Source organism: Pseudomonas sp. Pseusp15 (assembly GCF_059492165.1).
In genome coordinates, this window is the sequence record NZ_CP168523.1 from 3,945,370 (window position 1) to 4,002,120 (window position 56,751).

At 59.2% G+C, this 56,751-nt stretch carries 57 protein-coding genes, 1 tRNA gene and 1 pseudogene (2 of these 59 cut by a window edge); 26 read left to right on the plus strand and 33 right to left on the minus strand.

Annotated elements, in window-relative coordinates:
- The 5 genes from gcvP to ACEN8R_RS17950 form a co-directional block, all read left to right on the plus strand.
- On the plus strand, positions 1–2,425 hold the 3' portion of the coding sequence (gene gcvP / locus ACEN8R_RS17930) for an aminomethyl-transferring glycine dehydrogenase (RefSeq protein WP_086944501.1). The gene continues 428 nt to the left of window position 1, outside the view; only the last 2,425 of its 2,853 coding nucleotides appear in the window; its start codon lies off the left edge, out of view; the stop codon is at positions 2,423–2,425.
- A gap of 179 nt (positions 2,426–2,604) precedes the next feature.
- Positions 2,605–3,981, plus strand: coding sequence for an L-serine ammonia-lyase (locus tag ACEN8R_RS17935; protein ID WP_018926488.1), 1,377 nt, complete (start codon positions 2,605–2,607; stop codon positions 3,979–3,981).
- A 33-nt stretch (positions 3,982–4,014) separates the two neighbouring features.
- Positions 4,015–5,139, plus strand: a complete 1,125-nt coding sequence (gene gcvT / locus ACEN8R_RS17940; protein WP_018926489.1) for a glycine cleavage system aminomethyltransferase GcvT — start codon at positions 4,015–4,017, stop codon at positions 5,137–5,139.
- 393 nt (positions 5,140–5,532) lie between these two features.
- The gene (locus tag ACEN8R_RS17945) at positions 5,533–5,745 is read left to right on the plus strand and encodes a cold-shock protein (RefSeq protein ID WP_007934683.1); all 213 of its coding nucleotides are present in this window, start codon (positions 5,533–5,535) and stop codon (positions 5,743–5,745) included.
- 96 nt (positions 5,746–5,841) lie between these two features.
- Complete coding sequence (locus ACEN8R_RS17950; protein ID WP_111454755.1) at positions 5,842–6,330, plus strand: RDD family protein; 489 nt, start codon at positions 5,842–5,844, stop codon at positions 6,328–6,330.
- A gap of 63 nt (positions 6,331–6,393) precedes the next feature.
- Here the strand turns inward: ACEN8R_RS17950 and nadA are convergent, their stop codons facing one another.
- The 18 genes from nadA to ACEN8R_RS18040 all read right to left on the minus strand — a co-directional run bounded on the left by nadA (position 6,394) and on the right by ACEN8R_RS18040 (position 20,829).
- Positions 6,394–7,452: a quinolinate synthase NadA gene (gene nadA, locus ACEN8R_RS17955; RefSeq protein ID WP_018926491.1), complete on the minus strand. Its 1,059-nt coding sequence runs from the start codon at positions 7,450–7,452 to the stop codon at positions 6,394–6,396.
- A gap of 262 nt (positions 7,453–7,714) precedes the next feature.
- Positions 7,715–7,790 (minus strand) — tRNA-Lys (locus ACEN8R_RS17960).
- Between the two features lie 63 nt (positions 7,791–7,853).
- Positions 7,854–8,546, minus strand: a complete 693-nt coding sequence (gene queC / locus ACEN8R_RS17965) for a 7-cyano-7-deazaguanine synthase QueC (protein ID WP_018926492.1) — start codon at positions 8,544–8,546, stop codon at positions 7,854–7,856.
- A gap of 1 nt (position 8,547) precedes the next feature.
- Positions 8,548–9,195: a 7-carboxy-7-deazaguanine synthase QueE gene (gene queE, locus ACEN8R_RS17970; RefSeq protein ID WP_018926493.1), complete on the minus strand. Its 648-nt coding sequence runs from the start codon at positions 9,193–9,195 to the stop codon at positions 8,548–8,550.
- A 166-nt stretch (positions 9,196–9,361) separates the two neighbouring features.
- Positions 9,362–10,201 carry a tol-pal system protein YbgF gene (gene ybgF, locus ACEN8R_RS17975; RefSeq protein WP_495624235.1) on the minus strand — a complete coding sequence of 280 codons (840 nt, stop codon included), beginning with the start codon at positions 10,199–10,201 and terminating at the stop codon, positions 9,362–9,364.
- A gap of 6 nt (positions 10,202–10,207) precedes the next feature.
- The gene (pal, locus tag ACEN8R_RS17980; protein WP_003178634.1) at positions 10,208–10,705 is read right to left on the minus strand and encodes a peptidoglycan-associated lipoprotein Pal; all 498 of its coding nucleotides are present in this window, start codon (positions 10,703–10,705) and stop codon (positions 10,208–10,210) included.
- A gap of 52 nt (positions 10,706–10,757) precedes the next feature.
- The gene (gene tolB / locus ACEN8R_RS17985; RefSeq protein WP_018926495.1) at positions 10,758–12,026 is read right to left on the minus strand and encodes a Tol-Pal system beta propeller repeat protein TolB; all 1,269 of its coding nucleotides are present in this window, start codon (positions 12,024–12,026) and stop codon (positions 10,758–10,760) included.
- Positions 12,027–12,055: 29 nt separating this feature from the next.
- Positions 12,056–13,135 (minus strand): cell envelope integrity protein TolA, encoded by a 1,080-nt coding sequence (tolA, locus tag ACEN8R_RS17990; protein ID WP_018926496.1) that lies wholly within the window; start codon positions 13,133–13,135, stop codon positions 12,056–12,058.
- The gene (gene tolR, locus ACEN8R_RS17995) at positions 13,135–13,587 is read right to left on the minus strand and encodes a protein TolR (RefSeq protein WP_490133467.1); all 453 of its coding nucleotides are present in this window, start codon (positions 13,585–13,587) and stop codon (positions 13,135–13,137) included. The genes tolA and tolR overlap by 1 nt, the downstream gene beginning before the upstream one ends.
- A 23-nt stretch (positions 13,588–13,610) precedes the next feature.
- Positions 13,611–14,306: a protein TolQ gene (gene tolQ / locus ACEN8R_RS18000; protein ID WP_018926498.1), complete on the minus strand. Its 696-nt coding sequence runs from the start codon at positions 14,304–14,306 to the stop codon at positions 13,611–13,613.
- Positions 14,296–14,763: a tol-pal system-associated acyl-CoA thioesterase gene (gene ybgC / locus ACEN8R_RS18005; protein ID WP_063341317.1), complete on the minus strand. Its 468-nt coding sequence runs from the start codon at positions 14,761–14,763 to the stop codon at positions 14,296–14,298. Before ybgC ends, tolQ begins: the two co-directional genes overlap by 11 nt.
- Positions 14,764–14,890: 127 nt before the next feature.
- The gene (gene ruvB / locus ACEN8R_RS18010) at positions 14,891–15,952 is read right to left on the minus strand and encodes a Holliday junction branch migration DNA helicase RuvB (RefSeq protein ID WP_018926499.1); all 1,062 of its coding nucleotides are present in this window, start codon (positions 15,950–15,952) and stop codon (positions 14,891–14,893) included.
- Complete coding sequence (ruvA, locus tag ACEN8R_RS18015; protein WP_495624236.1) at positions 15,953–16,564, minus strand: Holliday junction branch migration protein RuvA; 612 nt, start codon at positions 16,562–16,564, stop codon at positions 15,953–15,955. It lies immediately after the preceding gene.
- 115 nt (positions 16,565–16,679) lie between these two features.
- Positions 16,680–17,204 (minus strand): crossover junction endodeoxyribonuclease RuvC, encoded by a 525-nt coding sequence (gene ruvC / locus ACEN8R_RS18020; RefSeq protein WP_018926500.1) that lies wholly within the window; start codon positions 17,202–17,204, stop codon positions 16,680–16,682.
- Between the two features lie 163 nt (positions 17,205–17,367).
- On the minus strand, positions 17,368–18,114 hold the full coding sequence (locus tag ACEN8R_RS18025; RefSeq protein ID WP_018926501.1) for a YebC/PmpR family DNA-binding transcriptional regulator: 747 nt from the start codon (positions 18,112–18,114) through the stop codon (positions 17,368–17,370).
- A 120-nt stretch (positions 18,115–18,234) separates the two neighbouring features.
- The gene (aspS, locus tag ACEN8R_RS18030) at positions 18,235–20,010 is read right to left on the minus strand and encodes an aspartate--tRNA ligase (RefSeq protein WP_495624237.1); all 1,776 of its coding nucleotides are present in this window, start codon (positions 20,008–20,010) and stop codon (positions 18,235–18,237) included.
- Between the two features lie 122 nt (positions 20,011–20,132).
- Complete coding sequence (locus tag ACEN8R_RS18035) at positions 20,133–20,354, minus strand: FmdB family zinc ribbon protein (protein WP_010457489.1); 222 nt, start codon at positions 20,352–20,354, stop codon at positions 20,133–20,135.
- A 136-nt stretch (positions 20,355–20,490) separates the two neighbouring features.
- Complete coding sequence (locus ACEN8R_RS18040) at positions 20,491–20,829, minus strand: ribbon-helix-helix domain-containing protein (RefSeq protein WP_019581482.1); 339 nt, start codon at positions 20,827–20,829, stop codon at positions 20,491–20,493.
- A gap of 463 nt (positions 20,830–21,292) precedes the next feature.
- Between ACEN8R_RS18040 and ACEN8R_RS18045 the strand changes: the two genes are divergently transcribed.
- The gene (locus ACEN8R_RS18045; RefSeq protein ID WP_018926505.1) at positions 21,293–21,895 is read left to right on the plus strand and encodes a cold-shock protein; all 603 of its coding nucleotides are present in this window, start codon (positions 21,293–21,295) and stop codon (positions 21,893–21,895) included.
- Positions 21,896–21,955: 60 nt separating this feature from the next.
- On the opposite strand, the gene ACEN8R_RS18050 is transcribed toward ACEN8R_RS18045, so the two are convergent.
- The 3 genes from ACEN8R_RS18050 to ACEN8R_RS18060 form a co-directional block, all read right to left on the minus strand.
- A complete protein-coding gene (locus ACEN8R_RS18050) occupies positions 21,956–22,165 on the minus strand; it encodes a SlyX family protein (RefSeq protein ID WP_018926506.1) in 210 nt (69 codons plus the stop codon).
- Positions 22,166–22,168: 3 nt separating this feature from the next.
- Positions 22,169–22,594 (minus strand): HIT family protein, encoded by a 426-nt coding sequence (locus ACEN8R_RS18055; RefSeq protein WP_495625018.1) that lies wholly within the window; start codon positions 22,592–22,594, stop codon positions 22,169–22,171.
- Positions 22,595–22,697: 103 nt separating this feature from the next.
- The gene (locus ACEN8R_RS18060) at positions 22,698–22,931 is read right to left on the minus strand and encodes a hypothetical protein (protein WP_495624238.1); all 234 of its coding nucleotides are present in this window, start codon (positions 22,929–22,931) and stop codon (positions 22,698–22,700) included.
- A 561-nt stretch (positions 22,932–23,492) separates the two neighbouring features.
- Between ACEN8R_RS18060 and ACEN8R_RS18065 the strand changes: the two genes are divergently transcribed.
- The gene (locus ACEN8R_RS18065; protein WP_018926508.1) at positions 23,493–24,821 is read left to right on the plus strand and encodes an OprD family porin; all 1,329 of its coding nucleotides are present in this window, start codon (positions 23,493–23,495) and stop codon (positions 24,819–24,821) included.
- Between the two features lie 141 nt (positions 24,822–24,962).
- Here the strand turns inward: ACEN8R_RS18065 and ACEN8R_RS18070 are convergent, their stop codons facing one another.
- Positions 24,963–25,805: a mechanosensitive ion channel family protein gene (locus ACEN8R_RS18070; RefSeq protein ID WP_305409986.1), complete on the minus strand. Its 843-nt coding sequence runs from the start codon at positions 25,803–25,805 to the stop codon at positions 24,963–24,965.
- Between the two features lie 136 nt (positions 25,806–25,941).
- Complete coding sequence (locus tag ACEN8R_RS18075) at positions 25,942–26,427, minus strand: YajQ family cyclic di-GMP-binding protein (RefSeq protein WP_018926510.1); 486 nt, start codon at positions 26,425–26,427, stop codon at positions 25,942–25,944.
- A gap of 140 nt (positions 26,428–26,567) precedes the next feature.
- On the opposite strand from ACEN8R_RS18075, the gene ACEN8R_RS18080 reads away from it, so the two are divergent.
- The 3 genes from ACEN8R_RS18080 to ACEN8R_RS18090 are packed head-to-tail and all read left to right on the plus strand — an operon-like array spanning position 26,568 to position 30,151.
- Entirely contained in the window at positions 26,568–27,485 is a 918-nt protein-coding gene (locus tag ACEN8R_RS18080) for a putative 2-dehydropantoate 2-reductase (protein ID WP_495624239.1), read from the plus strand.
- Positions 27,486–27,530: 45 nt separating this feature from the next.
- Positions 27,531–29,567 carry a sensor histidine kinase gene (locus ACEN8R_RS18085; protein WP_028939417.1) on the plus strand — a complete coding sequence of 679 codons (2,037 nt, stop codon included), beginning with the start codon at positions 27,531–27,533 and terminating at the stop codon, positions 29,565–29,567.
- Positions 29,568–29,569: 2 nt separating this feature from the next.
- Positions 29,570–30,151, plus strand: a complete 582-nt coding sequence (locus ACEN8R_RS18090; RefSeq protein WP_495624240.1) for a cob(I)yrinic acid a,c-diamide adenosyltransferase — start codon at positions 29,570–29,572, stop codon at positions 30,149–30,151.
- 50 nt (positions 30,152–30,201) lie between these two features.
- Here the strand turns inward: ACEN8R_RS18090 and ACEN8R_RS18095 are convergent, their stop codons facing one another.
- From ACEN8R_RS18095 to secA, 4 genes are all read right to left on the minus strand, one after another.
- On the minus strand, positions 30,202–31,146 hold the full coding sequence (locus tag ACEN8R_RS18095) for a Nudix family hydrolase (protein WP_258613217.1): 945 nt from the start codon (positions 31,144–31,146) through the stop codon (positions 30,202–30,204).
- Complete coding sequence (locus ACEN8R_RS18100) at positions 31,143–31,775, minus strand: glutathione S-transferase family protein (protein WP_019581491.1); 633 nt, start codon at positions 31,773–31,775, stop codon at positions 31,143–31,145. The genes ACEN8R_RS18095 and ACEN8R_RS18100 overlap by 4 nt, the downstream gene beginning before the upstream one ends.
- A gap of 146 nt (positions 31,776–31,921) precedes the next feature.
- Positions 31,922–33,139 (minus strand): bifunctional glutamate N-acetyltransferase/amino-acid acetyltransferase ArgJ, encoded by a 1,218-nt coding sequence (gene argJ / locus ACEN8R_RS18105; RefSeq protein ID WP_019581492.1) that lies wholly within the window; start codon positions 33,137–33,139, stop codon positions 31,922–31,924.
- Positions 33,140–33,258: 119 nt separating this feature from the next.
- Positions 33,259–35,994, minus strand: a complete 2,736-nt coding sequence (gene secA, locus ACEN8R_RS18110) for a preprotein translocase subunit SecA (protein ID WP_018926517.1) — start codon at positions 35,992–35,994, stop codon at positions 33,259–33,261.
- 307 nt (positions 35,995–36,301) lie between these two features.
- Here secA and ACEN8R_RS18115 point away from each other — a divergent pair, with 307 nt between their 5' ends.
- Positions 36,302–36,757 (plus strand): DUF721 domain-containing protein, encoded by a 456-nt coding sequence (locus tag ACEN8R_RS18115; RefSeq protein ID WP_018926518.1) that lies wholly within the window; start codon positions 36,302–36,304, stop codon positions 36,755–36,757.
- 59 nt (positions 36,758–36,816) lie between these two features.
- Here ACEN8R_RS18115 and ACEN8R_RS18120 read toward each other — a convergent pair whose 3' ends face one another.
- Complete coding sequence (locus tag ACEN8R_RS18120; protein WP_064621202.1) at positions 36,817–38,304, minus strand: helicase HerA-like domain-containing protein; 1,488 nt, start codon at positions 38,302–38,304, stop codon at positions 36,817–36,819.
- A 184-nt stretch (positions 38,305–38,488) separates the two neighbouring features.
- Between ACEN8R_RS18120 and ACEN8R_RS18125 the strand changes: the two are divergent.
- The 5 genes and pseudogenes from ACEN8R_RS18125 to gpgF all read left to right on the plus strand — a co-directional run.
- Positions 38,489–39,520 (plus strand): annotated as a pseudogene (locus ACEN8R_RS18125) (HAMP domain-containing protein); the annotation flags it as partial.
- A 93-nt stretch (positions 39,521–39,613) separates the two neighbouring features.
- Entirely contained in the window at positions 39,614–40,378 is a 765-nt protein-coding gene (locus tag ACEN8R_RS18130; RefSeq protein WP_425439644.1) for a methyl-accepting chemotaxis protein, read from the plus strand.
- A gap of 186 nt (positions 40,379–40,564) precedes the next feature.
- Positions 40,565–41,686, plus strand: coding sequence for an N-acetylglucosaminyl phosphatidylglycerol synthase (gpgS, locus tag ACEN8R_RS18135; RefSeq protein ID WP_018926521.1), 1,122 nt, complete (start codon positions 40,565–40,567; stop codon positions 41,684–41,686).
- A complete protein-coding gene (gpgD, locus tag ACEN8R_RS18140) occupies positions 41,679–42,455 on the plus strand; it encodes an N-acetylglucosaminyl phosphatidylglycerol deacetylase (protein WP_495624241.1) in 777 nt (258 codons plus the stop codon). The genes gpgS and gpgD overlap by 8 nt, the downstream gene beginning before the upstream one ends.
- Complete coding sequence (gpgF, locus tag ACEN8R_RS18145) at positions 42,452–43,447, plus strand: glucosaminyl phosphatidylglycerol flippase (protein WP_495624242.1); 996 nt, start codon at positions 42,452–42,454, stop codon at positions 43,445–43,447. The genes gpgD and gpgF overlap by 4 nt, the downstream gene beginning before the upstream one ends.
- Positions 43,448–43,466: 19 nt before the next feature.
- Here the strand turns inward: gpgF and ACEN8R_RS18150 are convergent, their stop codons facing one another.
- Positions 43,467–43,643, minus strand: a complete 177-nt coding sequence (locus ACEN8R_RS18150) for a hypothetical protein (RefSeq protein ID WP_258613212.1) — start codon at positions 43,641–43,643, stop codon at positions 43,467–43,469.
- 81 nt (positions 43,644–43,724) lie between these two features.
- Complete coding sequence (gene purU / locus ACEN8R_RS18155) at positions 43,725–44,573, minus strand: formyltetrahydrofolate deformylase (protein WP_018926525.1); 849 nt, start codon at positions 44,571–44,573, stop codon at positions 43,725–43,727.
- A 327-nt stretch (positions 44,574–44,900) separates the two neighbouring features.
- On the opposite strand from purU, the gene mvaT reads away from it, so the two are divergent.
- Positions 44,901–45,278 carry a histone-like nucleoid-structuring protein MvaT gene (gene mvaT / locus ACEN8R_RS18160; RefSeq protein ID WP_007933316.1) on the plus strand — a complete coding sequence of 126 codons (378 nt, stop codon included), beginning with the start codon at positions 44,901–44,903 and terminating at the stop codon, positions 45,276–45,278.
- Between the two features lie 98 nt (positions 45,279–45,376).
- Here the strand turns inward: mvaT and sbcB are convergent, their stop codons facing one another.
- Positions 45,377–46,807, minus strand: coding sequence for an exodeoxyribonuclease I (sbcB, locus tag ACEN8R_RS18165; RefSeq protein ID WP_138866909.1), 1,431 nt, complete (start codon positions 46,805–46,807; stop codon positions 45,377–45,379).
- Positions 46,808–46,990: 183 nt separating this feature from the next.
- Here sbcB and ACEN8R_RS18170 point away from each other — a divergent pair, with 183 nt between their 5' ends.
- From ACEN8R_RS18170 to ACEN8R_RS18205, 8 genes are all read left to right on the plus strand, one after another.
- Positions 46,991–47,716, plus strand: coding sequence for an RDD family protein (locus ACEN8R_RS18170; RefSeq protein ID WP_018926528.1), 726 nt, complete (start codon positions 46,991–46,993; stop codon positions 47,714–47,716).
- A complete protein-coding gene (locus ACEN8R_RS18175) occupies positions 47,713–48,690 on the plus strand; it encodes a stage II sporulation protein M (RefSeq protein WP_064616342.1) in 978 nt (325 codons plus the stop codon). The genes ACEN8R_RS18170 and ACEN8R_RS18175 overlap by 4 nt, the downstream gene beginning before the upstream one ends.
- On the plus strand, positions 48,677–50,221 hold the full coding sequence (locus tag ACEN8R_RS18180) for a DUF4129 domain-containing protein (RefSeq protein ID WP_495624243.1): 1,545 nt from the start codon (positions 48,677–48,679) through the stop codon (positions 50,219–50,221). The genes ACEN8R_RS18175 and ACEN8R_RS18180 overlap by 14 nt, the downstream gene beginning before the upstream one ends.
- Positions 50,218–51,381, plus strand: coding sequence for a DUF4350 domain-containing protein (locus tag ACEN8R_RS18185; RefSeq protein ID WP_111454700.1), 1,164 nt, complete (start codon positions 50,218–50,220; stop codon positions 51,379–51,381). Before ACEN8R_RS18180 ends, ACEN8R_RS18185 begins: the two co-directional genes overlap by 4 nt.
- A complete protein-coding gene (locus ACEN8R_RS18190) occupies positions 51,378–52,379 on the plus strand; it encodes an AAA family ATPase (protein ID WP_064616339.1) in 1,002 nt (333 codons plus the stop codon). The genes ACEN8R_RS18185 and ACEN8R_RS18190 overlap by 4 nt, the downstream gene beginning before the upstream one ends.
- A 148-nt stretch (positions 52,380–52,527) precedes the next feature.
- Entirely contained in the window at positions 52,528–53,859 is a 1,332-nt protein-coding gene (locus tag ACEN8R_RS18195; RefSeq protein WP_495624244.1) for a DUF58 domain-containing protein, read from the plus strand.
- A gap of 142 nt (positions 53,860–54,001) precedes the next feature.
- Positions 54,002–54,250, plus strand: coding sequence for a hypothetical protein (locus tag ACEN8R_RS18200; protein WP_064616337.1), 249 nt, complete (start codon positions 54,002–54,004; stop codon positions 54,248–54,250).
- Positions 54,251–54,524: 274 nt separating this feature from the next.
- Positions 54,525–54,911: a DUF6124 family protein gene (locus tag ACEN8R_RS18205; RefSeq protein ID WP_370741096.1), complete on the plus strand. Its 387-nt coding sequence runs from the start codon at positions 54,525–54,527 to the stop codon at positions 54,909–54,911.
- A 53-nt stretch (positions 54,912–54,964) separates the two neighbouring features.
- On the opposite strand, the gene ACEN8R_RS18210 is transcribed toward ACEN8R_RS18205, so the two are convergent.
- Positions 54,965–55,324: a PilZ domain-containing protein gene (locus ACEN8R_RS18210; protein ID WP_258613208.1), complete on the minus strand. Its 360-nt coding sequence runs from the start codon at positions 55,322–55,324 to the stop codon at positions 54,965–54,967.
- A 237-nt stretch (positions 55,325–55,561) separates the two neighbouring features.
- Positions 55,562–55,936 (minus strand): tetratricopeptide repeat protein, encoded by a 375-nt coding sequence (locus tag ACEN8R_RS18215; protein ID WP_018926536.1) that lies wholly within the window; start codon positions 55,934–55,936, stop codon positions 55,562–55,564.
- Between the two features lie 173 nt (positions 55,937–56,109).
- Here ACEN8R_RS18215 and pyk point away from each other — a divergent pair, with 173 nt between their 5' ends.
- A protein-coding gene (pyk, locus tag ACEN8R_RS18220) for a pyruvate kinase (protein WP_018926537.1) crosses the window boundary here: on the plus strand, positions 56,110–56,751 show its 5' portion. It continues 810 nt past the right edge of the window; only the first 642 of its 1,452 coding nucleotides appear in the window; its start codon is at positions 56,110–56,112; its stop codon lies off the right edge, out of view.

The following is a 56,751-nucleotide window of genomic DNA, read 5'->3' on the forward strand; positions in this document are numbered from 1 at the left end:
CTCGCTGCTGGACGAAGCCACCGCTGCCGCCGAAGCGATGACCTTCTGCAAACGCCTGAGCAAGAACAAAGGCAGCCACGCCTTCTTCGCCTCCGTTCATTGCCACCCGCAAACCCTCGACGTTTTGCGCACCCGTGCCGAGCCTTTGGGCATCGACGTTGTGGTGGGCGACGAGCGTGAACTGACCGACGTGACGCCGTTCTTCGGCGCCTTGTTGCAATACCCGGCCAGCAACGGTGACGTGTTCGACTACCGCGAACTGACCGAGCGCTTCCACGCGGCGAATGCGCTGGTCGCGGTCGCTGCTGACCTGCTGGCCCTGACCGTGCTGACCCCGCCGGGCGAGTTCGGCGCCGACGTGGCCATCGGCAGCGCGCAACGCTTCGGTGTTCCGCTGGGCTTCGGTGGCCCGCACGCGGCGTACTTCTCCACCAAGGATGCGTTCAAGCGCGACATGCCGGGCCGTCTGGTCGGCGTTTCCGTGGACCGTTTCGGCAAGCCGGCCCTGCGCCTGGCCATGCAGACCCGCGAGCAACACATCCGTCGCGAGAAAGCCACCAGCAACATCTGCACCGCCCAGGTGCTGTTGGCCAACATCGCCAGCATGTACGCCGTATACCACGGCCCGAAAGGCCTGACGCAGATCGCCAATCGCATTCATCACCTGACCGCGATCCTCGCCAAAGGCTTGAGTGCACTGGGCCTGAGCGTCGAGCAAGCCAGCTTCTTCGACACCTTGACGATCAAAACCGGCGCGCAAACGGCGGCCCTGCACGACAAGGCTCATGCGCAGAAGATCAACCTGCGCGTGGTCGATGCTGAGCGTCTGGGTCTGTCCCTCGACGAAACCAGCAGCCAGGCTGACGTCGAAACCCTGTGGAGCCTGCTGGCCGACGGCAAGGCCCTGCCGGACTTCGCTGCCCTCGCCGCCTCGGTCCAAAGCACCCTCCCGGCCGCACTGGTTCGCCAATCGCCAATCCTCAGCCACCCGGTGTTCAACCGTTATCACTCCGAAACCGAGCTGATGCGCTACCTGCGCAAACTGGCGGACAAGGACCTGGCCCTGGATCGCACCATGATCCCGCTGGGTTCCTGCACCATGAAACTCAACGCCGCCAGCGAAATGATCCCGGTGACCTGGGCTGAATTCGGTGCCCTGCACCCGTTCGCTCCGGCCGAGCAAAGCGCCGGCTATCAGCAACTGACCGATGAACTGGAAGCGATGCTCTGCGCCGCCACCGGTTACGACTCGATCTCCCTGCAACCGAACGCCGGTTCCCAGGGTGAATACGCCGGTCTGTTGGCGATCCGTGCCTACCACCAGAGCCGTGGCGAAGACCGTCGCGACATCTGCCTGATCCCGTCGTCCGCCCACGGCACCAACCCGGCCACCGCCAACATGGCCGGCATGCGTGTGGTTGTGACCGCGTGCGATGCCCGCGGCAACGTCGACATCGAAGACCTGCGTGCCAAGGCCATCGAGCATCGCGAACACCTCGCCGCACTGATGATCACCTACCCGTCGACCCACGGTGTGTTCGAAGAAGGCATCCGCGAAATCTGCGGCATCATTCACGACAACGGCGGCCAGGTGTATATCGATGGCGCGAACATGAACGCCATGGTCGGCCTCTGCGCACCGGGCAAGTTCGGCGGCGACGTATCGCACCTGAACCTGCACAAAACCTTCTGCATCCCACACGGCGGTGGCGGCCCGGGCGTCGGCCCGATTGGCGTCAAGTCGCACCTGACGCCGTTCCTGCCGGGCCACGCCCAGATGGAACGCAAGGAAGGCGCGGTCTGCGCGGCACCGTTCGGCAGCGCGAGCATTCTGCCGATCACCTGGATGTACATTCGTATGATGGGTGGCGCCGGCCTCAAGCGCGCTTCGCAATTGGCGATCCTGAATGCCAACTACATTTCCCGTCGCCTCGAAGAGCACTATCCAGTGCTGTACACCGGCAGCAACGGTCTGGTGGCGCACGAATGCATCCTCGACCTGCGTCCGCTGAAAGACAGCAGCGGCATCAGCGTCGATGACGTGGCCAAGCGCCTGATCGACTTCGGCTTCCACGCCCCGACCATGTCGTTCCCGGTGGCCGGCACGTTGATGATCGAGCCGACCGAGAGCGAATCCAAGGAAGAACTGGACCGCTTCTGCGACGCCATGATCCGCATCCGCGAAGAAATCCGCGCGGTGGAAAACGGCACGCTGGACAAGGATGACAACCCGCTGAAAAACGCCCCGCACACCGCTGCGGAGATCGTCGGCGAGTGGACTCATCCGTACAGCCGCGAGCAAGCCGTTTACCCGGTAGCGTCGCTGATCGAAGCCAAGTACTGGCCACCGGTCGGTCGCGTCGACAACGTGTTTGGCGATCGCAACCTGGTCTGCGCCTGCCCGTCGATCGAAAGCTACGCTTGATCTAAAGGGGGCGAGTTGCTCGCCCCCCTCAAGAACACCGCACTCTCTGTAGGAGCGAGGCTGCCCGCGAAGGCGATTTCATATTCAGCATTGATGGTGGCTGATACAACGCCTTCGCGGGCAAGCCTCGCTCCTACGGTTTCATCTAACGCCTATAACAAGAAAACCGGAGAACAACCATGTCGTTAAGCGTGTTCGACCTGTTCAAAATTGGTATCGGCCCCTCCAGCTCCCACACCGTCGGCCCGATGCGTGCCGCTGCGCGCTTCGCCGAAGGTCTGCGCCGTGAAGGGCTGCTATCGGCAACCACCTGCGTCAAAGTCGAGCTCTACGGCTCGCTCGGCGCCACCGGCAAAGGCCACGGCAGTGACAAGGCCGTATTGCTGGGCCTGGAAGGCGAACACCCGGACACCGTGGACACCGAAACCGTCACCGCCCGCCTGCAAGAGATTCGCAGCAGCGGTCGCTTGAACCTGCTCGGTGAACACAGCATCGCGTTCAACGAGAAAGAACACCTGGCAATGATTCGTAAACCGTTGGCCTATCACCCCAACGGCATGATCTTTCGCGCGTTCGACGCAGCCGGCCTGCAAGTGCGCAGCCGCGAGTATTACTCGGTCGGTGGCGGGTTCGTCGTCGATGAAGACGCGGCCGGCGCCGACCGCATCGTTGAAGACGCCACGCCGCTGACCTTCCCGTTCAAAAGCGCCAAGGACTTGCTTGGTCACTGCAGCACCTACGGTTTATCGATCAGTCAGGTGATGCTGACCAACGAAAGCGCCTGGCGCCCGGAAGCGGAAACCCGCGCCGGACTGCTGAAGATCTGGCAAGTGATGCAAGACTGCGTCGCCGCCGGTTGCCGCAACGAAGGCATCCTGCCCGGTGGGCTGAAGGTCAAACGGCGGGCGGCGGCGCTGCATCGGCAACTGTGCAAAAACCCGGAATCGTCGCTGCGCGATCCACTGTCGGTACTGGACTGGGTCAACCTGTACGCCCTGGCGGTCAATGAAGAAAACGCCAACGGCGGACGCGTGGTCACTGCGCCCACCAATGGTGCAGCCGGCATTATCCCGGCGGTGCTGCATTACTACATGCGCTTCATCCCCGGTGCCAACGAAGACGGCGTGGTGCGTTTTCTACTGACGGCCGCTGCAATCGGCATTCTGTACAAGGAAAACGCTTCGATCTCCGGCGCCGAAGTCGGCTGTCAGGGTGAAGTCGGCGTTGCCTGTTCCATGGCGGCCGGCGCCTTGTGCGAAGTGCTCGGCGGTACGGTGCAGCAGGTGGAAAACGCGGCCGAAATCGGCATGGAACACAACCTCGGCCTGACCTGCGACCCGATTGGCGGACTGGTGCAAGTGCCTTGCATCGAGCGCAACGCCATGGGTTCGGTCAAGGCCATCAATGCGGTGCGCATGGCCCTGCGTGGCGACGGTCAGCACTTCGTCTCCCTCGACAAGGTCATCCGCACCATGCGCCAGACCGGCGCCGACATGAAAAGCAAATACAAGGAAACCGCCCGTGGCGGTTTGGCGGTCAACATTATCGAGTGCTGATGCGCGCATCTGCACTATTTTCAGGAGCTGTATATGTCCACCGAACAACTGTTGAAGACCCCGTTGCACGCACTGCACCTCGAACTCGGCGCCCGCATGGTGCCGTTCGCCGGTTATGACATGCCGGTGCAATACCCGTTGGGCGTGATGAAAGAACACCAGCACACCCGTGATCAGGCCGGGCTGTTCGATGTCTCGCACATGGGCCAGATCCGCCTGACCGGCGCCAACGCCGCCAAAGCCCTGGAAACCCTGGTGCCGGTGGACATCATCGACCTGCCGGTGGGCATGCAGCGCTACGCGATGTTCACCAACGAGGCCGGTGGCATCCTCGACGACCTGATGGTCGCCAACCTCGGTAACGACGAACTGTTTCTGGTGGTCAACGCCGCCTGCAAGGACCAGGACCTGGCGCACCTGCGCAAGCACATCGGCGACCAGTGCACCATTGAACCGCTGTTCGAAGAGCGTGCCCTGCTCGCTCTGCAAGGCCCGGCTGCCGTCACCGTGCTCGCACGCCTGGCACCGGAAGTTGCGAAGATGACCTTCATGCAGTTCACCCGCGTGAAACTGTTGGGCGTGGACTGCTTTGTCAGCCGTTCGGGCTACACCGGCGAAGACGGTTACGAAATCTCCGTGCCGGCGGCCAACGCCGAAGCGCTGGCTCGCGCCCTGCTGGCCGAACCGGAAGTCGAGGCCATCGGCCTCGGCGCCCGCGATTCCCTGCGCCTGGAAGCCGGTCTGTGCCTGTACGGCCACGACATGAACACCGAAACCACGCCGATCGAAGCAAGCCTGCTGTGGGCCATCTCCAAGCCTCGACGTGCCGATGGTGCGCGGGCCGGCGGCTTCCCTGGCGCCGAAACCGTGTTCGCCCAACAGCAAACCGGTGTCAGCCGCAAGCGCGTTGGCCTGCTGCCGCAGGAACGTACACCGGTGCGTGAAGGTGCAGAGATCGTCAACGAAGCTGGCGAAATCATCGGCAGCGTTTGCAGCGGCGGCTTCGGTCCGACCTTGGGCGGTCCTTTGGCCATGGGTTACCTCGACAGCGCTTATACCGTTTTGGAAACGCCAGTTTGGGCCATTGTGCGTGGGAAAAAGGTGCCTTTGCTTGTAAGCAAAATGCCATTTGTTCCACAACGCTACTATCGTGGCTGATTGACTGTTTCTATAAGTAACGCGGTTGCGTTAACAGTGCACTAATCTGTAACGCAACCGCCATAAAATAGTGCATACGTTTCGTTTATGAACGCTACTTATAACAATCGAAAAGCAATGAACAACTCGATCGAATAAGCCCGCACTAGTGACCACTCTAATTGCCATCAACCTGAGGAAATCCGGGCCTTCGCGGGGCTTGTTTTTTCTCCCGTAGTTGGCGTAGAGTTTGTTCACTGTGTTTGCATGGGTCGCTTGGAAATCGTGACCTGGGCAGTAGCCTACAAGTTAGCTACATCCCGTTCGACGTCTTCTTACTCTCCTGCAACCAGCCCCAGTACTCTTTCACGAGAAGGAGACTGTCATTCATTTTTGCGTCAAAGGAAATAAGAAATGTCCCAACGTCAGAGCGGTACCGTCAAGTGGTTTAACGACGAGAAAGGTTTTGGTTTTATCACTCCAGAAAGCGGTCCGGATCTGTTCGTGCATTTCCGCGCTATTCAGGGCAACGGCTTCAAGAGCCTGAAAGAAGGCCAGAAAGTGACGTTCGTTGCTGTGCAAGGCCAGAAAGGCATGCAGGCTGACGAAGTACAAGCAGAAGGCTAATCTTCTGTTACGAAAAAGCCCCTGATGCTGACATCAGGGGCTTTTTTGTGCGCGCAAATCCGTAAAATGGCTTCTTTTTTCCGTTCAGAGGCAGCCATGTCGAAACACCTGCTCAACCCCCAAGGCGACTTTCCCGCCGCAGGCCTGGGTCGTCGCCTGGCAGCGATGTTCTACGACTTCCTGCTGTGCACCGCGCTGCTGATCGTCACCAGCGGCATCTACAAGATGATCCAGATGGCGATCATCGGCGAAGACCGGATGCGCACCCTGACCGAGGCCGGCGCCCTGGACGGTGACCCACTGCTGTCGACGGTTCTGCTGTTTGTGCTGTTCGGCTTCTTCGCCAAGTTCTGGACCTGGTCGGGCCAGACCCTGGGCATGCAGGTGTGGTGCATCCGCGTACAAAACGTCGACGGCTCATCCATCAGCCTGTGGCAGGCGCTGCTGCGCTTTGTGGTGTCGATCGCGTCCTGGTTATGCCTCGGGCTGGGGTTCTTCTGGTCGCTGTTCGACAAGCAGAAGCGCAGCTGGCACGACATCTATTCCAACACCCAGTTGGTGCGGATTCCGAAGAAGACCAAATAATCCTCCAGATGCAAAAACGCCCCGATCAACCCGGGGCGTTTTTTTTGGCTCACTGCCAACGAATCAGGCGTTACCCGCCAGCTTCATCCGCGCCGCCTGCGTGAAATCGAGCATGCGCTTCAACGGCCGAATCGCCTGCGGAATCAACGCCGGATCGACGAAGATCTCGTTGGTCCCCTCCTTCAAGCTCTTCAGCGTGCGTTCAAGGGTGTTCATCGCCATCCACGGGCAATGCGCGCAACTGCGGCAAGCCGCGCCGTTACCGGCCGTTGGCGCTTCGATAAAGACCTTGTCCGGGCACAGCTGCTGCATCTTGTAGAAGATGCCGCGGTCGGTGGCAACGATCAGGGTCTTGTTCGGCAGGCTTTGCGCAGCAGCGATCAGCTGACTGGTGGAACCCACCGCATCGGCCAATTCGATCACGGCGGTCGGCGACTCCGGGTGCACCAGAATGGCCGCGTCCGGGTACAGCGCTTTCATGTCTTCGAGCTGCTTGGCCTTGAACTCTTCGTGAACGATGCAGGCACCATCCCACAGCAGCATGTCGGCGCCGGTCTGGCGCTGGATGTAAGTCCCCAGGTGCTTGTCCGGGCCCCAGATGATGGTTTCGCCGTTATCCATCAGGCTTTCGACGATTTCCAGCGCGCAACTTGAAGTCACCACCCAATCCGCCCGGGCTTTGACTGCTGCCGAGGTGTTTGCATATACCACCACCGTGCGTTCCGGGTGCTGATCGCAGAACGCCGAGAACTCGTCCACCGGGCAACCCAGGTCCAGCGAGCAGGTCGCTTCCAGGGTTGGCATCAGCACACGTTTTTCAGGGTTGAGGATCTTGGCGGTTTCGCCCATGAATTTCACACCGGCGACCACTACGGTCTTGGCCGGGTGAGCATTGCCGAAGCGGGCCATCTCCAGAGAGTCGGAGACGCAGCCACCGGTTTCTTCGGCCAGGGCCTGAATGACTGGATCACAATAGAAGTGTGCAACCAGCACCGCGTCCTGAGCTTTGAGCTCGGCTGCGATGGCTGTGCGGTAATAAGCCTCTTCCTCGGCTGTCAGCGGCTTGGGCTGCTTGGCGTCGAGGTGGGCTTGAACCAGAAGGCGTTCGGAAATCTGCGTCATGTTCGCAAGACCTGCAGGCGCTTTCGCGCGAAAGTCGAGTATACACCCGGCTCCGGACCCTTCGGGGTACCGCCGGGAGAGTGAGTATTCATCAGGCACGGACAGCGTTGAAGCTGCGCAAGGCTACAGAATATCCGGCGGATGCAAAAGATGATTCTGACCTGCGTCACTCGGTGCGATCCCGGACCGGGACAACCTCAAATCGCGGGCAAAAAAAAACCCGGAAATCCTCACTTACGTGGGCCTTCCAGATTTTTTAAAATGGTGGGTCGTGTGGGATTCGAACCTACGACCAATTGGTTAAAAGCCAACTGCTCTACCAACTGAGCTAACGACCCGCTGTGTGGTGGCGCGTATAATACTGATTTTTAAGGACTATTCAACACCTAATTTGAAATAAATCAAAAATAAGGTGTCGGGTCGCTGATTCCGGCCGCCGCAAAGCCTTCTGCACGCAGACGGCAGCTGTCGCATTTACCGCAAGCACGGCCGTTATCGTCCGCCTGATAGCAGGAAACGGTCAGCCCGTAATCGACGCCAAGCTTCACGCCCGCCTGAACGATCTGCGCCTTGCTCAGGTTCTGCAGGGGCGCCTGGATACGGAAGCCATTCCCTTCTACACCGGCCTTGGTCGCCAGATTAGCCATGAGCTCGAAGGCTTCGATGAACTCGGGACGGCAATCCGGGTAACCGGAATAATCCACCGCGTTTACACCGATAAAGATGTCACGCGCACCCAGCACTTCGGCCCAACCCAACGCCAGGGACAGAAACACCGTGTTGCGCGCCGGCACATAGGTCACCGGAATGCCTTCGCTCGGCGCCTCCGGTACGTCGATGGAACTGTCGGTCAGGGCCGAGCCGCCGATACCGTTCAGGTTCAGGCCGATCACCTTGTGCTCGATCACACCCAAGTCGCGGGCAACACGCTCGGCGGCCTGCAGTTCGGCACGGTGGCGCTGACCGTAATCGAAGCTCATGGTGTAGCAGCTATAGCCTTCGGCACGGGCCATGGCCACGACCGTCGCCGAGTCCAGGCCGCCGGACAGCAGGATGACCGCACGTTTTTCAGCAGTGTTCAGTTGTTCAGTCATTTCAGCGCCCCGGCTCGTCATTCCAAAGATATTTATGCAGCTGCAATTGCAGACGCACAGGCAGATTGTCCGCCACCACCCAGTCCGCCAGATCACGTGCATTCAGGTCATGGTGGCTCGGCGAGAACAGGACTTCGCCGGCACGCTCGTTCAAACCGTATTGAATCAGCTTGGACACGGCCCAGTCATAGTCTTCCCGCGAGCAGATGACAAACTTCACCTGATCGTTGGGCGTGAGCAGTTCGATGTTCTCGTAGCGGTTGCGGTGGGCTTCTTTCGAACCCGGGGTTTTCAGGTCGACGACGCGACTGACCCGTGGATCGACCGCCGAGATGTCCAGCGCGCCACTGGTTTCCAGCGACACTTCGTAACCGGCGTCACACAACTGCTTGAGCAAGGGAATGGCATTGGGTTGCGCCAAGGGCTCACCGCCCGTGACACAGACGTAACGTGGGCGAAAACCGGCCACTTGCTCGAGGATGTCGTCGAGCGTGCGGAGGGTGCCGCCAGTGAACGCGTAGGCGCTGTCGCAGTATTGGCAACGCAATGGGCAACCGGTCAGGCGCACAAAAACAGTGGGCAGCCCGGCAGTCCGCGTTTCACCCTGCAACGAGTAGAAAACTTCGGTGATTCTCAATGTGTCTTGCATAGTCGCCACGGGCGTAACAGCTAAACAGGCTGTCCGCCTCCGTCAGGCACTTCAAGGAACCCCGCCAACGCGCAGATCCCAAAAAGCGTGTTTCATAAAAAGGGCATGAATTCTAACGAAAAAACCCGCGACAAGCGCGGGTTTCTTCAAAACGGGCTAAACAGGCTTACATGCGCTGCAAGTCCCGTTGCGCCAGCTGAGCGGCGGAAGTGCCCGGATATTGGGACACGACCTGTTGCAGAATGCCTTTGACCCGGTCGGTATGACCGAGACGACGCTCTACATCAGCGAGCTTGTACAGCGAATCAGGCACTTTGGGGTGCTTGGGGTACAACTGCGAAACCTTGGCAAATGCCTGACCCGCACCTTGCAGATCGCCTTTGGCCAGGTTCACTTCCCCCAACCAGTACTGGGCATTGCCCGCGTATTGGCTGTTCGGGTATTTGCGCAGGAATGCGGCGAAAGCCTGGCTGGCCTTGTCGAAATCCTTGGCTTTGATCAGGTCGAAGGCTGCATCGTAATACAGTTTTTCCTTCGCCGGGTCAGCCGGTTCGCCACCCGCGGCCGTGGCTTGAGCGGCAGCCGCTCCCGCACCTGCGCCGGCTGCTGCACCGGGGGCATTCAAATTGCCACCGGCGGAAGAATTATCAGGAGTCGCGGCTGGTGCAACGCCGGTTCCTATGCGCCGATCAAGATCCTGATATCGCTCCAGGTTCTCTTGCTTCATGCGCGCTACATCATTTTGCAGAACTTCAATGATGCCTTGTTGGCGCGAGATCTGCTCCTGCATCGATTGCAGTTGGTTGAACAGCTCGCCCTGTGCCGAGACAGGGGCCGAAACCCCTCCCCCGGCATAGGCGCCGTTCGTACCGTAACCTGCAGGCGGATAACTGCTCCCGCTATTGTTATAGCCGGAGTTGTCCTCGACCACAGGAACCGCAGCCCACACCGCAAGCGGTGCGAGACTGAGAGCCAAAATAGTTACAGCACGACGGCACGTTCGCATGACGAATTACTTACGCAGTTCGACGCGACGGTTTTGAGCCCAGGACTGCTCGTCGTTGCCGGTAGCAACTGGACGCTCTTCGCCGTAGGAAACCAGTTCCAGCTGAGCTGGGGAAACACCTTGCAGTACCAGGTAGCGCTGAACGGCTTTCGCACGACGCTCGCCCAGTGCCATGTTGTACTCACGAGTACCACGTTCGTCGGTGTTGCCTTCCAGAACAACGCGAGCGCCGTTTGCTTTCAGGTCTTTGGCGTGAACGTCCAGAGCGCGCATGGCTTCTGGCTTCAGGTCCGAGCTGTCGTATTCGAAGTAGAAGGTGGTGATTGCGCGCAGAGCAGCTTCTTCGCTCAGGGAGCCGTCAACTGCACCAGTGTTAGCGCCGTAACCAGCGTTTGGATCTACAGCGCCTTCACCGGCGTTGTCGCCGCCTTTGGACGAGCAACCTACAGCTACAGCCATGGCCAGAGCCAGCGCAGCAAATTTACCAAACTTCAGCATTTCCATCGTGAAACTCCTAATGAACCCCAGTGTGTTAAGTAAAACGTATAGCGCCGCGTCAGTTCAGGTAAGGGGACCAGGACGGTTCTCTGACTTCGCCTTGTGCGGTAGGAAGCGGGAGCCTCACGCGTCCATTAATGGACACGAGCATCAAGACTCCCCGGCCCTGCTGGCGGGTGGCGTAGATTACCATGGTGCCGTTGGGCGCAACAGTAGGAGACTCGTCCAGAGTGCTATCAGTGAGGATCTTTACACTACCGCGCTGCAAATCCTGGGCCGCCACCTTGAAGTTGGTGAAACCGTCCTGGCGGTGAATCATCACCAGGGTCTTTTCATCGGCCGACAGTTTAGGGTTGGCGTTGTAGTTACCGATGAAGGTCACACGCTCCGCACCACCACCGCCTGCGCTGGTTTTATAGATCTGAGGCTTGCCGCCACGGTCAGAGGTGAAGTAGATGGTCGAACCATCCTTACCCCAGAACGGTTCGGTATTGATGCCAGGACCATTGGTGACACGGGTGATCTGACGCGACCCCAGGTTCATCACGTAGATGTCCGGGTTACCGTCTTTCGACAACACGAATGCCAGGCGATTGCCATCCGGCGACCAGGCTGGCGCGCCATTCAGGCCTTCGAAGTTGGTGATCTGCTCACGGCGACCGGTGTCGATGTTCTGCATGAAAATGCGTGGACGCTTCTGCTCGAACGACACGTAGGCAATGCGCTTGCCATCCGGTGCGAAACGCGGCGACAGGATTGGCTCGCGCGATTGCAGCAGCGTCACGGCACGGGCACCGTCGTAGTCCGAACGTTGCAGTGTGTAGCGAGTGTTCTTCTCAGAGAAACGCTCGGCCGTCACGTACAGCAGACGCGTCGAGAACGCACCTTTGATACCAGTGAGTTTTTCGAACGACTGGTCGGAGATGTAGTGCGCCATGTCGCGCAGTTGATCGACGCCGCCCGACACGCTGCCGGTCAGCACTTGCTGCTCGGTGGCGACGTTGAACAGTGCGTACTGCACCTGCAGGCGACCGCCCGCCGGAACAATGCTGCCGACCATGACGTACTGGGCACCCACCGCCTTGAAGTCACGGTAGATGATTTCGCTGGCCTGGCTTGGCTGGCTGATCATGTTCTGCTTTGGAATCGGCGCGTAGTAACCCGAATTGCGCAGGTCGTTACCGATAATCTCAGCCATGTCGTCCGGCAGCACGCTACCGCCCTGGAAGCCGAAAGGCACAACGGCAATTGGAGTTGCCTGGGAGCTGCCACTGCTGACCAGGATATTTTTTTCATCTGCCGTGGCCAGTCCTGCAAAGCAGAACATGACTACAAGCAGTCCTCGAAGAAGGTTTCTCACAAGGCTAGATCCTCAGGTGTGAATGTCATCTTGAATGAACGATAGGGTGCGAAATCAGCTGGCTTCAGACCCTGCATTTCGGTCAATCGACCAATATTTTTTACAGCCGCGACTGCAGAACTGTCGAACGGCGCGTCACCGCTGGAATGAGCAACCGAAACACCGGAGATCGTTCCGTCAGGGAGCATGTTGATTTGCAGAATCACCTTCATGCCCTTGCGGGCCGACGGTGGCTGCGCCCAACCTTCAGATGCTCGCGAACGAATCAGATCATCAAAGTTGCCCGCGGTTTCATCGCCTTGCTCATCCGCCAAAGCCTGCTGACGTTCGGTCTTATCGGACAGCAAGTCAGCCAGAGCCTGAGCCTTCTTGTCCTCTACCGATTTGCGAGCCGCATCCTGCGCTTTCTTCTTCGCGGCATCGGCAGTCGCTTTCTTCTTCGCGTCTTCGGCGATTTTCTTCTTCGCCTCTTCCGCTTCAGCTTTCTTCTTGGCGTCTTCCGCGGCTTTCTTCTTCGCGTCTTCGACGATCTTTTTCTTCGCTTCTTCAGCGGCCGCTTTCTTGGCCTCTTCTTCAGCAGCTTTTTTGGCTTCTTCTTCGGCTTTCTTCTTGGCTATATCAGCCAATTGTTTCTCTTCGGCCTTTTTGGCTTCGGCGGTCTTCTTCGCTTCGTCGGCTTTCTTGGCTTCATCAGCTTTTTTCGCCTCTTCCGCTTTCTTCGACTCGTCGGCCTTCTTGGCTTCCTCGGCCTTTTGAGCCGCTTCTTCTTTCTTTTGTTCCGCAGCCTTCACCGCTTCCTGCTCGACCTTCTTCTGTTCCATCTGCTCGACTTCGGTCTGACGCGCAGCAGATTTCTGCGCCTCACCCGCGATCTTCTGATTGGTCTGGGTGGTCGCCCGACTTTTCGATTTCAGCTGGTACAGGGTTGCCTGGACAATCGGCTTGGCCGGCGGCAGCTCCGGTGTGAAGGCGAAACTGACGAACAGCATGCCGAACACCAGCACGTGCAAGACAATCGCCCAGACACTAGGCCAGAAGTAGCTTTCCGAGGCGGACGGCTCTCGCAGTTGCTGCATCAGGGCGCCTCGGTAATCAAGCCAACATTACCGACCCCGGCCTTCTGCAACCCGCCCATGGCGCCCATGACGGAGCCATAATCGACGGTTTTGTCGCCACGAATGAACACCTGCGTGCGCTTACCGTTACCGTTGCCGGCGTCGATGATCTTTTTCACGGCGCTGGTCATTTGCGGCAAGGTCATGGCCTTGTCCTGCTGCTTATCGGTGTCGACTTCGCTGCCAAGGTTCCAGTAGTAGGTCTTGTCAGCCTTGATCGAAATGGTCAGGACCTGAGTGTTGTTGTCCTGCGGCAAGGCTTCGCTGGAAACCTTGGGCAGATCAACTTTCACGCCCTGATTGAGCATCGGCGCGGTCACCATGAAGATGACCAGCAGTACCAGCATCACGTCGATGTAAGGCACCACGTTCATCTCGGCAACCGGCTTGCGCTTTTTGCGAGCTCGAGCGATTAAAGCCATTGGAAATTACCTGCTTATTCTTCGCTGGTGTGCACTTTGCGGTGCAGGATCGCCTGGAATTCATCGGCGAAGGTGTAATAGCGGCCCAGCAGGGTTTCGCTGCGGGCAGCAAAACGGTTGTAGGCGATAACGGCCGGAATGGCGGCAAACAGACCGATCGCAGTAGCAACCAGTGCTTCGGCGATACCTGGAGCCACAGTGGCCAGGGTCGCTTGCTGGGCAGTCGCCAGACCACGGAAGGAGTTCATGATGCCCCAGACTGTACCGAACAGACCGATGTACGGGCTGACGGAACCGACGGTGGCGAGGAACGGCAGGCTCTGCTCGAGCTTCTCTTCCTCGCGGGAGATGGCTACGCGCATGGCACGCGCCACGCCTTCCATGACCGCTTCCGGATCAACGCCCGACTGCTGGCGCAGACGGGAGAATTCCTTGAAGCCGGCACGGAAGATCTGCTCGACACCGGAATCCGGATCAGGGTTGCTGCCAGCCTGACGGTAGAGTTTGGACAGGTCGATACCGGACCAGAAGCGCTCTTCAAAGCTCTCCAGGGCACGTCGACCGGCGCGCAGCAAGTTGCTGCGCTGAAAGATCATGATCCACGAGGTCACCGATGCGGCTACCAGGATCAGCATTACCAGTTGCACCACGACACTGGCATTGCTGACCAGGCTCCACATGGAGGAATGGTCGACGACGTTAGCTTCCACGCTTTATCTCCTGCTTTGAGTGTGTACCCGCGCCGCTCACGTCGGCAAAGGCCGCACGTAGAGTTTCGGGAATGGCCCGGGGTTTCAAACTGTTAGTGCGCACACAGGCCACCAGAAACTGCCCTTCGCAGAGCAGCACGTTATCCGTAGCCCGCCTGACCTGCTGTTTGAAGCGCAGGCTGACCCGGTTCAATTCAATTACTTCGGCGCTTACCAGGAGTTCGTCGTCCAGTCGCGCCGGCGCGTGGTAACGCGCTTCGCTGGAATGCACGACGAACAACAGGTCCTCCCCTGCCAGCGCCGACTGGGCAAAGCCCAGCTCTCGGAGCCGCTCGGTTCGAGCCCGTTCCATAAACTTGAGGTAATTGACGTAATACACGATGCCGCCGGCATCGGTGTCCTCGTAATAAACGCGACAACGATGTGCGAACGGCTCAAGCCCGTTTTGCGCGCGCATACTCTAGTGCTTACTCCTCAGGTTGCCAATCCGGCCAGGCAACTGTTTTTCATTGATTCGCGGCTTTCTGGCGAAAGTACCGTCCTGGGACAGCACAAACCCCGAATAAATCAGCACGCAAAGGTGATTAATCGTCCACGGCATCGAGGAACTCGTCTACCACGGGCATCTCGCCCAATCGTGACGGAATGTTTAAGCCGAAGTGCAAATACGCATGCCGGGTCACTACCCGCCCCCGCGGCGTGCGCATGATATAGCCCTGCTGGATCAGGTACGGCTCCAGCACGTCTTCAATGGTGTGGCGTTCTTCGCTGATCGCAGCGGCCAGACTGTCCACCCCCACCGGCCCACCGTCGAACTTCTCGATCATGGTCAACAGCAGGCGTCGGTCCTGATGGTCGAAGCCACGCTCATCGACATCCAGCAGGTTCAAGGCCAGGTCGGCGATCGGTTTAGTGATGTGGCCCTTGGCACGAACCTCGGCAAAATCCCGGACCCGGCGCAGCAAGCGGTTGGCGATTCGCGGTGTACCGCGGGCACGCCGGGCGATTTCAAAGGCGCCTTCCGGGTCCAGCGGCAAACCGAGAATGTTCGCCGAACGGCTGACAATCGTTGCCAGATCGGCGGTGCTGTAGAACTCCAGGCGCTGGACGATCCCGAAACGGTCGCGCAACGGGTTGGTCAGCATACCGGCACGGGTCGTTGCGCCAACCAGGGTAAACGGTGGCAGATCGAGCTTGATCGAGCGCGCGGCCGGCCCTTCGCCGATCATGATGTCGAGCTGGAAATCTTCCATGGCCGGGTACAGCACTTCTTCGACGATCGGCGACAACCGATGGATCTCGTCGATGAACAGCACGTCATGGGGCTCAAGGTTGGTCAGCAATGCAGCCAGATCACCAGGACGCTCGAGGACCGGCCCCGAGGTGCTTTTGATCGACACGCCCATTTCCTGGGCAATGATGTTGGCCAGGGTGGTTTTACCCAGGCCCGGCGGGCCGAAAATCAGGGTGTGATCCAGTGATTCATTGCGCCCGCGCGCGGCCTGGATGAACAACTCCATTTGCTCGCGAACAGTCGGCTGGCCAATGTATTCGGCCAGGCTGACGGGACGAATCGCCCGGTCCTGGACTTCTTCGCGCTCACGGGGGCCACCCGTAGCGGCGATCAGACGATCAGCTTCAATCACTTAGATCATTCCCTTCAGGGCACGACGAATCAAGTCTTCACTGCTCAAACCTTTCTCCTTGATCGCGGAAATCGCCTTGCTGGCTTCCTGCGGCTTGTAGCCCAGGGAAATCAGCGCGCTGACCGCGTCATTTTCGGCGGCAGCGACTTGTTGCGCTGGCGCATCCGGCTGGTTCGGCACCAACGCAAACATGCTCGGTACGGTTTCCCAGGCCTTGAAGCGATCCTTGAGCTCCACCAGCAAACGCTCGGCAGTCTTCTTGCCCACCCCCGGCACCTTGGTCAGCGCCGAGGTGTCCTGGGACTGCACGCAACGGATCAACTCGTCGACTTCCAGGCTCGACATCAGGGCCAGCGCCAGTTTCGGCCCTACCCCATTGAGACGGATCAGTTCGCGAAAAAAGTCTCGCTCACGCTTGCCGAAGAAGCCATAGAGTAACTGCGCGTCTTCACGTACGACCAAATGGGTGTGCAAGGTCAGCGGTTCACCGACCGACGGCAAGCGATAAAGCGTGGTCATGGGCACTTCCAGCTCATACCCCAGACCGTTTACATCCAGAATCAGGTGCGGCGGCTGTTTCTCAGCCAAAGTGCCGCGCAAGCGTCCAATCACGTTTCAGATCCTTGAGCGTTGGCCAGATCAGTGCTGGCGACTGACAGAACAAGGGTTTTGCGCCGACAACACAGGCGCAAAACCCTCATCCCACAAAAAATGATTGCTGATGCTATCAGAGACGCAGGCGCCCGCCACGACTGCGTGCCGCGCCCAGACCATGGGGCAACAGGCTGGAACGGGTGTGAGCGTGGCAAATCGCGATGGCCAGGGCATCCGAGGCATCGATTTGCGGCTTGCTGGTCAGCTTCAGCATGTGCATAACCATCATTTGCACTTGTTCTTTATTGGCGGCGCCGGTGCCGACCACGGCCTGCTTGACCTGGGTTGCGGTGTACTCGGCAATTTCCAGGCTCTCTTCGGCGCCGGCGACAATCGCCGCGCCACGGGCCTGCCCCAGTTTCAGCGCGGAGTCGGCATTGCGCGCCATGAACACCTTCTCGATGCCCATGGTGACCGGGCCATAAGTCTGAATGATTTCACGCACGCCGCGATAGACGATCTGCAGACGCTCATGCAACTCGCCAGCACCGGTGCGGATACAGCCCGATGCCACGTAAACACAACCACGGCCAGTATCGCGAACAATGCCGTAACCGGTGATACGCGAGCCGGGGTCGATACCAAGAATTAAAGTCATAACGCCTGCGAAGCTAGTGCGAATATCTGAGAGTAACCGTAGGAGCTGCCGAAGGCTCGGGCCGCGTTCGGACGATCTTTAAAATAAATAACTGTAAATCAAAAGATCGCAGGCTTCGCCAGCGCCTGCAGGGCTGATGAAGGCTGCGATCTTTATAAAGGCATCAACCGAGCTGCGCGGCCACCGCCTCTGGAATGTCCGCGTTGGAGTACACGTTCTGCACGTCATCCAGGTCTTCGAGCATGTCGATCAGCTTGAGAACCTTCTCGGCGCCTTCCAGATCCAGTTCGGCACTGGTGGTCGGCAACATGACGATTTCTGCATCGCTGCCCTTGAAGCCTGCGGCCTCCAAGGCGTTACGCACGGAATAGAAGCCGGCGAACGAGGTGAACACGTCGATGGAGCCGTCTTCGTTGGTCACCACGTCATCGGCGTCGGCTTCCATGGCTGCTTCCATCAGCGCGTCTTCATCAACCCCTGGCGCGAAGGAAATCTGCCCTTTGCGTTCGAACAGATAAGCCACCGAACCGTCGGTACCGAGGTTGCCGCCGCACTTGCTGAACGCATGGCGAACTGCGGCCGCGGTGCGGTTGCGGTTGTCGGTCATGCATTCGACCATCACCGCCACGCCGCCCGGGCCATAGCCTTCGTAGGTCAGCTCGACCATGTCATCGGTGTCGGCAGCGCCGGCACCACGGGCCACCGCGCGGTCGATAATGTCACGGCTCATGTTTGCGCCCAGCGCTTTATCCAGCGCCAGACGCAGACGCGGGTTGGAGCCCGGATCAGCGCCGCCCTGACGGGCAGCGACCGTCAGTTCACGAATCCACTTGGTGAAAATCTTGCCCTTCTTGGCATCCTGACGTTCTTTGCGGTGCTTGATGTTCGCCCACTTGGAATGACCCGCCATAACTCGCTCCGAATTTCTCTTTGAAACATCGCCCGCCACACAGGGAGTGTCGGCCAGCAACAAAAAAATCTCGACCTAAAGAAAAGGCGCATCCCACAGGATGCGCCTTTGCGGTCAGCCTTACTCTGCCTTTGGCGTTTCGCGCAGACGAATGTGCAGCTCACGCAACGCCTTGGCATCTACCACGCCCGGAGCCTGCGTCATCACGTCCGCAGCACTCTGGGTTTTCGGGAAAGCGATCACTTCACGGATCGACTGGGCGCCGGTCATCAGCATCACCAGACGGTCCAGACCGAAAGCCAGACCACCGTGCGGCGGCGCGCCATATTTCAGGGCGTCGAGCAGGAAGCCGAATTTCTCTTCCTGTTCCGCTTCGTTGATACCCAACAGACGGAACACCGACTGTTGCATTTCCTTACGGTGGATACGGATCGAACCGCCACCCAGCTCGGTGCCGTTCAGAACCATGTCGTAGGCACGGGACAAAGCGCCAGCCGGGTTGGCTTCCAGCTCTTCAGGAGTGCACTTCGGCGCGGTGAACGGGTGGTGCAAGGCGCTGAAGCTGCCGTCGTCGTTCTCTTCGAACATCGGGAAGTCGACGACCCACATTGGCGCCCACTTGCAGGTCAGCAGCTCGAGGTCATGACCCAGCTTGATCCGCAGCGCGCCCAGGGCTTCGCTGACGATCTTGGCTTTGTCGGCGCCGAAGAACACGATGTCGCCATCGACCGCACCCACGCGATTGAGGATCACGTTCAGGTTGGCTTCCGGGATGTTTTTCACGATCGGCGACTGCAGACCTTCAACACCGGCAGCACGCTCGTTGACCTTGATGTACGCCAGGCCCTTGGCACCGTAGATGCCGACGAACTTGGTGTAATCGTCGATCTGCTTGCGCGGCATGCTCGCACCGCCTGGAACGCGCAAGGCGGCGATACGGCATTTCGGGTCATTGGCCGGGCCACTGAACACCTTGAAATCGACTTCCTTGAGCTGATCGGCAACATCCACCAATTCCAGCGGGTTACGCAGGTCTGGCTTGTCGGAACCGTAGCGGCGCATGGCCTCTTCGAAGGTCATGTGCGGGAATTCGCCAAATTCCAGACCCAGCACTTCCTTGAACAGGTTGCGGATCATGCCTTCGGTCAGGCCCATGATGTCTTTTTCATCGAGGAAGCTGGTCTCGATGTCGATCTGAGTGAATTCCGGCTGGCGATCAGCCCGCAGGTCTTCGTCGCGGAAGCACTTGGCGATCTGGTAGTAACGGTCGAAGCCGGCCACCATCAGCAGCTGCTTGAACAGCTGCGGCGATTGCGGCAAGGCGAAGAACGAACCGGCGTGAGTACGGCTCGGCACCAGATAGTCACGCGCGCCTTCCGGCGTCGCACGGGTCAGGATCGGCGTCTCGACGTCGAGGAAACCGTTCTCGTCCAGGTAGCGGCGGATGCTGGTGGTCATGCGCGAACGCAGACGCAGCTTCTCGGCCATTTCAGGGCGACGCAGATCAAGGAAGCGATAACGCAGGCGGGTTTCTTCGCCAACGTCAGAGAACTCGTTCAGCGGGAACGGCGGGGTTTCCGATTCGTTCAGCACTTCCAGCTCGTAGCCCAGGACCTCGATCATGCCCGACGCCATGTTGGCGTTGGTTGCACCGGCCGGACGCAGGCGAACCTTGCCGGTGATCTTCACGACGTACTCGCTGCGCACGCGATCGGCGGCGGCGAAGCTCTCGGCACGGTCCGGATCGAACACCACCTGGGCCAGACCGTCACGATCACGGATATCGAGGAAAATCACCCCGCCATGGTCACGGCGACGGTGAACCCATCCGCAAAGGGTAATTTCCTGGCCTTCCAGGCTTTCGTTCAGTTGGCCGCAATAATGGCTGCGCATCATGGTAGTGGTTTCACTTCTCGTAATTCGAAATTCGGGTGGAGGTCTTGCCGCACCACCGCACTTGAATAAGGTGCCAGATGATGCAAGAGCTCGCGCGTGTCGTTCAGCCCGGGCGCTAGACCCTAGTCAGCTTTGTCGCCACCGGCCAGATTTTTCTTGGAACCGGTCTTGAAGTCGGTTTCGTACCAGCCGGTGCCACTGAGGCGGAAACCGGGCATGGACAGCATCTTTTTAAGCTCTGGCGCCTGGCAGGCAGGGCAGTCGACCAGCGGTGCTGCGCTGATCTTTTGAATGGCTTCCAACTGATGACCACAGGAAGCACATTGGTAATCGTACATCGGCATGGGGGTTGTCTCGGCGATCAGATTGCTACCGCGCATGCAGGGCTTCGCGGCAAAGAGCGGGATTATATCCATTAAATGCAGCCTGTGCAGCCGTAAGACTGCACAGACCGACACTCGACTCATTCAGCCGCTCTCGCTAAGCCATGACGGGGCAACTGCCCTCCTTCAGGCTGTGCACGACGCAGACAACCCGCACCAGCCCGGTGAAATTTTTCACCCCGCCATGGCGCAAGTGCACCTCACGATCCACATGGGACAACAGCGCGCTGACCGAGCAGCAATTAACCTTGGCCATGTCGCCCAAAATATCCCAATAGACCTGCTCAAGCCGCAAACAGGTCGCAAAACCATTCAAACGCACTGACCGGGATAAGGGCTGGACCAGCCCCATATCGAATTCGCTGACAAGTGAATCAATCCTTATATCCTTGAGTGGACCGATCCTCCCCTCGCCTTGTCTGTCTTCATGAACCATACCGTTGACACTCCTTTGTCATCCTTGCTGCTTGTAAAGGCCATATTCCGTTTCCTTATAAAAGCGCAGGCGCTACGGTATATCCAGATGACTTTATGACCATCAACGTAGGATAAGCCAACAACTGAGGCGCGATCATGGAGCTCGTCCTAGGCCGGACGATTTCCTACGAAAACTGACGCAACATCACTCAACGAAAAGGCGAAAGATCCGAGAAACACAGCGCACGAATAACACTCGGCAGCGTCATCCGCGCACCATGCCAATGGAAACGCCGCCGGACCGCCTGATTTGAGTAGCCGCAGGCTTTGCTGTTAAATAGGCAGTGTGTCGCTACCACCTATTTTCCGGGGGCTGCGCATAGGCTGATATCAGGTACGTGCCCAACGCCTCTTATTGTTCTGAAGCGAACCGTGCTCTATCAGCTCTTCCTTGTGATCCGTCTTAACGTGAGTTAATCAAAATGTTGAAAATCGTCCACCTGCTAATGGGCGCAGCAGCCCTGCTGCTGTCCTTCATCCCTAGCCTGCGATCCGAAGCGGCACCTTACCTGCAACAACCCGATGCGCTGTACCTGGCCTTTTTCGGCCTGCTCAACCTCACCCTCGCGCCTGTTATCCCTTACTGGAACAAAGGCCCGCGTCATCAATTGCAAAACCTGGTCAGCGCTTTGCTGGTTCTGGCTGTCGTACTGCAAACCCTGACGCTGATCGCTCCGATGCCTGTCATCGCCGGTCAACCTGCCGTTCTGTTCAGCCTGGTCGCTGCCCTGATCGCCGTATTCCTGCACCTGGCCATCAGCTTCTACAAATCTTCACCGGCCGCCGCCGCGCCAAGCTATGACATGAGCAACCGCGATACTGGCACCGTCAAATGGTTCAACACCTCCAAAGGCTTCGGCTTTATTTCCCGCGACTCCGGCGATGATATTTTCGTGCATTTCCGGGCAATCCGCGGTGAAGGCCACCGCGTTCTGGTGGAAGGCCAGCGCGTGGAGTTCTCCGTCATGAATCGTGACAAAGGCCTGCAAGCCGAAGATGTGATCGCCGCACTGCCGCGCCGCTGATTCAAGGCTAAAAAAAACCGCGAACAGCTTGGCTGTTCGCGGTTTTTTATTGCCTGTTTCTTAGTAATGAGGCGGTGGCGCCTCTTCTTCTTCAAGCGTCGCAAACTGGCCGGCCATTTCCTCCTGCCGCTTGAGCAACGCCGACATTTGCAATTGCAGACGCTCGACCATCCGCTGCTGCGCCACCAGCACATCATTCAATGCCTGGATGGTGTCATCCTGAAATGCCAGTCGGCTTTCCAGATCGGTAACGCGTTCGCCCAGGCTCATGATTCAGCCCTCCAGAAACTTGAAATCGTCGGTCAATACCAGACGCAGCCGCTCGCGAATCGTCGCGATCTGCTCTGGACTGTATGGCTTGGCCTCCTGTTTGCCCCAGATCGGAGCTGGCCAGGCGGCGTCCTCACGCTTGCGCACAATCACATGCATATGCAACTGATTGACGACGTTACCCAGGGCCGCGACGTTCAACTTGTCCGCGTCGAAAGAGTCCTTGAGGATTTCCGCCAGCTCAGTCGTTTCCCGCCACAGCTGCTGTTGATCTGTGCCATCCAGCTGAAATATTTCACTGATATCCTCGCGGCGTGGCACGAGAATGAACCAGGGGTAATTCGAATCATTGGACAGCAGTAACCGGCAGAGCGGGAAATCGCCGATTGGCAACGTGTCTTGTTGAAGTCGTGGATCTAAAGCGAACACAGCGCACACTCCCCTCTGGTCATCCTTTTTCAGCTTAGCGCCCCCACCGAAAGACGGCGCACCAAGCGACAGGACGGCAGCATACCTGCGAATGCCATGCGCTTCACGACGAACTGCCGCCAGCACCGCCCTGCGGGCGCGCCGAGATGCGCCATTTTGATTCGGGACGCACCATGACGGAACCGGCCATCACGGAAAAAGTGCCGAAATGACCAATAAACAATGCACCGCTCGAATCCACGACAAAGCCACAATGCGTGAATTCAGTACAGGAAATAAAATTTTTTGCACCAAAACCGCACAACGCGTCTACGCTCAGTGCGTCAGCATCCGCCAATTACTCACTAGCGGGGTGAACCGGTAACGCTTTTGGTTGTCACCCCCGCAGCTTCGATGTGGTAACCACGATGCAAAGCATGGCGTCAAGCCCACATAAAATGAGCTTGAACCCCCCGGTTTTATGAGGTTTTTACGGCAACAGGCAGGCTTTCGGAAAAAAACAGCAACAGAATTCCGATTTGTGCACGCTTGTTGCATCAACACCCGTATCGTCTATAAGCGCTCCGCTGGAAGTGGAAGCCTGAAGACCAATAAAAACAGTGGCAGGGTTGCCCGATGGAGATTCAAGTGCAGGACAAGGGACTCTTTTTTACCGATGCTCAAGCCCTGGAAAACAGCGCTGAAGTTGTCAGTCCGATTGCGTCGGGACTGTGAATTTGCGACATCTACCCAGCCATTTGCGACAGGGTCGTAAAGAAGCTGAAAGGTTAGATGTGCAAGTATCGCCAATAGGGTCGGCGTGATATAAGTTTGCGCCGACACAAAAAGAAAGAGCCGCCCAGATAATAAAACAGGTGGGACGGCAGTACTCTTCTAAAAACCAAAGGAGCAAATCACGATGCGCGTGATGAAGTGGAGCATGATCGCACTGGCAGTTGCAGCAGCAGCCAGTACTCAATTGGCTACGGCCGCACCTTTCGTAAGTGACCAGGCTGACGCCAAAGGTTTTGTTGAAGATAGCAAGCTCGACTTGCTGGTTCGCAACTACTACTACAACCGTAACAAGAAAGACGGCGCCGTCGATGACAAAGACTGGACCCAGGGCATCCAGGGCATGTACAGCTCGGGCTACACCCAAGGTCTGATCGGTGTTGGCGTTGAAGCTTGGGGCCAACTGGCCATTAAGCTGGACGGTTCCGACAAGTATTCGGGTACCGGCAACATGCCCGTGGGCAATGATGGCGAAGTCGAAAACAACCAGGGCAAAGCCGGCGCTGCCGCCAAGTTCCGCATCTCCAAGACCGAGCTGAAAATCGGCGACATGCAGCCAAGCACTTCTCCGGTGTTCGCTGTAGGCGGCTCCCGCATCCTTCACCAAACTGCCAGCGGTATCCAACTGCAGAGCAGCGAAGTCAAAGACCTTGACCTCGAAGCCGGTCACTTCTACTCGGCGACCAGTCAGGACCGAAATGCCCGTGATGGCGACCTGTGGGCAACCTACGCTGGCGTGAAAGCCAACTCCATCGACTACTTCGGTGGCAAGTACGGCATTACCCCAGACCTGAGCGTGTCGCTCTACGGTGCCAAGCTCGAAGACATCTGGAACCAGTACTACGCCAACGCGAACTACACCCTCGCTTTGGGTGGCGATCAGTCGATCAACTTCGACGGTAACATCTACAACACCAGGGACACTGGTAGCGCTAAAGCAGGCGAAATCAATAACACCGCCTACTCCCTCGCTGCTGCTTTCTCGTTCCTGAAGGCGCACACCATCACCCTGGGCTTCCAGAAAGTGAATGGCGATACTCCGTTCGACTATATCGGCGTGGGTAAAAACAACCGCGGTGGCGACTCGATCTTCCTCGCCAACTCCATCCAGTACTCTGACTTCAACGCCCCTGGCGAGAAATCGGTACAGGCCCGTTACGACCTGAAAATGGCCGAATACGGCATCCCTGGTCTGAGCTTCATGACCCGTTACGTGAAAGGTTGGGACATCGACGGCACCAACACTCCAGCAGGCAGCCCTTACGCTGGCCTGTACGGTGCAGACGGTAAACACCACGAAACCAACGTGGAAGTTAAATACGTAATTCAGTCCGGCCCAGCTAAAGATCTGTCGTTCCGCATCCGTCAAGCATGGCACACCGCCAACGCAGACGAAGGCGAAGGCGATATCTCTGAGTTCCGCCTGATCACCGACTACCCGCTCAACATTCTGTAATTGCAGAAAGTTAGTTCGCGGTAATCAAAAAAGGCCCATCTTCGGATGGGCCTTTTTTATTGGCTACAGCATTGTGTTTAAAGGATCGGGGCTTGCGAAATGTCTGACCAAACGGTCAGACATTAGTTGAAAGACAGATCATTAAACCGTTGCCGATTCCTGCACCACGCGAATAACCCGCTGCGGAAATGGAATATCGATGCCGGCAGTCTTCAAGCGATCGCGCGATTGTTCGTTAAACATGAACATCACATTCCAGTAGTCGGCAGTCTTCACCCACACCCGTAGAGAAACAGTGATCGAACTGTCGCCCAGTGTGGAAATCACCGCTTCCGGTGCCGGCTCAGTCAACACTCGCGGATCCTTGGCCAGGTCCAGCAACACTTCACGGGCCTTCTGCAAGTCCGCCTCGTAGTCCACACCCACATCAAATACTACTTTGCGGGTCGGCTGACGGTTGGTGTTGGTGATGATGCCGTTCGACAGATTACCGTTAGGCACGATGATGGTTTTGTTATCGCCAGTGCGCAGTACGGTGTGGAAGATCTGGATGCTGTCGACAGTACCGGCAACACCTTGGGCTTCGATCCAGTCACCGATACGGAATGGACGGAACAACAGAATCAACACGCCGCCGGCGAAATTCGCCAGGCTGCCCTGCAGGGCCAGACCGATGGCCAGGCCGGCCGCACCGATAGCCGCGACGAAGGAGGTGGTTTCCACACCGATCATCGACGCCACGCTGACGATCAGCAGAACTTTGAGGATGATGTTCGCCAGGCTGCTGATGAAGCCTTGCAGCGCCAGGTCGGCGTTGCGCAACGCCAACAGGCCGCCCAGTTTTTGCGTGACTTTGTTGATCAGCCACCAGCCAATGGCCAGGGTAATCACCGCCAGCAACACGCGGCTGCCGTATTCCATGATCATCGGAATCCAGGCTTGAGACGCCTTGACCAGGTTGTCCACTTCAGCATTCAAATCCATCTTCTTTCTCCTGATTTCCGGCTACCCGGCACGCGAAAAATGAGCGGCAGAAAGACCGACCCCATAAGGCTCGGTCGTTTCTGCCGTTGCTTGGGCCTCGGACGTCGAAATCGCCGAGAGGTTCCCGCTTGAAAGATCAGTCGCGGAAGTTATTGAACTGCAGCGGCATGTCGAAAGTTTTGGCGCGCAGGGCGGCGATGGCTTCCTGCAGATCGTCACGCTTTTTACCGGTGATACGCACCTGCTCACCCTGAATGGCAGCCTGAACCTTGAGCTTGGCATCTTTGACGTGGGCGACGATTTTCTTCGCCAGCTCTTTGTCGATGCCTTCCTTGAGGACCGCTTCCTGCTTCATCAGCTTGCCCGACGCGTAGGCATCCTTGACTTCAAGGCATTGCACGTCGATCTTGCGCTTGACCAGGGCCAGCTTGAGGATCTCGATCATCGCTTCGAGCTGGAAATCGGCTTCAGCGGTCAGGTTGACGGTCAGGTCTTTTTCCTTGAACTCGAAGCTGCCCTTGCCTTTCAGGTCATAACGACGATCGAGTTCCTTGACGGCGTTCTCGACCGCGTTGGTGACTTCGTGTTTGTCCAGTTCGGATACCACGTCGAACGACGGCATGTAATTTCTCCAATAAAAAGGCGCGCTCGATAACGATGGAGCGCGCTTGGCTTGCGGTTAAAATCGGGCTCATTATAACGGGTCTTTTCCAACCGATACTGCGAGCCTCACATGCCAGCGACAAACCGAGTAAAAAGCTGATGTCTACCCCTTGGCATGTTCTGGGCGCCGGCAGCCTCGGCACGTTGTGGGCCACCCGTCTGGCACGGGCTTCAGTGCCGGTCAGGCTGATCGTACGGGACGCGGCACGCCTGCAGGCCTATCAGGCGGCGGGCGGGCTGACGCTGGTCGAGCACGGCGAAGCGCAGCTGTACCCGGTGCCTGGCGAAACAGCCGACAGCGACGGGCCGATCAGCCGTCTGCTGGTAGCCTGTAAAGCCTATGACGCCGTAACAGCCGTGACCCAGCTCGCCCACCGCCTGACACCGGACGCCGAACTGATCCTGTTGCAAAACGGCCTTGGCAGCCAGGACGCCGTCGCCGCGCAAGTCCCGCATGCCCGCTGCATCTTCGCTTCCAGTACCGAAGGCGCGTTTCGCGATGGCGACTGGCGCGTGGTGTTTGCCGGTCATGGTTACACCTGGCTGGGAGATGCCGGCCATCCGGTGGCACCGTTCTGGCTGGAGGACTTGAGCGACGCCGGTATTCCCCATGAGTGGAGCACCGACATTCTCACCAGGCTGTGGCGCAAGCTGGCGCTCAATTGTGCGATCAACCCGTTGACCGTCCTGCACGAATGCCGCAACGGCGGTTTGCAGCAACATCAGTGCGAAGTGGCCACCCTGTGCGCCGAACTCACCGAACTGCTGGAGCGCTGCGGCCAGCCGGCGGCAGCCGAAAACCTCCGGGAGGAAGTCGAACGGGTGATCAAGGCGACCGCGACCAATTTCTCCTCGATGTACCAGGATGTCGCCAATCAGCGCCGCACCGAAATCAGCTACCTGTTGGGCCATGCCTGCAAAGTTGCGTCGCGGCATCAGTTGAACCTGCCCCACCTCAATCAATTGCAGCAGCGCTTGATCGATCATCTGCACAGCCTTGGATTGCCCAGCGACTGAGCAGCGGCTACGCTGGCCACTTGTTCCTTTTCAGCGATGAACCTGATGCCATTGCGCCAGCGCCTTGAAAACCTTCCGGTCGGCCAGAAACTGCTGGCCGCCCTGCTGGTGCTGTTGACCACCGTTTTGCTGGTCGCCAACCTGACCTTTATCAGTGCCGCGTATTACATCTCCCAGGAAAGCATGGCCCCCCAGGCCCTGCAGACCATCGGCCGACTGGTGTCCAACCCGAGCCTGGTGTCCGACGCGCTGAAGTCGCCGCAAAACGCCGAACGCCTGCTCAACGAACTCAACAGTTATTCACCACTGCGTGCGGCAGCCCTTTACGACGGCACGGGTACGCGTCTGGCGCAGCTGCAACACGGCGACACGCTGAACCTGCCAGAACACTACCGACACCTCGAAGCCTGGCAAGCCACGGAGTTTCGCAGCAATCAAGTGATCACCCTGCCCCGCCCCGGCACCGCACCCGGGCATCTGCTACTGGTGGCCAGCAGCGAATTGCCGATGGCGTTCTACACCGGGACCCTGACCGCCAGCCTGGGGATTCTGATCTTCAGCGTGCTGTTGTGGCTGGTGATCGCCCGGCAAATCAAACGCCTGATTACCCGCCCCATCCATCAGCTAGAAGAGCTGTCCCGGCAAGTCACCCGGGAAGAGAACTACGCCCTGCGCGCCTCTCGCGGCAACCACGATGAAATCGGCAGCCTCGCCGAAGCGTTCAACACCATGCTCTCGCGCATCGAGGCCCGGGAGCAGCAGCTCAAGCGTGCCCGCGACGATTCCCAGGCGGCTTACGACCAGGCCCAGGGGCTGGCCGAAGAAACCCGTCACACCAACCGCAAGCTGGAACTGGAAGTTCAGGTGCGGAGCAAGATCGAGAAAAAACTCACCGGTTTCCAGAACTACCTCAACAGCATCATCGACTCCATGCCATCGGCACTGATCGCCCTCGACGAGCAGCTTTACGTGACCCAGTGGAATCAGGAGGCCAGCGCACTGTCCGGCACGCGCCTGGACGAAGCCCTGAACCAGCCGATCTTTCTCGCCTTCAAACCCCTCAAGCCGTTCCTGCCGCAGCTCAAGCAAACCGTCGAGCAGCATACGGTGGCCAAGATCGAACGCGTTACCTGGCCCAAGGACGACGAACCCCGGCATTACGCCCTGACGTTCTACCCCTTGATGGGCGGTGCCGGACGTGGCGTGGTCATCCGGATCGACGACATCACCCAGCGTCTGTCCCTGGAAGAGATGATGGTGCAGTCGGAAAAAATGCTCTCGGTCGGCGGCCTCGCCGCCGGTATGGCCCATGAGATCAACAACCCGCTGGGCGCGATCCTGCACAACGTGCAGAACATTCGTCGACGTCTGTCCCCCGACCTGCCGAAGAACCTCGAACAGGCCGAGCAAATGGGCATCGAACTGGAAACGGTCAATAAGTACCTGAAAGCGCGTGAAGTACCGCAGCTGCTCGACGGCATTCAGCAGGCTGGCGCCCGGGCGGCGAAGATCGTGACCCACATGCTCAGCTTCAGCCGCCGCAGCACTCGGCAAATGGCACCATGCGACCTGCCGGCACTGATCGATCAAGCGGTGGAAATCGCCGGCAACGACTTCGACCTGGCCATTGGCTTCGACTTCAAGGGCCAGGCGATCATTCGCCAGTTCGATCCGGCGCTGGGCCCGGTACCCGGCACCGCCAACGAACTGGAACAGGTGCTGCTCAACCTGCTGAAAAACGCTGCGCAAGCCATTCACCAGCGTACAGACGACCGCGAACCGGGGCGGATCATTCTGCGCACAAAACTGAATCCGCCGTGGGCGGAAATCCAGGTCGAGGACAACGGCATCGGCATGAGCGAAAGCGTGCGCAAACGCACGTTCGAGCCGTTCTTCACCACCAAGGAAATCGGTCAGGGCACCGGCCTTGGGCTCTCGGTTTCGTATTTCATCATCACCAACAACCACAAGGGCCAGATGGAAGTGCAATCGACGCCGGGCCAAGGCACTTGCTTCACCTTGCGCCTGCCTTTGTCGGGCACTGCGGTGAACTCTCAAGAACTCAATCAGCTGTCGAGGTAACCATGGGCTTTCGTTTGTCGAAGATTTACACCCGCACCGGTGACAAAGGCGAAACCGGGCTTGGTGACGGCCGCCGGGTGCCCAAGGACCATCCGCGAATCGAGGCCATTGGCGAGGTCGATACGCTGAACAGCCAGGTGGGCGTGCTGTTGGCCGGGTTGGCGGCGCAAAGTGGCGAGTTTCCCGGACTTGACGAAGTGATCGAGGTATTGGCGCCCTGCCAGCATCGGTTGTTCGACCTCGGTGGCGAACTGGCGATGCCGGTGTATCAGGCACTGAACACGGCAGAAATCGAACGGCTGGAAGCGGCCATTGATGTGTGGAATGAAGAACTGGGGCCGCTGGAGAATTTCATTCTGCCCGGCGGTTCGGCGCTGATTGCCCAGGCCCACGTGTGCCGCAGCCTGGCGCGTAGTGCCGAACGCCGGTGTCAGCAGTTGAATACGATCGAACCGTTGGCCGGGGTGGGCCTGGCGTATATCAATCGGTTGTCGGATTTGTTGTTTGTGGCGGCACGGTTGATTGCCAAGCGCCAGGGGATTGCCGAGATTTTATGGCAGCCTGCGGCGAAACCTTCAAACTGATCGACTGATCATTCCCACGCGGAGCGTGGGAATGATCACAGCACTGCAAATCAAGCCTCAGGCCAGAACGCCCGAATCCCCGCCACACCCTGCGCGCCCGCTTCCCAGGCTTTCTGCCGCTCTACCGGGCCAACACCACCCAACAAGAACACCGGTTTGCTGAAGCCTTCGATCAAAGTCGACGCCAGCTCCCAACCCAGCGGCTGAGCATCCGGGTGCGTCTGGGTCGGCTGCACCGGCGACAGGGTCACAAAGTCCACGCCCATCTGCTCGGCCAGCGCCAGTTCTTCAGCGTTGTGGCAGGACGCCGCCAACCAGCGCGACGCTGGTAGCGGTCGGCCGGCCGCCGCGTACTTGCGCAACTGCGCGGCAGTGATGTGCCAGCCGGCGGACGGAAAGTCCCCCAGCCATTCAAACGGCCCCTTGATCATCAACTGCGCCTTGCCGGCACACAGCCCTGCCGCGTCCACCGCCAAATCGCGGTATTGCGGGTCATAGCCATTGGGCGCACGCAACTGAATCAGCTTGATGCCGCCCGCGATGGCTTTCTGAATACCGCGCAGCAAGGCCGGGGTTTCCAGACCGTCCGGGGTGATCAGGTACTCGCCAGGCAAGCGTGCTGCCGAGACGATCGGCTGGTTGGCGGCTGGAAACTCGTAGTCCAGCAGTTCCCGCGCCGTCACCCAGGCCAAAGGCTGACCTTCAGCACCATGGGGTTCGCCGGTAAACGCCGAGACTTCCCAGACATCCAGCAACACCTGCTTGTCCGGGTAGTCGTGGCGAACCTTGATCAACGGTCGCGCGGTATTGACCACGATGCCCAACTCTTCGTGAAGCTCGCGGGCCAGGGCGGTTTCGACGGATTCGTTATCCTCGACCTTGCCACCGGGGAACTCCCACAAGCCGCCCTGATGCTGGGTGTCGGCACGCCGGGCGATGAGGATCTTGCCGTTGCTATCGCGGATAACCGCCGCGGCCACGTGTACTCGTTTCACTGCCCGACCTCCTCCAGACCTGCCTTCTGCCAGGCCTTGAAAGCTGGCCATTGGTAAATGGTTTCGACATAGGCTGCATCGACCTCGGGCAGCTTCACTTGATAGGTGCGCAGGCGGACGGCGATCGGTGCGAAAAACGCATCGGCCAGGGTCGCGCCACCGAACAGGAACGGGCCGGCTTCAGTCGCGGCCGCACGACATTCAGCCCACAACGCCAGCATGCGCTCGATCTCGGCCTGAACGTCAGGCGGAGTCGGCAACAACGGCGCATTGTGGCTCAGGTCGAACGGCATGTTGCCGCGCATGGCGAAGAAACCGCTGTGCATCTGCGCGCAAGCCGAACGCGCCTGGGCTCGGGCGGCGGTGTCTTTGGGCCAGAGGCCGGCATCGGGGAATTGCTCGGCCAGGTACTCGGCAATCGCCAGCGAATCGGCGATGGTGCCGTGTTCGCTTTTCAGCAGCGGGACTTTCCCGGTCGGCGAATGCTTGAGCACGCGTGCGCGGGTGTCCGGCTGGTTCAGCTTGATCAGTTCTTCGGTGTAGGACGCGCCGGTCAGGTCGAGGGCCAGCGCGGCGCGCAGGGACCAGGAAGAATACAGTTTGTCGCCGATGATCAGGTGGAGGCTCATGTTCGGGCGCCTTTTGGTAAGAGTACAAGCCAGAATCTTTAGCGTCTGGTGGTCCGTCTTCGCGGGCAAGTCGGATCGCCGCACCGCTCGCTCCTACAGGTGGTGTGACCTGTAGGAACGAGGTTTGCCCGCGAAAGCGATCTGTCTTACGTGCGGTACTCGGCGTTGATCTTCACGTATTCGTGGGACAGGTCGGTGGTCCAGATGGTTTCGCTGCAATCGCCGCGACCCAGCTCGATGCGGATGGTGATTTCTTCCTGCTGCATCACCGCCGCGCCCTGGGCTTCGGTGTAGGTGGCAGAACGCGCGCCACGGCTGGCGATGCACACCTCGCCCAGGAACACGTCGATCTTGCTCACGTCCAGGTTCGGTACACCGGCACGGCCTACAGCGGCCAGGATGCGGCCCCAGTTCGGGTCGGAGGCGAACAGCGCAGTCTTGATCAGCGGCGAGTGGGCCACGGTGTAACCGACGTCCAGGCATTCCTGGTGATTGCCGCCGCCGTTGACTTCAACGGTGACGAACTTGGTCGCGCCTTCGCCGTCACGCACGATGGCCTGGGCTACGTCCATGCACACTTCGAATACCGCTTGTTTCAACTTGGCGAACAGCTCGCCTTCGGCACGGGTGATTTCCGGCAGTGCGGCCTTGCCGGTGGCGATCAGCATGCAGCAGTCGTTAGTCGAGGTGTCGCCGTCGATGGTGATGCGGTTGAACGACTTGTTGGCGCCGTCCAGCAGCAGGTTTTGCAGCACCTCGCGGGAGACTTTGGCGTCGGTGGCGATGTAACCGAGCATGGTCGCCATGTTCGGGCGAATCATGCCCGCGCCTTTGCTGATGCCGGTGACAGTGATGGTCACGCCGTCATGCTGGAACTGACGGCTGGCGCCCTTGGGCAGGGTGTCGGTGGTCATGATGCCGGTGGCGGCAGCTTCCCAGTTGTTTTCCGACAAATCATCGAGGGCAGCTTGCAACGCGCCTTCGATTTTCTCGACCGGCAGCGGTTCGCCGATCACGCCGGTGGAATACGGCAGCACCAGGCTGGCATCAACGCCGGTCAGCTCAGCCAGCTTGGCGCAGGTGCGCTCGGCGGCGGCCAGGCCTGGTTCGCCGGTGCCGGCGTTGGCATTGCCGGTGTTGGTCAGCAGGTAACGTACCGGACCTTGCACGCGTTGCTTGGCCAGGATCACAGGAGCGGCGCAAAAGGCGTTCAGGGTGAACACGCCCGCCACTGTGGAACCTTCGGCACAGCGCATGACCACGACATCCTTGCGCCCCGGGCGCTTGATACCGGCCGAGGCGATACCGAGTTCAAAACCGGCAACCGGGTGCAACGTTGGCAAAGGACCAAGACCAACAGCCATGAATGCGCTCCTTAAAAAATGTTGTCACCGTCAGTGCGATGGACGGTGGTTTAAATGGCAAAACGCCGCGACGGCAGAAGCCGGTCGCGGCGCGGGTATTTCAGCGTTTGAAACGGGGTTTACTGGATCTGCCCGTGGCAATGCTTGTACTTCTTGCCCGAGCCGCAGTAGCACAGCTCGTTACGGCCCAGCTTCTGCTCGTTGCGAACCGGTGCGGTGGCGAGAGCTACATCGATCTCTTCACCCAACACTTCCGGTTGCTCCAGGCCAGGCGCTTCGTCGTGCTGGAACTGCATGCGCGCAGCCAGCGCCTCGGCTTCCTGACGCAGACGTTGCTCTTCGGCTTCCGGATCTTCGCGGCGCACCTGAACGTGCGACAGCACACGAATCGAGTCGCGCTTGATCGAATCCAGCAGCTCGGAGAACAAGGTGAAGGACTCGCGCTTGTACTCTTGCTTCGGGTTCTTCTGCGCATAACCACGCAAGTGAATGCCGTGACGCAGGTGATCCATGGTCGACAGGTGGTCTTTCCACAGGTCGTCGAGCACGCGCAGTACGATTTGCTTCTCGAAGGAGCGCAGTGCTTCGGCACCGGCCTGGTCTTCTTTCTCGTTGTACGCGGCGATCAGTTCGTTGAGCAGCTTCTCACGCAGGGTTTCTTCGTACAGGTGGTCGTCTTCGTCGAGCCATTGCTGGATCGGCAGCGCCACACCGAAGTCGCTCTGCAACGCCGCTTCCAGACCGGACACGTCCCACTGCTCAGGCAGCGATTGTGGCGGAATGTGTGCGCTGACGGTTGCGTTGAGCACGTCCTGACGGAAATCGGCAATGGTTTCGCCAATGTTGTCGGCGGCCAACAAACTGTTACGCATGTGATAGATCACTTTACGTTGTTCGTTGTTGACGTCGTCGAACTCAAGCAGCTGCTTACGGATGTCGAAGTTGCGGCCTTCAACCTTGCGCTGAGCCTTCTCGATGGCGTTGGTCACCATGCGGTGCTCGATCGCTTCACCGGACTGCATGCCCAGCGCCTTCATGAAGTTCTTCACCCGGTCAGAGGCGAAGATGCGCATCAGGCTGTCTTCCAGCGACAGGTAGAAACGGCTGGAACCGGCGTCGCCCTGACGACCGGCACGACCGCGCAACTGGTTGTCGATACGACGCGATTCGTGACGCTCGGAAGCGATCACCTGCAAGCCGCCCGACTCCAGCACTTGCTGGTGACGTTTCTGCCAGTCGGCCTTGATCTGGGCAATCTGCTCAGGGGTCGGGTCTTCCAGCGAAGCCACTTCCACTTCCCAGTTACCGCCCAACAGGATGTCGGTACCACGACCGGCCATGTTGGTGGCGATGGTCAGTGCACCCGGACGACCGGCCTGAGCGATGATTTCGGCTTCTTTTTCGTGGAACTTGGCGTTCAGAACCTTGTGTTCGATGCCTTCCTTCTGAAGCAGGCCGGACATGTGCTCGGACGTTTCGATGGTGGCGGTACCCACCAGCACTGGACGGCCCTGAGCCATGCACTCCTTGATGTCGCCGATGATCGCCGCGTATTTCTCTTCGGCGGTCAGGAACACCAGGTCGTTGTAGTCTTTACGCGCCAACGGCTTGTTCGGCGGGATGACCATGACCTGCAGGCCATAGATCTGATGGAATTCGAACGCTTCGGTGTCCGCGGTACCGGTCATGCCGGACAGCTTGTTGTACAGACGGAAGTAGTTCTGGAACGTGGTCGACGCCAGGGTCTGGCTCTCGGCCTGGATGTTCAGGTTTTCCTTGGCTTCGATGGCCTGGTGCAGACCTTCGGACAAACGGCGACCCGGCATGGTACGGCCGGTGTGTTCGTCGACCAGCACCACCTGACCGTCCTGCACGATGTACTCGACATTGCGATGGAACAGTTTGTGCGCACGCAGGCCGGCATAGACGTGAGTCAGCAAGCCCAGGTTATGCGCCGAATACAGGCTCTCGCCTTCAGCCAGCAGGCCGACGCGGGTGAGCATTTCTTCGATGAACTGGTGACCGGCTTCGTTGAGTTCGACCTGACGGGTCTTCTCGTCGATGGTGTAATGGCCGGCCTTGGTGACTTCCCCTTCGACTTCCTCGATGTGCAATTCAAGCTGCGGGATCAGTTTGTTGATCTCGATGTACAGCTTGGAGCTGTCCTCGGCCTGACCGGAGATGATCAGCGGGGTACGGGCTTCGTCGATGAGGATGGAGTCGACTTCGTCGATCACGGCAAAATTGAGTTCGCGCTGGAATTTTTCTTCCATGCTGAACGCCATGTTGTCGCGCAAGTAGTCGAAACCGAATTCGTTGTTGGTGCCGTAGGTGATGTCGGCGGCGTAAGCGGCGCGCTTCTCTTCCGGTGGCTGGAATGGCGTGACCACGCCGACCGTCATGCCAAGGAATTCGTAGAGCGGACGCATCCAGTTGGCGTCACGACGGGCCAGGTAGTCGTTCACCGTCACAACGTGCACGCCCTTGCCGGACAGCGCGTTGAGGTAAACGCCCAGTGTTGCCACCAGGGTCTTGCCTTCACCGGTACGCATTTCCGCGATCATGCCTTCATGCAAGGTCATGCCGCCGATCAGCTGGACATCGAAGTGGCGCATACCCATGACGCGCTTACCGGCTTCGCGGGCGACCGCAAAGGCTTCTGGCAGCAGCTTGTCGAGGGTTTCCCCTTTGGCGAGGCGGGCCTTGAACTCGTTGGTCTTGGCACGCAATTGATCGTCCGAAAGGGCCACCATTTGCTCTTCGAAGGCATTGACGAGCTGCACCGTCTTGAGCATGCGTTTGACTTCACGCTCGTTCTTGCTTCCAAAAAGTTTCTTTAACAAAGGCGCAAACATATCGGCAGGATCTTCCACACTAAAGGGATGGAGGGCGGCCCCGTGAGTCGCCCGTGCAGCCCTCATGGCCGCATGCGAACGAGCATTCTACCCGGAAACGATGGTGAGGAAAGTGGCGTTATTCCACGATGCATGCACTGCGCTGTGACGGGGCTCACTTAAAATAAGGGCTTTTTACTGAACTTCAACCCATTGAGGGTACAAGTTACTCGTTGATTTAATGGGTAAAGCGCTCGTAAAGCAATGGGTCGGGACCAGCGGGTGCTTTCTGTTACCATGGCCGTTCTGTTACTTCAGGTGTTCGATCATGGCATTTCGCCCTCTCACGGCCAGAGCACCCGCCGTTCTGCTTCGCGAAGCCAAACCGCTGAAAGCCATCTTTGGCCACGCTCAACGCCTGGGTCATTTACAACGTCTGGTGGAAAGCCAGCTGCAACCGGCCGCCCGCGAGCATTGCCATGTGGCGTCGTGGCGCGAAGGCAGTTTATTGCTGATTGTCACCGACGGTCACTGGGCCACCCGCCTGCGTTATCAACAAAAGCGTCTGCAACGCCAGTTACAGCTGTTCGACGAGTTCGCCAGCCTGACGCGGATCCTGTTCAAGGTGCAGCCACCGACCGTTCAGCAAGGAGCGGCTGGGCATACCATGGATTTGTCGACGGATGCCGCGGCGACCATTCAGGCGACGGCTGACGGGATTACCGACCCGAATCTAAGGGCGGCGCTGGAGCGCCTTGCGGCGCACGCAAAACCTAAATCCTGACTCAAATTTAATGTGGGAGCGCCACACCGCCGCTCCCACATTTTGACTGCGTACACTCGCTAGCGGCGCTTACTGCCCCCAAGCAATGACCCCATCAACCCGCGTACCAGTTGTCGGCCCAATTGATTGGCCGCCTGTCGCATCGCCGATTTAAGCGCCTGTCCTGCGGCCGTACCGAGGAATTCCCCGGCCTGTTCGGTGAAACTCGGCTCTTCGGGGGCAGGTTTGCCCGGCGCGGTTTCAGGCTCCGGCGCCAACCCCTTGCGCCCCATCAGCACTTCATAGGCCGATTCGCGATCAACCGGTTTGTCATATCGCCCTTTAAACGGCGAACCGGCAATCAGCACCGTGCGCTCAGTCTCGGTCAGCGGACCGATCCGCGATTGCGGCGGTGCGACCAGTACACGCTGGACCATCTCCGGTGTGCCCTTGTCCTGCAAGGTGCCGACCAACGCCTCGCCGATGCCCAGCTCAGTCAACACCGACAAGGCATCAAATGCCGGGTTCGGCCGGAAGCCCTCGGCCACTGCACGCAGGGATTTCTGCTCTTTGGCGGTGAACGCGCGCAAGCCGTGCTGAACACGCAGGCCCAACTGAGCCAGCACATCATCCGGTAAGTCCCCCGGCGATTGGGTGACGAAATACACGCCCACGCCTTTCGAACGGATCAGCCGCACCACTTGTTCCAGGCGATCCTGCAACGCCTTGGGCGTACCGGCGAACAACAAGTGCGCCTCGTCGAAAAACAGCGCCAGCAGCGGTTTATCGGCATCGCCGCGTTCCGGCAGTTGCTCGAACAATTCAGCCAGCAACCACAGCAGGAACGTCGCGTAGACCTTCGGTGCTTCGTGCACCAGACGGCTGGCGTCGAGCAAGTGGATGCGCCCGCGACCGTCCATCGCCGGCTGCAAAATATCTTCCAGTTGCAGTGCCGGTTCACCGAACAACGCTTCGGCGCCCTGCTGTTCCAGCGTCGCCAAACGGCGCAACAGTGCCTGGCTGGAACCGGTGGTCATCAGCGCGGCGTCATCGCCCAGCAATTCGGGGTTATCGCGCAGATGATTGAGCAGCGCCTTCAAATCCTTCAAATCCAGCAGCAACAGCCCTTCGCGGTCGGCCACCTTGAACGCGGCATAAAGTGCCGACTGCTGACTGTCGGTCAGCTCCAGCAGGCTGCCGAGCAGCAACGGCCCCATTTCGCTCAAGGTGGTGCGCAATGGATGACCGGACTGACCGTGAATATCCCACAGGGTTACCGGATACGCCTGAGGCTTATGGTTCAGCCAGGGCATGCCGGCGATCCGCTCCGCGACCTTGCCTTGAGGGTTACCGGCGGCGCCCAGGCCGCACAAGTCGCCTTTGATATCCGCCGCGAACACCGCCACGCCTGCATCGCTGAACGCTTCGGCCAGGCGCTGCAACGTAACGGTTTTACCGGTCCCGGTAGCGCCCGCTACCAAACCGTGACGGTTCGCCAGGCGCATGGCCTGGGCGATTGGCTGGCCAGCGAGGTCAGCGCCGATAACGAGTTGCGATGAGTCAGGCATTTTGTCACCCATGGTTAATCTTTGATCCTGCATGGCCGATAACAACCGAGAGACCAGACTGAAAATAGCGTCGGTAATTCCCTAAGGAGAGACGGAACTATCAGCTTACTTTCAACACTGCCCAATTTGCGTGCCTTTATAAAAGCACGCCCTGGACATTAAGACTTTAGCGGACCCCCAAGCCATGAATAAAAATCTGCGCTTCAGCCATAAGATACTGCTTGCCGCCGCCCTGATCGTTATTGCCGCCTTCGCCTCCTTCACGCTGTACAACGACTATTTGCAGCGCAATGCGATTCGTGAAGATCTGGATAACTATCTCACCGAGATGGGAGACGTCACCGCCAACAACATCCAGAGTTGGCTCGCCGGTCGTATCCTGCTGATAGAGAACCTCGCTCAAAACATTGCCATCAACCCCGAACAATCCAACGTCGTCAGTCTGCTTGAACAAAATGCTTTGGCATCGACCTTCATGGCCAGATACCTGGGTGATGCCAGCGGCAACTTCATCAACCGCCCGGACTCCAAGATGCCGGACGGCTACGATCCCAGAGTTCGCCCTTGGTACAAAGGCGCGGAAAACAGCAACGGCTCGACGCTGACCGAACCTTATGTAGATGCGGCGACCGGTCAAACCATCATCTCCATTGCCACCGCTTCGAAAAAGTCGGGGAAAAGCGTGGGGGTGGTAGGCGGTGACTTGAGCCTGCAAACCCTGATCGACACCCTGATCGCGCGTGATTTCGGCGGCATGGGCTATGCCTTTCTGGTCAGCGCCGACGGCAAGATCCTGGTTCATCCGGATAAAGCCATGGTGATGAAGTCCCTGAGCGAGGCGTACCCGAAAAATACCCCACGCATTAGCAGCAACTTCACTGAAGTAGACGTCGACGGCAAAACCCGCATCGTCTCTTTCACCCCGATCAAAGGCTTGCCGTCGGTCAACTGGTACATCGGCCTGTCGGTGGACAAGGACAAAGCCTTCTCCATGCTCAGCGAATTCCGCACCTCGGCGATCATCGCGACCCTGATTGCAGTGGCCATCATCATTGGCTTGCTGGGCATGCTGATCCGCCTGTTGATCCAGCCGCTGCACGTGATGACCCGCGCCATGGAAGACATCGCCGACGGTGAAGGCGACCTGACCAAACGCCTGACCATCCAGAATCAGGACGAATTCGGCGTCCTTGGCACGGCGTTCAATCGTTTCGTGGAGCGAATTCATACATCGATCCGCGAAGTGTCCTCGGCCACTGGCCAGGTCAACGAAGTGGCCTTGCGGGTGGTGGCGGCCTCGAACTCGTCGATGTTCAACTCCGACCAGCAAGCTTCGCGCACCAGCAGCGTCGCCGCGGCCATCAACCAGCTCGGCGCCGCGGCTCAGGAAATCGCCCGTAACGCCGCCCAGGCATCGAATCAGGCCAGCGATGCCCGCAGCCTGGCCGAAGACGGCCAGCAAGTGGTGGATCGCAGCATTGCCGCGATGAATCAGCTGTCGAGCATGCTCAGCGCTTCGAGCACCAACATCGAGTCGCTGAACAGCAAAACCGTGAACATCGGGCAGATTCTCGAAGTGATCACCAGCATTTCCCAGCAAACCAACCTGCTGGCGCTCAACGCCGCCATCGAAGCAGCGCGGGCCGGTGAAGCCGGGCGCGGTTTTGCCGTGGTGGCCGACGAGGTACGCAACCTGGCGCACCGCACACAGGAGTCGGCGCAACAGGTGCAGACCATGATCGAGGAGCTGCAAGTCGGCGCCCGTGAATCCGTCAGCACCATGAGCGACAGCCAGCGCCACAGCCAGGACAGCGTGGAAATCGCCAACCTGGCGGGCGAGCGCCTGAACAGCGTGACGTTGCGCATCGGCGAAATCGACGGCATGAACCAGTCGGTGGCCACGGCGACCGAGGAACAGACGGCAGTGGTGGAGTCGATCAATGTGGACATCACCGAGATCAACACGCTGAACCAGGAAGGCGTGGAAAACCTGCAATCGACCCTGCGGGCGTGCTCGGACCTTGAGCAACAGGCTTCTCGATTGAAGCAATTGGTAGGCAGTTTCCGTATCTAGCGTCTGAACTGGCCTCTTCGCGGGCAAGCCTCGCTCCTACACAGGTATATGTGTAGGAGCGAGGCTTGCCCGCGAAGGCGTCCATCCAGACACCGCAAATCCCGCTGCGCCCCCCCACCGCAAAACCCAACCGAACATCTATCCTTCATATAGGTCAACCAAAGGGAGCACATCGAACCCGGAGGGATGTTCATCGTGCATATCGCTGACATAACCATGTTCTACGCCCCTGCCAGCGGTGGCGTGCGCACGTATCTGGATGCCAAGCACCGTCGTTTGGGCATCAAACCCGGCATTTGCCATAGCCTGCTGATCCCAGGGGCGCATTTGAGTGAACAGGATGGTGTCTATACGGTTCCGGCCCCCGCCCTGCCCTTCGGCAAGGGTTATCGCTTCCCCCTCCGTCTCGGGCCGTGGCGCAATGTTCTGCGAGATTTACAACCCGATCTGATTGAAGTCGGCGACCCTTACCTGACCGCCTGGGCCGCTTTGGACGCCAAGCGACAACTCGATGTGCCGGTAATCGGTTTTTATCACTCCGACCTGCCGATGCTGGTCAGCAATCGCATGGGCAACTGGGTTACACCCAATGTCGAGGCTTATGTCAGCAAGCTCTACGGCAACTTCGACCGGGTTCTGGCGCCAAGCCAGGTCATGGCCGACAAACTGATCGGGTTGGGGGTGAAGAACGTTTTCGTACAGCCCCTGGGCGTCGACCTGCAAACGTTCAACCCCAGCGTTCGGGATCCAGGCCTGCGGGCCGAATTGGGCATCGATGAAAACACTCACCTGCTGATCTTCGCCGGCCGTGGCTCCAAGGAAAAAAACCTGCCGGTGCTGCTCAACTGCATGAAACGCCTGGGTCGTCGCTACCACTTGCTGCTAGTGGGCTCGTCGATGCCGACCCTGGTGCCGCGCAATGTCACCGTCCTCGATGAATTCTGCCCGGCAGCGCAAGTCGCACGCCTGATGGCCAGCGCCGACGCGCTGGTGCATGCCGGCGACCAGGAAACCTTTGGCCTGGTGGTTCTCGAAGCCATGGCCAGTGGCATTCCCGTGGTGGCCGTGGCGGCCGGGGCTTTCCAGGAGATTGTCACCGATCAATGCGGCTTGCTCTGCGCGCCGAACAATCCAGTGGCGATGGCCAACACCGTTCGCGAACTGTTCAGCCAAGGCAGCGCCGCGTTGGGCAAACAGGCCCGCCGACATGTCGAGCAACATTACGCCTGGGACACCGTGGTCCACAGCCTGCTGGGGCACTATCACGCCGTACTCGGCACGCAATGGCCGCTGATCGCCAATGGCTGAGCCCATGAACACACCCAGTCTGTTGTTGGTGCTACACGACGTTGCACCGCAGACCTGGCCCGATTACCAGGCCTTCGTCGAAGCCGTCGACGCATTGGGTACAGTGCCGATGACCTGGCTGGTGGTGCCGAATTTCCACAAACATGACGACCTTGACGCACATCCGGAGTTTCGACGTTTGCTGAGCCGTCGCGTCGCTCGCGGCGACGAACTGGTACTGCACGGTTACTACCATTGCGATGAAGGGCCGATTCCCACCACTCCCCGAGACTGGTTCATGCGCCGGATCTATACCCATGAAGGCGAGTTCTATGACCTGCCTCTAGACGCCGCCCTCGCCCGCCTGCGCGCCGGAATCGAGGTATTCCATCGCTACAACTGGCCGCTCGAAGGCTTTGTCGCCCCCGCCTGGCTGATGAGCGAAGGCACCCGTCAGGCGTTGCGTCAGTTACCGCTGCGCTACACCAGCGATTCGCAGCACCTGTATCGTTTGCCGGATTTCACTGCGATCGATGCCCCAGGCCTGGTCTGGAGCGCACGCAGCGCCTGGCGCCGTGGCCTGTCGAAAATCGTCAGCGATCAACGCGAACAGCGCTGGTGCCAGGCGCCGGTGATTCGTCTCGGCCTGCACCCGGTGGACATGCGCCATGAGTTCTCGCGTCAGTATTGGCTGCAAACGCTCAAGCGCTTACTCGACGAGGGCCGTGTGCCGATGACCAAGGCCGGTTGGTTGAAACTGCAACGCGACCCCATCGGTCGCGCAGCATGAGCCGGGGAATTCTGCTGGTCATCGCGCTGCTCGCTGCGGTGCTCATCCCGTCGTTGCTGGGCGGCGGCGAGACATGGTCGCGGCTGCAAAGTTTTCCGTTGGAATGGCTGCTGATCATGTTCGGCATGATCCTGTTGTGCTGGGCGCTCAACACCCTGCGCTTGCGCCTGTTGCTGGGCGATCAGCGTGACAAGGTGAGCCGACTCAAAAGCCTCGGGGTGGTGATGTCCGCCGAGTTCGCCTATTGCGCCACCCCCGGCGGCAGTGGTGGACCGCTGACCATCATGGCCCTGTTGGCGCGCCATGGCGTGCGGCCGGCCAGGGGCAGCGCCGTGTTCGCCATGGACCAGTTGAGCGACTTGCTGTTTTTTCTTTGCGCGCTGAGCGCGATTCTGATTTATGCACTGTTCCAGCACCTCAGTCAGCGCCTGGAATGGATGCTGACGGTCAGCGCCATCTCGTTGTTCGGCGGGCTGTTCAGCTGTGTATTGATGGCTCGCTGCCACCGTTCGCTGATTCGCCTGAGTGGTCGGTTGCTCGCCCGTTTCAATGTCAAGGAAGCGACCCGGCTTCGTTGGGCGCGAAAGCTCCTGCACTTCCTGGCGGCATTCACCGACACACTGAAGTTACCCTTTCAAACATTGATCACGGTGTTTGCCCTGACCTGCCTGCATTGGATCTTGCGGTATAGCGTGCTGTATCTGGCATTACGCGGGCTGGGCGTGGACTTGCAATGGGCCTGGTGCTTTCTGATCCAGATGCTGTCATTGAGTGCGGGGCAATTCAGTCTGTTGCCGGGCGGTGCCGGGGCGGCGGAACTGACATCGGCGGCGCTGCTGGCGCCGATGGTGGGGAAATCCACCGCGGCGGCAGCGATTCTGATCTGGCGGACGGTGACTTATTACTTCTATCTGGTGGTCGGTGGCCCGGTGTTTCTGCTGATGCTCGGGCGGCCATTGCTGAAGAAGTTGATGAAGTTCAAGCAAGCTTAAAGATCGCCACAGGGTCTTTTCAGGCCCCCCTGGCTGTATCGTCGGAATCGTCCTGCAACTGCTCCCACAACTCGGCGGCGCCGGGAAACTCCGTGCCGTCTTCGGGGCTCAGGTCGTCCGGATCGTAGCGGCTCAAACAGCCCTCGCCCAATGTGGCGGGCGCCTTGGAAACGGCTTTATCCAGCGGATCGGCCATGGTCATGTCCTCGGTGCAGAAACGGCGAAGGGCCTGAAGCGATTGAACGCCCAGGCCCTTCGGATTTCAACCGTATGGTTGTCAGAACACGACGGTTTTGTTGCCGTGCACCAACACCCGGTCTTCCAGGTGGTAACGCAGGCCACGGGCCAGCACCATTTTCTCGACGTCACGACCGAAGCGCACCATGTCTTCAATACTGTCGCTGTGGCTGACACGCACCACGTCCTGCTCGATGATCGGACCGGCGTCCAACTCTTCGGTGACATAGTGGCAAGTGGCACCGATCAACTTCACACCGCGCATCGAAGCCTGATGATACGGCTTGGCGCCGACGAACGACGGCAGGAAGCTGTGGTGAATGTTGATGACTTTGTGGGCATATTCGCTGCACAAGTCAGGCGGCAGAATCTGCATGTAACGGGCAAGTACCACCACTTCGGCGTCGTGCTGTTTGACCAGGCGCGAGACTTCGGCGAAGGCCGGTTCCTTGTCCTGCGGGTTGACCGGTACATGGTAGTAAGGAATACCGTGCCACTCGACCATGCTGCGCAAATCGTCATGGTTGGAAATCACGCAGGCGATTTCGCAGTCCAGTTCGTCGCTGTGCCAGCGGTGCAACAAGTCAGCCAGGCAATGGGACTCACGGCTGGCCATCAACACCACGCGCTTCTTCTGCTCGGTGTCGGTGATGCGCCAGTCCATCGAGAACTCTTGGGCAATCGGTGCAAACGCTTCGCGAAAGGCTTCGATACCGAAAGGCAGCGAATCGGCACGAATTTCGTGACGCATGAAGAACCAGCCACTCTGATTGTCCGAGTGATGGCTCGCTTCAGTGATCCAGCCGTTATGTGACGCCAGAAAGTTACTGACTTTAGCAACGATACCGACGCGGTCCGGGCAAGCAATCACCAGCCGAAAAGTGCGCATGAGGGGGAAACTCCAGAACTTCGCAAAGGCCGCCATTCTAGCGATTGCGCAGCAAAACTGCAGTATTGATGACGCGCGGCTGCGGATTGCGGTCATCGGCACAGGTTCCGGCGGTGCCATACGCCAGTGCATGGTGCTCTTGTAGCCAGCCTTCAAGAGGTTAACTGTGAATATTTGTGACGCTATTTAACTGTCTCTCCAATGTGTGTCCTATTCACCGCAACTAATTTAAGTAAAACTTCGGTTAAATGTTTACTTGATGAAACACCCTGACTATTATTGTCGCACTGTCACCCTGTCATCCAGCGCCAACATAAGGTAGTCCTCATGTCCTTGATCAACGAATATCGCGCCACCGAAGAAGCTATCAAAGAGCTGCAAGCCCGTTTGAAGAACCTGTCCCAAGACGACAAACTGCAAACCGAGCTGGAATTCGAAGGCAAATTGCGCACCCTGATGGGCGAATACTCCAAATCCCTGCGTGACATCATTGCCCTATTGGATCCAGAGTCCAAAACCAAGGCTCCACGTGGCGGCGCAGTAAAAACTACTGGCACCAAGCGTGCTCGCAAAGTTAAACAATACAAAAACCCGCACAACGGCGAAGTCATCGAAACCAAAGGTGGCAACCACAAAACTCTGAAAGAGTGGAAAGCCAAGTGGGGCGGTGACGTGGTTGAAGGCTGGGCTACCCTGCTGGGCTAAGCCACAAGCGCGTCGCAGACTGATCCGCGACCAAAAGAACGCCAGCAAATGCTGGCGTTTTTTTATGCCCGGAATTCAATCGCAAGTCATTTTCGTTTTCAAATATTCAAACGTTTGCGTAATGCCTGGACATGAATCTGCCATTCATCCAGAACCTCTTGCTGAAACGATGTAGGACTAATCGTCAATTGGGCGGCAGCTGTCAGAAAACTTTCCAGCGTATTGGGAGCGCCCCACTCCGGTGCGGACAAACGTTGCTGACAGAATATTCGCCAGCGCTCTTGCTCTTCCAGGCTCAACGTATCGGGAAAGTTGCGTGCGCGATAACGAAACAATAATTCGGGCAAGCGTTCATCATCGAAAGGCCACTGCTCTTGTGCTAATTGCGCAGGGTCGGCGGCTCTGACTTGCTCACATAGACGTCGATCCCGATCGCCAATAAAACCGTCGTATAACTGTTGCTCGGGGTCCAAGCTCGTGGCGAAATCCTCGCGGGCATAAATTCCCGAGACTTTATCTTGCCAAAGTTGTTGTGCGGCACTTAGCCGCAGCGCCCGTTCCTGATAGAGCGCCATGTCCAGCCCCAAACGTTGCTGATCTTCGGGACGAAGTACCGATAACGGCGCCACGACCGGGCACTTGTTGATGTGTATGAGCTTGAGCGGCACGGGCAGTTCGCCTTCGGCCAGATCGTCACGGCGTGTATAAAGCCGCTGACGCAAGGTTTCGGTATCCAGATCGAGCAGCCCCTGAGGGTCCAGGTGCAGGTCACAGACAATCAGCGCGTTGCGATTGCGTGGATGCCAGGCCAGTGGCAGGACCACGCCGACATAATGGCGGGCCGCCGAAAAGCGTCCGGAAATGTGCACCATCGGCTGCAACAGCCGAATCTGGTCCATCACCTTTTGTTTGCTGCGTAACTGAAACAGCCAGTCATACAACTTCGGCTGTTTTTCACGAATCAGACGCGCCAGGGCGATTGTGGCGCGAACATCCGATAGCGCCTCGTGGGCATTTCCGTGATCGATGCCATTGGCGGCGGTCAGGCGTTCGAGCTTGAGCGTCACCCGCCCTTCGTCATCCGTGGGCCAGACGAAGCCATCGGGACGCAACGCATAAGCCGCGCGTACGATGTCGATCAGGTCCCAGCGGCTGTTGCCGCCCTGCCACTCCCGTGCGTAGGGGTCGAAAAAGTTTCGATACAGGCTGTAACGGGTCATCTCGTCGTCGAAACGCAGCGTGTTGTACCCTGCCCCACAAGTGCCGGGCAGGGCGAGCTGGGCATGAACCCGTGTCATGAAATCGGCTTCGCTCAAACCTTGCTCGGCCAGAAGGCCAGGCGTGATACCGGTGATCGCGCAGGCTGCCGGATGCGGCAGGATGTCGTCACTGGGCTGGCAGTAGAGATTGACCGGCTCGTCTATTTCATTGAGATCGAAGTCGGTGCGAATCCCCGCCACTTGCAACGGACGGTCGCAACGGGGGTTGATGCCAGTGGTTTCGTAGTCGTACCAGAAGATCGAGGTCACGGGTTGTTCCTGAACAGAAGACCGGCGAAGTCTAGGCGCACACAGGCTGCCCCGACCAGAATTCTTGTTATTCAATCACCTCTGGCCACGCACCGTGCAATACATAGTTATGTCGTTTTCCCCCGAGAGGCTGCTAGCATCGAACGGACATCGAATCGCAAACCGGCCACAGCAAGGTTGCCCATGCTCGAGACCACAGCACTGCCACGGAAAGCAACGCTGGCCCCGCCACTGGACACGCGGTATCAGGTCGAAACGCCCGAAGGCATCGACTTGCCACTGCGCCCGGCCGGGTTGATGGTCCGTGCGCTGGCATTCACCATCGACCTGGGCCTGCGCGGGTTGATCCTGGGCCTGCTGTTCATGGTGCTGGCGTTCCTCGGCAAACTCGGCGCGGGGCTTGGCTCGATTTTGCTGTTCGTGGTGAGCTGGTGGTACATGGTGCTGTTCGAGGTGCTCAATCAGGGGCGCTCGCCGGGCAAGCAATGGATGGGATTGCGCGTGGTGCACGACGATGGCACCCCGATCGGCTGGTCCGCGTCCTTGCTGCGCAACCTGTTGCGATTTGTCGACATGTTGCCGTTCGGCTACTTCCTCGGGGCGATCAGTTGCCTGCAACATCCCACCTTCAAACGCCTCGGCGACCTGGCCGCCGGCACGCTGGTGATCTACCGCGAACAACCGCTCACCCGACCGCAGTTACCCGATGCCCCGCCGCGCCGTGCCGCTTTCGCGCTGACGCTGACCGAGCAACGCGCCATCCTCGGGTTTGCCGAGCGCCAGGGTGAACTCTCCGAGGCGCGGGCAGGTGAACTCGCCTCGATACTCGCGCAACCGCTGCACGTTTCAGCGCCGCAGGCCGTGGCCGAACTCAACGGCATCGCCCGCGGACTGTTGGGCCCGACATGAAGCAAAGCCTATTCGAAAGCCGCCACAAGACCGAATGGGAGCAGTTTGCACTCATGCTCGAACGGCTGGAACGCGGCAAGGAAACCTCGCGAGTCGCCAGCTTCCCCAGCGACTATCGACGGCTCTGCCAACACCTGGCCCTGGCTCAGGAGCGTGGTTACAGCAGCTTTTTGGTCGACTCGTTACAGCAACAGGTGCTGCGCGGGCATCAACAGCTTTATCGGCATCGCAGTTGGCTGAGGGCCAACGTACTGAGCTTCATCCTTGCCGACTTCCCGCGACTGGTGCGCGAACAATGGCCCTTCGTGCTTGCCGCCAGCCTGATATTTTTTGGCAGTCTGATTGGCATCGGGCTGCTGGTGTATCTGTTCCCGGAACTGGTCTACAACCTGATCCCGGCCGAGCAGGTCAGTGAGATGCAAAGCATGTACGACCCTGTCGCCGGTCATCTGGGGCGCTTGGCAGAACGGGCGGCCAGTGAAGACTGGGAGATGTTCGGTTACTACATCATGCACAACATCGGCATCGCGTTTCAGACCTTCGCCAGCGGTTTGCTGTTTGGTCTGGGCAGCGCGTTTTTCCTGTTCTTCAACGGCTTGATGATCGGTGCGGTGGCCGGGCACCTGACGCACATCGGCTACGGGCAAACCTTCTGGTCATTCGTGATCGGGCACGGCGCCTTCGAACTGAGCGCCATTGCCCTGGCCGGTGCCGCCGGCCTGCAACTGGGCTGGGCGTTGATCGCGCCGGGACGTTTGCCCCGCGCCGAAGCCCTGCGAGTGGCGGCGAGCAAGAGCGTGTTGCTGATTTGCGGGGTCATGCTGTTTTTGTTGATTGCAGCGTTTATAGAAGCCTACTGGTCGTCGCGGACCGGAGTCACGCCGCTGACCAAATACCTGGTCGGCGCAGCGCTCTGGGTGTTGGTCGCGACTTATCTGCTGTTTGCCGGACGGACCCGCCATGCGCCTGAGTGACGCCAGTGCAGTGATTCGCCCACGCGCAAACTGGGAAGCCATGGACCTGGGGGTGCTGCTGAGTCAGCGCCATCGACGCCTGTTGATGACCAGTTGGGCGATCGTGACCCTACCGATTTTTACCTTGCTCAGCTTGATGCTGTGGGAGTCGCCCTCCCTCGCCCTGTTCCTGTTCTGGTGGCTCAAACCGGCGTTCGATCGGCTGCCGCTGTACATCCTGTCCAAAGCCATGTTCGGCGAAACACCCACACTGAAACAGGCCCTGCGCCAATGGCCGCGCCTGCTCCCGCCGCAACTGCTGGCCAGCCTGACCTGGCGCCGCCTGAGCCTGAGCCGCAGCTTTCTGATGCCGGTGGCGCAACTCGAAGGCCTGGAGGGCGAAGCACGACAACAGCGTTTACGCGTGCTGTTGCAGCGCAATGCCGGTGCCGCGCAATGGCTGACGATCATCGGCGTGCACCTGGAAACCGCGTTGTGGATCGGCCTGATGGTGCTGTTCTACATGCTCTTGCCGCTGCAGGTCGAACTCGACTGGGGCTGGCAGACCTTGATTGCCGCCGCCACACAAGACTGGCGCTGGCTGGAACACCTGACCAATGCTTTTTACGCCCTGGTGCTGGTGGTCTGGGAACCGATTTATGTCGCCTGTGGTTTCAGCCTTTACCTGAACCGGCGCACACGGCTGGAAGCCTGGGACATCGAACTGGTGTTCCGCCGCTTGCGCCAACGCCTGAGCAGCGCAGTCATCACGCTACTGCTGGCGGCGTTTGTGCTGGTGCCGACGGGGCAAAGCGTATGGGCCGCCGAACCGGGCATGTCACCGGACAGCCCGCGTCTGCTGGAGCAACCGCTGACCAGTCAGGCATCCCGAGACAGCATCAAGGCCATCCTCGATCAGCCACCGTTCAAGAACAAGGAAACGGTGACCCGCTATCGGTTCGGCGAAGACAAGCCCGCCGACGATACCGCGCACGGTGGTCAAACACCCGCCTGGCTGAAAGCGCTGTTCGGTTTGCTCGACAGCCAACGTTTCGGCGCATTGGCCAACCTGATCGAGGTGTTGCTGTGGGGCGCGGTGATCGGCGCCATTGGCCTGTTGATCTGGCGTTACCGCGACTGGTTGCAGGCGTTCGTCAGCCGCCGGCCAGCGCTCAACCGAAAAGTGACGCGACCATTGCCGCAGCGGGCGTTCGGCCTGGACCTCAACCGCGAAACCCTGCCCGCCGATATCGCGGCCAGCGCCGAAGGCCTCTGGCAAACTAACCCGCGTGAAGCCCTTGGCTTGCTCTATCGCGCCTTGCTCAGCCACTTGCTGAACGACTTCGACATGACGCTCAAACCCGCCGACACCGAAGGCGAAGTGCTTCAGCGCGTTGAACAATTGAAGCAACCGGCGTTGCTGGCCTTCAGTAAAAACCTGACCGCACACTGGCAGAACATGGCCTACGGGCATCGCCTGCCACCGGCGCATTTGCAACAGGAACTGTGTGACGGCTGGCGCGCATTGTTCGGCCCCGGAGCGGTCCGTTGAACCGCAAGGCATGGCTGGCGGTCGGCGGGTTCATCGTCGTGCTCTTGGGTGCGCTGAGTGCTTACCTGTATTTCAAGGCCACGCCCTATCAGGTACAAATCGAACACGGCCCGTCCCCTGAAGCCCAGGCCAATCCCTACCTGGCCGCCGAGCATTTTCTGCGCAAACAGGGCCTGACCGTCAGCCACGCCAACAGCCTCGACATCCTGCCGACCCTCGAACCGCGTCAGCACAGCCTGTTGTTGCTCGGCGACCGCTCGAACATGTCGCCGCGCCAGGTGGATCAGGTGTTGAACTGGACCCGGGCCGGTGGGCGCCTGGTATTCGTCGCCGAAGCCCTGTGGGATGAAAAGAACGGCCAAAGCAATGACCTGCTGCTCGACCGGGTGCAGTTGCACCAGTTCCTGAGCAAAGACCTCAAGGACTCGCCTCCCGATCTGCGCGATGATCCCTACCCCAAACTGACCAAGCTCTATCTGGAAAACGAAGAGGCGCCGGCCTACTTCAGCTTCGATACCGCGTTCCACCTCGACGACCCGAAAAACCTCGCCCAGGCCTGGGCCAACAGTGGCAAGGCCACGCACATGATGCAGCTGAGCCACGGGCTGGGTTCGATCACCGTGGTCACCGATGCCGACCTCTGGAAAACCCCGGCCATCAACCAGTACGACAACGCCTGGCTGCTGTGGTACCTGACGGCCGACACCGATGTGACCCTGCTGTTCAATACCGAGCACGACAGTCTGCTGACCTTGTTGTGGCGTTACTTTCCCCAAGCCCTGGTGGCCCTGATCGCCTTGATCGCTTTGGGTTTCTGGCACGTTGGCGTGCGCAGCGGCCCGTTGCTGGAGCCGGCCCCAAGGGCGCGTCGGCATCTTCAGGAACACCTGCGCGCAAGCGCCGATTTCATGCTGCGCCGCAGCGGTCAGCACAGCCTGTTGCACGCCTTGCAGCAAGACATCCTGCGTCGTGTCCGCCACCGTCATCCCGGTTTTGAACAACTCGGCGTCGCCGAACAATGGCTGGTGCTCGCACGCCTGACCGGCCACCCCACACGCGCCATCAGCCAAGCCATGAGCCCGCGACCGAAACAGCGGCTGTCCAGCGCTGAATTCAGCCGTCAGGTCGCCCACCTGCAAACCTTGAGGAACGCCTTATGAGTGAACAGATCGAGCCCGGCACCCAGACCCACGCCGCCCAGCAGCGCCAGCGCGCCGGCCAGTTGGCCCAGGCGATAAGAACGGAGTTGCAAAAAGCGGTGATCGGCCAGAACACCGTAATCGATGATGTGCTCACCGCCCTGATCGCCGGCGGCCATGTGCTGCTCGAAGGCGTGCCGGGGTTGGGCAAGACGTTGCTGGTGCGCGCCCTCGCCCGTTGCTTCGGTGGCGAATACGCCCGCATCCAGTTCACCCCGGACCTGATGCCCAGCGACGTCACCGGGCACGCGGTGTACGACCTGCAAACCGAGCAATTCAAACTGCGCAAAGGCCCGTTGTTCACCAACCTGCTGCTGGCCGATGAAATCAACCGCGCCCCGGCAAAAACCCAGGCCGCGTTGCTCGAAGCCATGCAGGAACGCCAGGTCACCCTCGAAGGCCGCGCCCTGCCCATCGCCCAACCGTTCATGGTGCTGGCCACGCAAAACCCGATCGAACAGGAAGGCACTTACCCGTTACCCGAAGCCGAACTCGACCGCTTCATGCTCAAGGTGCGCATGGATTACCCCGAGGCCGATCAGGAATTGGACATGGTGCGTCAGGTCAGCCGCTCGACCCGCGCCGACATGCTCGATGTACAACCGCTGCGCACCGTGTTGCAAGCCAAGGACGTGCTGGCCTTGCAGCGCATTGCCAGTGACCTGCCGCTGGACGATCAGGTGCTCGATTACGCCGTGCGCCTGGCCCGCACCACCCGCACCTGGCCAGGCCTGACTCTCGGTGCCGGGCCTCGCGCCTCCATCGCCCTGGCACGTTGCGCCCGCGCCCGCGCCTTGTTGCGCGGGGGCGAGTTCGTGATTCCCGACGACATCAAAGGTTGCGCCCTGGCGGTACTGCGTCACCGCGTGCGGATTGCCCCGGAGCTGGACATCGAAGGGCTGGACGTCGATCAGGTGCTCAAGCAACTGCTCGACCAAGTGCCGGCGCCACGCCTGTGAACATGGCCATCCGGACCACCCCTGTGGCGAGGGAGCTTGCTCCCGCTGGGCTGCGAAGCGGCCCCAACATTTCTGATAGGGCGAAGAACTTGCCAGCGCTGCGCACTGGAGCGGGAGCAAGCTCCCTCGCCACAGGAACTGTGTGCCGATGAAACCATCCCGGCTTCTACTGGCCTGGCTTGCGGCCTTGCTAGCCATCGGCATCGTGCTGGGCGCCTTACGGGCGCTGGACATCGCCGTTCCATCTAGCCTTTTATCGATCAACTGGGGATTACTGCTGGCCCTGCTGGCCCTGGCGATACTCGACGCCATTCGCCTCAAGCGTTTGCCCTCACCGCGCCTCCAGCGACAAATGCCCGGCAGCCTGGCACTCGGTCGATGGAGCGAAGTGCGACTGGAGGTCGAGCATGATTTTACCCAGCCACTGAACATTCAGATCTTCGACCACGTACCCGACGGCCTGAGCGTCGAAAACCTGCCCCTGTCGGTCGAACTGCAACCCGGCCAACAGAGCCAGATCAGCTACCGCCTGCGCCCGCTCATGCGCGGCCATTTCAGCTTCGAATACTGCGAAATCAACCTGCCGAGCCCCATGGGGTTGTTGTCCGACAAACGCCTGCTCAACATACCCGACACCACCCGCGTCTACCCCGACTTCGCCCGCCTCTACGGCGGCCAGTTGCTGGCGGTGGACAATTGGCTCAGCCAACTCGGCGTACGCCAGCGCCAACGTCGCGGCCTGGGCCTGGAATTCCATCAACTGCGCGAATTCCGCGAAGGCGACAGCCTGCGCCAGATCGACTGGAAAGCCACCGCCCGCCAACGCACCCCCATCGCCCGTGAATACCAGGACGAGCGCGACCAGCAAATCATCTTCATGCTCGATTGCGGCCGTCGCATGCGCAGCCAGGACGGCGAGCTCGCGCATTTCGATCACGCCCTCAATGCCTGCCTGCTGCTCAGCTACATCGCGTTGCGCCAGGGCGACGCGGTGGGCTTGAGCACCTTCGCCAGCAACCATCCGCACTACCTTGCCCCGGTCAAGGGCACAGGCCAGCTCAATGTGTTGCTCAACACCGTCTACGACCTCGACAGCACCCAACGCCCGGCCGACTACCAGGCTGCCGCCACACAGCTACTGGCCCGACAAAAACGCCGGGCACTGGTAGTGCTGGTGACCAACCTGAGGGATGAAGACGACGAAGAGCTGCTGACTGCGGTCAAACGCCTGAGCAAACTGCATCGGGTGTTGGTGGCGAGCCTGCGTGAAGACTTGCTCGACAATCTACGGCACGCCCCGGTGCAGACCTTGCCTGAAGCGCTGGCCTATTGCGGGACGGTGGATTATTTGAATGACCGGGCGCAGCTCCATGAGCGGTTGAGTGCTCATGGAGTGCCGGTGGTGGATGCTCGGCCCCAAGAGTTGGGGGCCGAGTTGGTGACGGCGTACTTGGGGTGGAAAAAAGCTGGAACGATGTAACGTCGAATCGTATATAAAATCGTCATATCACGATGCCGACATGGATATGACGTGCGAGCACGTACTACAAGCCCTCAATCCGGGTACTTACGAAAACCAGTCCCACTCAACAACCTGAAAGCTCTATCGCAAGGAATCCATCATGGACGAGACAAAACTATTTGCTTCAGTGCTAACGCAGATCAATGAGAACCAACTGGCTTTGGGGGCCGCTATAGAAGAACTATCGAATTGGATAGCGCAACGAGGTGCTACCGAAATAGCGGATAACATCCGATGTGCATTGCAAGCGATAGATCGAAACCAAGAATTCATCTCTTTGGCACTTATTTCTATCTCCACCGATTTTAAAGAATCACAAGCTCCAAAAAAGCATGACCCTAATGACTAGCTAACCATCAAGAGTCGTAATTCTCCTCGGCTGTTACCCGATGCTCCTCATCGGGTAACAACTGACGTTCATGGTCAGTAATATGCTTGTTGTCCTCCTCCCGACTTCTCGAATAGCAGCGCTAACGGCTACAGAATGAAGCGCATCTGCCTACAAGTGTCAGCGACCCAGGCTGATTGTGGGTGGTGTCCGTCCCAACATAAGGTTCTCCTTCCCTCGCTGCCGTCCATTCGTCTACCTCCGAATCGGCGGTAGCTCCAACAAGGAGTTAACCGTGTCAATGCCTCGACCCAATTCACTCAATACCATCCCGCGTTCCCCCTACGGAACCCTCGACTCAAGAAAACTCCAAGACGCTGCCAACAGGGCTCTAGATCACTATCTCAAACAGGAAAACACTGAGCCGCGTTTTGCCAACGAACGCCCCACCGAGGAACGATCCATGAAAATGTTCACCGTTGTCCCCGATGCCAATCCCGAAGCCTTGACCATCGAGACCTACGAAACCTTTTCGACGGTCAGCATTCTGCTACTCGACCTGGCGGAAAGCCTGGACGACAAGCCGCGGCATCTGGCCATGGCAATTTACCGGATGAGTGAGTTGGGGCTGATGCTGGTGGAACGGTCGCTGGATAACGAGAAGGCGATTAAAACGACGTAGCGACGAATCCCAGTAGCAGCAGGCTGCGCCAGCTGCTACTGGTTGCGGATTTGTCAGGCTGAAGCAGGCAATGGCTGAAAGCTGAAATACTGCGTCAACGCCTCCACCAATTGCCCGTACTCCGGCGGTGCCCGTTGCAGGCTGAACCCGGCGTCGTAATGATGGGGCGTGACGTCTTCATGGCACCACAGACAACACGCCTTCAGGTCAATGATCTGCTGGCAGCCGTCGCTGGCGGGGATTTTCAATCGCAGGTCAAAGTCGACGCCCACCATTATCGGCAACTGGCTGATAAGCATCAGCCCGTCGTTGGACAAGTTGCCCAGAAAGCCGATGGGTTTGTCGGTGACGCTGTTGAACACTTTCAGAAAATACGGCAGTTGATGCCGCTCGATCCGGCGGTCGGTAAACATGCGCAAATGGCCCAGCAAGGCCCTTAAGCAGGGCCGCACTAATGCTTCGGAACGTGCCGGCTGCTTGATAAGCCTGGGCGCGCTCTCCCCGATCCTGGTGCGTCAGCCCTTACAACGCTGACGTTTACTGCTGCCGATCACAGGTATCACCCCGGTTTAGAGGCAAGGTTCTAAAACCGATCTCTTGGACTATAGCTCACCACCGCCGGGCGGCCAGCCGTTGCATGACAGCGGCCATCAGAACTGCGTCGGGCGCACGGCCGCCGCGCTGCGCGCTGGGTAATGGCCCAGGCTCTGCAAGGTTTCCAGACGGGCACGGGCGCGATAGGCATATTCGCTTTGCGGGTACGAGGCAATGATGAACTGATAAGTCTGCGCCGCATCGATGAACAGCTTCTGCCGTTCCAGGCACTGGCCGCGCATCATCGACACTTCCGGCTGTACGTAGCGGCGGGAACGACTTTCACGATCGACCTTGGACAGTTCGAGCATCACCTGTTCGCAGTTGCCGCGTTCGTAGGCGCTGTAGGCATTGTTCAAATGATGGTCCATCGACCAATGGGTGCAGCCCGCAGCACTGAGGGCAAGGACGGCAATGAGCACGAATCGCATAAGGGGATCTCCTGTCTTGCGCTCTGTATCGACCCGTTGTCGGAAATCTTCAGGATGGCGTGCTGCAAAGTTGTCACGTTCAATAAAGAAAGCAATAAGTAGTGCAAACGAACAATGACTACACCCAAAGACCATAGTAGCCTCTGCTAGCGCTTGAACTCAGGAGTCTTTGCATGTCCGTTCGTCGTACCAAAATCGTCGCTACCCTTGGCCCGGCCAGTAACTCGCCGGAAGTTCTCGAACAGCTGATTCTGGCTGGCCTGGACGTCGCCCGCCTGAACTTCTCCCACGGCACCCCCGACGAGCACAAGGCTCGCGCGAAGCTGGTGCGTGACCTCGCTGCCAAGCACGGCCGCTTCGTCGCCCTGCTGGGTGACCTGCAAGGCCCGAAAATCCGTATCGCCAAATTCGCCAACAAGCGGATCGAGCTGAAGATCGGTGATCAATTCACCTTCTCCACCAGCCATCCGCTGACCGAAGGCAACCAGCAAGTGGTCGGCATCGACTACCCGGACCTGGTGAAAGACTGCGGCGTGGGCGACGAGCTGCTGCTCGACGACGGCCGCGTGGTGATGCGCGTCGACACCGCCACCGCCACCGAACTGAACTGCACCGTGACCATCGGCGGCCCGCTGTCGGACCATAAAGGCATCAACCGTCGCGGCGGTGGCCTGACGGCACCGGCCCTGACCGAGAAAGACAAGGCCGACATCAAGCTCGCCGCCGAAATGGAAGTCGACTACCTCGCCGTGTCCTTCCCCCGTGACGCCGCCGACATGGAATATGCCCGTCAACTGCGCGACGAAGCCGGCGGC

Coding starts and splice junctions, on each gene's coding strand:
- ACEN8R_RS17935 (WP_018926488.1), top strand. CDS start 2,605: ATGTCGTTAAGCGTGTTCGACCTGTTCAAAATTGGTATCGGCCCCTCC.
- gcvT (WP_018926489.1), top strand. CDS start 4,015: ATGTCCACCGAACAACTGTTGAAGACCCCGTTGCACGCACTGCACCTC.
- ACEN8R_RS17945 (WP_007934683.1), top strand. CDS start 5,533: ATGTCCCAACGTCAGAGCGGTACCGTCAAGTGGTTTAACGACGAGAAA.
- ACEN8R_RS17950 (WP_111454755.1), top strand. CDS start 5,842: ATGTCGAAACACCTGCTCAACCCCCAAGGCGACTTTCCCGCCGCAGGC.
- nadA (WP_018926491.1), bottom strand. CDS start 7,452: ATGACGCAGATTTCCGAACGCCTTCTGGTTCAAGCCCACCTCGACGCC.
- queC (WP_018926492.1), bottom strand. CDS start 8,546: ATGACTGAACAACTGAACACTGCTGAAAAACGTGCGGTCATCCTGCTG.
- queE (WP_018926493.1), bottom strand. CDS start 9,195: ATGCAAGACACATTGAGAATCACCGAAGTTTTCTACTCGTTGCAGGGT.
- ybgF (WP_495624235.1), bottom strand. CDS start 10,201: ATGCGAACGTGCCGTCGTGCTGTAACTATTTTGGCTCTCAGTCTCGCA.
- pal (WP_003178634.1), bottom strand. CDS start 10,705: ATGGAAATGCTGAAGTTTGGTAAATTTGCTGCGCTGGCTCTGGCCATG.
- tolB (WP_018926495.1), bottom strand. CDS start 12,026: ATGTTCTGCTTTGCAGGACTGGCCACGGCAGATGAAAAAAATATCCTG.
- tolA (WP_018926496.1), bottom strand. CDS start 13,135: ATGCAGCAACTGCGAGAGCCGTCCGCCTCGGAAAGCTACTTCTGGCCT.
- ybgC (WP_063341317.1), bottom strand. CDS start 14,763: ATGCGCGCGCAAAACGGGCTTGAGCCGTTCGCACATCGTTGTCGCGTT.
- ruvC (WP_018926500.1), bottom strand. CDS start 17,204: ATGACTTTAATTCTTGGTATCGACCCCGGCTCGCGTATCACCGGTTAC.
- ACEN8R_RS18025 (WP_018926501.1), bottom strand. CDS start 18,114: ATGGCGGGTCATTCCAAGTGGGCGAACATCAAGCACCGCAAAGAACGT.
- aspS (WP_495624237.1), bottom strand. CDS start 20,010: ATGATGCGCAGCCATTATTGCGGCCAACTGAACGAAAGCCTGGAAGGC.
- ACEN8R_RS18035 (WP_010457489.1), bottom strand. CDS start 20,354: ATGCCGATGTACGATTACCAATGTGCTTCCTGTGGTCATCAGTTGGAA.
- ACEN8R_RS18040 (WP_019581482.1), bottom strand. CDS start 20,829: ATGGTTCATGAAGACAGACAAGGCGAGGGGAGGATCGGTCCACTCAAG.
- ACEN8R_RS18045 (WP_018926505.1), top strand. CDS start 21,293: ATGTTGAAAATCGTCCACCTGCTAATGGGCGCAGCAGCCCTGCTGCTG.
- ACEN8R_RS18050 (WP_018926506.1), bottom strand. CDS start 22,165: ATGAGCCTGGGCGAACGCGTTACCGATCTGGAAAGCCGACTGGCATTT.
- ACEN8R_RS18065 (WP_018926508.1), top strand. CDS start 23,493: ATGCGCGTGATGAAGTGGAGCATGATCGCACTGGCAGTTGCAGCAGCA.
- ACEN8R_RS18070 (WP_305409986.1), bottom strand. CDS start 25,805: ATGGATTTGAATGCTGAAGTGGACAACCTGGTCAAGGCGTCTCAAGCC.
- ACEN8R_RS18075 (WP_018926510.1), bottom strand. CDS start 26,427: ATGCCGTCGTTCGACGTGGTATCCGAACTGGACAAACACGAAGTCACC.
- ACEN8R_RS18080 (WP_495624239.1), top strand. CDS start 26,568: ATGTCTACCCCTTGGCATGTTCTGGGCGCCGGCAGCCTCGGCACGTTG.
- ACEN8R_RS18085 (WP_028939417.1), top strand. CDS start 27,531: ATGCCATTGCGCCAGCGCCTTGAAAACCTTCCGGTCGGCCAGAAACTG.
- ACEN8R_RS18090 (WP_495624240.1), top strand. CDS start 29,570: ATGGGCTTTCGTTTGTCGAAGATTTACACCCGCACCGGTGACAAAGGC.
- ACEN8R_RS18100 (WP_019581491.1), bottom strand. CDS start 31,775: ATGAGCCTCCACCTGATCATCGGCGACAAACTGTATTCTTCCTGGTCC.
- argJ (WP_019581492.1), bottom strand. CDS start 33,139: ATGGCTGTTGGTCTTGGTCCTTTGCCAACGTTGCACCCGGTTGCCGGT.
- secA (WP_018926517.1), bottom strand. CDS start 35,994: ATGTTTGCGCCTTTGTTAAAGAAACTTTTTGGAAGCAAGAACGAGCGT.
- ACEN8R_RS18115 (WP_018926518.1), top strand. CDS start 36,302: ATGGCATTTCGCCCTCTCACGGCCAGAGCACCCGCCGTTCTGCTTCGC.
- ACEN8R_RS18120 (WP_064621202.1), bottom strand. CDS start 38,304: ATGCCTGACTCATCGCAACTCGTTATCGGCGCTGACCTCGCTGGCCAG.
- ACEN8R_RS18130 (WP_425439644.1), top strand. CDS start 39,614: ATGTTCAACTCCGACCAGCAAGCTTCGCGCACCAGCAGCGTCGCCGCG.
- gpgS (WP_018926521.1), top strand. CDS start 40,565: ATGTTCATCGTGCATATCGCTGACATAACCATGTTCTACGCCCCTGCC.
- gpgD (WP_495624241.1), top strand. CDS start 41,679: ATGGCTGAGCCCATGAACACACCCAGTCTGTTGTTGGTGCTACACGAC.
- gpgF (WP_495624242.1), top strand. CDS start 42,452: ATGAGCCGGGGAATTCTGCTGGTCATCGCGCTGCTCGCTGCGGTGCTC.
- ACEN8R_RS18150 (WP_258613212.1), bottom strand. CDS start 43,643: ATGGCCGATCCGCTGGATAAAGCCGTTTCCAAGGCGCCCGCCACATTG.
- purU (WP_018926525.1), bottom strand. CDS start 44,573: ATGCGCACTTTTCGGCTGGTGATTGCTTGCCCGGACCGCGTCGGTATC.
- mvaT (WP_007933316.1), top strand. CDS start 44,901: ATGTCCTTGATCAACGAATATCGCGCCACCGAAGAAGCTATCAAAGAG.
- ACEN8R_RS18170 (WP_018926528.1), top strand. CDS start 46,991: ATGCTCGAGACCACAGCACTGCCACGGAAAGCAACGCTGGCCCCGCCA.
- ACEN8R_RS18175 (WP_064616342.1), top strand. CDS start 47,713: ATGAAGCAAAGCCTATTCGAAAGCCGCCACAAGACCGAATGGGAGCAG.
- ACEN8R_RS18180 (WP_495624243.1), top strand. CDS start 48,677: ATGCGCCTGAGTGACGCCAGTGCAGTGATTCGCCCACGCGCAAACTGG.
- ACEN8R_RS18190 (WP_064616339.1), top strand. CDS start 51,378: ATGAGTGAACAGATCGAGCCCGGCACCCAGACCCACGCCGCCCAGCAG.
- ACEN8R_RS18195 (WP_495624244.1), top strand. CDS start 52,528: ATGAAACCATCCCGGCTTCTACTGGCCTGGCTTGCGGCCTTGCTAGCC.
- ACEN8R_RS18200 (WP_064616337.1), top strand. CDS start 54,002: ATGGACGAGACAAAACTATTTGCTTCAGTGCTAACGCAGATCAATGAG.
- ACEN8R_RS18210 (WP_258613208.1), bottom strand. CDS start 55,324: ATGTTTACCGACCGCCGGATCGAGCGGCATCAACTGCCGTATTTTCTG.
- ACEN8R_RS18215 (WP_018926536.1), bottom strand. CDS start 55,936: ATGCGATTCGTGCTCATTGCCGTCCTTGCCCTCAGTGCTGCGGGCTGC.